52 protein-coding genes and 7 tRNA genes (2 of these 59 cut by a window edge) are annotated in these 56,997 nt (G+C 72.2%); 45 read left to right on the plus strand and 14 right to left on the minus strand.

Annotated features, from left to right (window positions below; all coding sequences use genetic code 11):
* The 6 genes from AB0G32_RS20385 to AB0G32_RS20410 all read left to right on the plus strand — a co-directional run.
* A protein-coding gene (locus AB0G32_RS20385; protein WP_361164751.1) for a MetQ/NlpA family ABC transporter substrate-binding protein crosses the window boundary here: on the plus strand, positions 1-90 show its final stretch. It extends 738 nt beyond the left edge of the window; 90 of the gene's 828 nt are visible here — the last part of the coding sequence; the start codon falls outside the window, past its left edge; it ends in the stop codon at positions 88-90.
* Between the two features lie 150 nt (positions 91-240).
* The gene (locus AB0G32_RS20390; RefSeq protein WP_361164754.1) at positions 241-882 is read left to right on the plus strand and encodes a GNAT family N-acetyltransferase; all 642 of its coding nucleotides are present in this window, start codon (positions 241-243) and stop codon (positions 880-882) included.
* A gap of 86 nt (positions 883-968) precedes the next feature.
* Positions 969-2,192 (plus strand): precorrin-6y C5,15-methyltransferase (decarboxylating) subunit CbiE, encoded by a 1,224-nt coding sequence (gene cbiE, locus AB0G32_RS20395; RefSeq protein WP_361164757.1) that lies wholly within the window; start codon positions 969-971, stop codon positions 2,190-2,192.
* A gap of 345 nt (positions 2,193-2,537) precedes the next feature.
* Positions 2,538-6,350, plus strand: coding sequence for a nicotinate-nucleotide--dimethylbenzimidazole phosphoribosyltransferase (gene cobT / locus AB0G32_RS20400; protein WP_361164760.1), 3,813 nt, complete (start codon positions 2,538-2,540; stop codon positions 6,348-6,350).
* A gap of 193 nt (positions 6,351-6,543) precedes the next feature.
* Positions 6,544-7,776 (plus strand): uroporphyrinogen-III C-methyltransferase, encoded by a 1,233-nt coding sequence (gene cobA / locus AB0G32_RS20405; protein WP_361164763.1) that lies wholly within the window; start codon positions 6,544-6,546, stop codon positions 7,774-7,776.
* A gap of 1 nt (position 7,777) precedes the next feature.
* Positions 7,778-8,590 carry an RNA methyltransferase gene (locus AB0G32_RS20410; protein ID WP_361164766.1) on the plus strand — a complete coding sequence of 271 codons (813 nt, stop codon included), beginning with the start codon at positions 7,778-7,780 and terminating at the stop codon, positions 8,588-8,590.
* Here AB0G32_RS20410 and AB0G32_RS20415 read toward each other — a convergent pair.
* Positions 8,587-10,044: a serine/threonine-protein kinase gene (locus tag AB0G32_RS20415; RefSeq protein WP_361164769.1), complete on the minus strand. Its 1,458-nt coding sequence runs from the start codon at positions 10,042-10,044 to the stop codon at positions 8,587-8,589. The genes AB0G32_RS20410 and AB0G32_RS20415 overlap by 4 nt on opposite strands.
* A 197-nt stretch (positions 10,045-10,241) precedes the next feature.
* On the opposite strand from AB0G32_RS20415, the gene AB0G32_RS20420 reads away from it, so the two are divergent.
* The 4 genes from AB0G32_RS20420 to AB0G32_RS20435 all read left to right on the plus strand — a co-directional run bounded on the left by AB0G32_RS20420 (position 10,242) and on the right by AB0G32_RS20435 (position 12,946).
* Positions 10,242-10,490, plus strand: a complete 249-nt coding sequence (locus AB0G32_RS20420; protein ID WP_361164772.1) for a hypothetical protein — start codon at positions 10,242-10,244, stop codon at positions 10,488-10,490.
* Between the two features lie 237 nt (positions 10,491-10,727).
* A complete protein-coding gene (locus AB0G32_RS20425; protein ID WP_361164775.1) occupies positions 10,728-10,937 on the plus strand; it encodes a hypothetical protein in 210 nt (69 codons plus the stop codon).
* A 583-nt stretch (positions 10,938-11,520) separates the two neighbouring features.
* Entirely contained in the window at positions 11,521-12,558 is a 1,038-nt protein-coding gene (locus AB0G32_RS20430) for a phosphotransferase (protein ID WP_361164777.1), read from the plus strand.
* A 100-nt stretch (positions 12,559-12,658) separates the two neighbouring features.
* The gene (locus AB0G32_RS20435; protein ID WP_361164779.1) at positions 12,659-12,946 is read left to right on the plus strand and encodes a zf-TFIIB domain-containing protein; all 288 of its coding nucleotides are present in this window, start codon (positions 12,659-12,661) and stop codon (positions 12,944-12,946) included.
* Positions 12,947-13,006: 60 nt separating this feature from the next.
* Here AB0G32_RS20435 and AB0G32_RS20440 read toward each other — a convergent pair.
* From AB0G32_RS20440 to AB0G32_RS20460, 5 genes are all read right to left on the minus strand, one after another.
* A tRNA-Val gene (locus tag AB0G32_RS20440) sits at positions 13,007-13,078 on the minus strand.
* Between the two features lie 27 nt (positions 13,079-13,105).
* Positions 13,106-13,177 (minus strand) — tRNA-Val (locus AB0G32_RS20445).
* Positions 13,178-13,202: 25 nt separating this feature from the next.
* Positions 13,203-13,274 (minus strand) — tRNA-Val (locus AB0G32_RS20450).
* Position 13,275: 1 nt separating this feature from the next.
* A tRNA-Cys gene (locus AB0G32_RS20455) sits at positions 13,276-13,349 on the minus strand.
* A 14-nt stretch (positions 13,350-13,363) separates the two neighbouring features.
* Positions 13,364-13,436, minus strand: a tRNA-Gly gene (locus AB0G32_RS20460).
* Between the two features lie 178 nt (positions 13,437-13,614).
* Here AB0G32_RS20460 and AB0G32_RS20465 point away from each other — a divergent pair.
* The 3 genes from AB0G32_RS20465 to AB0G32_RS20475 all read left to right on the plus strand — a co-directional run bounded on the left by AB0G32_RS20465 (position 13,615) and on the right by AB0G32_RS20475 (position 16,420).
* Positions 13,615-14,661, plus strand: a complete 1,047-nt coding sequence (locus AB0G32_RS20465; RefSeq protein ID WP_361164781.1) for a chorismate-binding protein — start codon at positions 13,615-13,617, stop codon at positions 14,659-14,661.
* Positions 14,658-15,479 (plus strand): aminodeoxychorismate lyase, encoded by an 822-nt coding sequence (locus tag AB0G32_RS20470; RefSeq protein WP_361164783.1) that lies wholly within the window; start codon positions 14,658-14,660, stop codon positions 15,477-15,479. The genes AB0G32_RS20465 and AB0G32_RS20470 overlap by 4 nt, the downstream gene beginning before the upstream one ends.
* A 116-nt stretch (positions 15,480-15,595) precedes the next feature.
* On the plus strand, positions 15,596-16,420 hold the full coding sequence (locus AB0G32_RS20475; RefSeq protein ID WP_361164786.1) for a GNAT family N-acetyltransferase: 825 nt from the start codon (positions 15,596-15,598) through the stop codon (positions 16,418-16,420).
* 11 nt (positions 16,421-16,431) lie between these two features.
* Here the strand turns inward: AB0G32_RS20475 and AB0G32_RS20480 are convergent, their stop codons facing one another.
* Positions 16,432-16,959 carry a DsbA family protein gene (locus AB0G32_RS20480; RefSeq protein WP_361164789.1) on the minus strand — a complete coding sequence of 176 codons (528 nt, stop codon included), beginning with the start codon at positions 16,957-16,959 and terminating at the stop codon, positions 16,432-16,434.
* Between the two features lie 234 nt (positions 16,960-17,193).
* Between AB0G32_RS20480 and AB0G32_RS20485 the strand changes: the two genes are divergently transcribed.
* Both AB0G32_RS20485 and AB0G32_RS20490 read left to right on the plus strand, forming a co-directional pair.
* On the plus strand, positions 17,194-17,652 hold the full coding sequence (locus AB0G32_RS20485) for a hypothetical protein (RefSeq protein ID WP_361164792.1): 459 nt from the start codon (positions 17,194-17,196) through the stop codon (positions 17,650-17,652).
* Positions 17,653-17,843: 191 nt separating this feature from the next.
* On the plus strand, positions 17,844-18,011 hold the full coding sequence (locus AB0G32_RS20490) for a hypothetical protein (protein WP_361164795.1): 168 nt from the start codon (positions 17,844-17,846) through the stop codon (positions 18,009-18,011).
* A gap of 65 nt (positions 18,012-18,076) precedes the next feature.
* Here the strand turns inward: AB0G32_RS20490 and AB0G32_RS20495 are convergent, their stop codons facing one another.
* Positions 18,077-18,637, minus strand: coding sequence for a CGNR zinc finger domain-containing protein (locus tag AB0G32_RS20495; protein ID WP_361164798.1), 561 nt, complete (start codon positions 18,635-18,637; stop codon positions 18,077-18,079).
* Positions 18,638-19,139: 502 nt separating this feature from the next.
* On the minus strand, positions 19,140-19,553 hold the full coding sequence (locus tag AB0G32_RS20500; RefSeq protein ID WP_004002642.1) for an SsgA family sporulation/cell division regulator: 414 nt from the start codon (positions 19,551-19,553) through the stop codon (positions 19,140-19,142).
* Positions 19,554-19,744: 191 nt separating this feature from the next.
* Between AB0G32_RS20500 and AB0G32_RS20505 the strand changes: the two genes are divergently transcribed.
* The 9 genes from AB0G32_RS20505 (at position 19,745) to AB0G32_RS20545 (ending at position 27,869) form a co-directional block, all read left to right on the plus strand.
* Positions 19,745-20,197 carry a TIGR02611 family protein gene (locus tag AB0G32_RS20505; protein ID WP_361164801.1) on the plus strand — a complete coding sequence of 151 codons (453 nt, stop codon included), beginning with the start codon at positions 19,745-19,747 and terminating at the stop codon, positions 20,195-20,197.
* A gap of 78 nt (positions 20,198-20,275) precedes the next feature.
* Positions 20,276-20,347 (plus strand) — tRNA-Val (locus AB0G32_RS20510).
* 355 nt (positions 20,348-20,702) lie between these two features.
* Entirely contained in the window at positions 20,703-21,992 is a 1,290-nt protein-coding gene (locus AB0G32_RS20515; RefSeq protein ID WP_361164804.1) for an extracellular solute-binding protein, read from the plus strand.
* 14 nt (positions 21,993-22,006) lie between these two features.
* Positions 22,007-22,963 carry a sugar ABC transporter permease gene (locus AB0G32_RS20520; protein WP_361164807.1) on the plus strand — a complete coding sequence of 319 codons (957 nt, stop codon included), beginning with the start codon at positions 22,007-22,009 and terminating at the stop codon, positions 22,961-22,963.
* Positions 22,960-23,832 carry a carbohydrate ABC transporter permease gene (locus AB0G32_RS20525; RefSeq protein ID WP_361164810.1) on the plus strand — a complete coding sequence of 291 codons (873 nt, stop codon included), beginning with the start codon at positions 22,960-22,962 and terminating at the stop codon, positions 23,830-23,832. The genes AB0G32_RS20520 and AB0G32_RS20525 overlap by 4 nt, the downstream gene beginning before the upstream one ends.
* Before the next feature lie 10 nt (positions 23,833-23,842).
* Complete coding sequence (locus tag AB0G32_RS20530) at positions 23,843-24,436, plus strand: hypothetical protein (protein WP_361164813.1); 594 nt, start codon at positions 23,843-23,845, stop codon at positions 24,434-24,436.
* Between the two features lie 111 nt (positions 24,437-24,547).
* On the plus strand, positions 24,548-27,283 hold the full coding sequence (locus AB0G32_RS20535) for a Tat pathway signal sequence domain protein (RefSeq protein WP_361164816.1): 2,736 nt from the start codon (positions 24,548-24,550) through the stop codon (positions 27,281-27,283).
* A 28-nt stretch (positions 27,284-27,311) separates the two neighbouring features.
* Positions 27,312-27,758 (plus strand): SRPBCC family protein, encoded by a 447-nt coding sequence (locus tag AB0G32_RS20540; RefSeq protein WP_361164819.1) that lies wholly within the window; start codon positions 27,312-27,314, stop codon positions 27,756-27,758.
* A gap of 39 nt (positions 27,759-27,797) precedes the next feature.
* Positions 27,798-27,869: transfer RNA gene (locus AB0G32_RS20545), tRNA-Val, on the plus strand.
* Positions 27,870-27,919: 50 nt separating this feature from the next.
* Here AB0G32_RS20545 and AB0G32_RS20550 read toward each other — a convergent pair.
* Positions 27,920-28,645 (minus strand): exonuclease domain-containing protein, encoded by a 726-nt coding sequence (locus AB0G32_RS20550; RefSeq protein ID WP_361164822.1) that lies wholly within the window; start codon positions 28,643-28,645, stop codon positions 27,920-27,922.
* A 642-nt stretch (positions 28,646-29,287) separates the two neighbouring features.
* On the opposite strand from AB0G32_RS20550, the gene thrS reads away from it, so the two are divergent.
* Both thrS and AB0G32_RS20560 read left to right on the plus strand, forming a co-directional pair.
* Positions 29,288-31,267, plus strand: coding sequence for a threonine--tRNA ligase (thrS, locus tag AB0G32_RS20555; protein ID WP_361164825.1), 1,980 nt, complete (start codon positions 29,288-29,290; stop codon positions 31,265-31,267).
* Between the two features lie 80 nt (positions 31,268-31,347).
* Positions 31,348-31,896, plus strand: coding sequence for an HIT domain-containing protein (locus AB0G32_RS20560; protein ID WP_361164828.1), 549 nt, complete (start codon positions 31,348-31,350; stop codon positions 31,894-31,896).
* A 9-nt stretch (positions 31,897-31,905) separates the two neighbouring features.
* On the opposite strand, the gene AB0G32_RS20565 is transcribed toward AB0G32_RS20560, so the two are convergent.
* On the minus strand, positions 31,906-33,561 hold the full coding sequence (locus AB0G32_RS20565; protein WP_361164831.1) for a hypothetical protein: 1,656 nt from the start codon (positions 33,559-33,561) through the stop codon (positions 31,906-31,908).
* Between the two features lie 186 nt (positions 33,562-33,747).
* Entirely contained in the window at positions 33,748-35,946 is a 2,199-nt protein-coding gene (locus tag AB0G32_RS20570; RefSeq protein WP_361164834.1) for an elongation factor G-like protein EF-G2, read from the minus strand.
* A 206-nt stretch (positions 35,947-36,152) separates the two neighbouring features.
* Here AB0G32_RS20570 and pgsA point away from each other — a divergent pair, with 206 nt between their 5' ends.
* The 15 genes from pgsA to relA all read left to right on the plus strand — a co-directional run bounded on the left by pgsA (position 36,153) and on the right by relA (position 51,436).
* Complete coding sequence (gene pgsA, locus AB0G32_RS20575; protein WP_361164837.1) at positions 36,153-36,881, plus strand: phosphatidylinositol phosphate synthase; 729 nt, start codon at positions 36,153-36,155, stop codon at positions 36,879-36,881.
* Positions 36,878-37,786, plus strand: coding sequence for a phosphatidylinositol mannoside acyltransferase (locus AB0G32_RS20580; protein WP_361164840.1), 909 nt, complete (start codon positions 36,878-36,880; stop codon positions 37,784-37,786). The genes pgsA and AB0G32_RS20580 overlap by 4 nt, the downstream gene beginning before the upstream one ends.
* Positions 37,783-38,946: a glycosyltransferase family 4 protein gene (locus tag AB0G32_RS20585; protein WP_361164843.1), complete on the plus strand. Its 1,164-nt coding sequence runs from the start codon at positions 37,783-37,785 to the stop codon at positions 38,944-38,946. The genes AB0G32_RS20580 and AB0G32_RS20585 overlap by 4 nt, the downstream gene beginning before the upstream one ends.
* A gap of 116 nt (positions 38,947-39,062) precedes the next feature.
* Positions 39,063-39,605 (plus strand): hypothetical protein, encoded by a 543-nt coding sequence (locus AB0G32_RS20590; RefSeq protein WP_361164846.1) that lies wholly within the window; start codon positions 39,063-39,065, stop codon positions 39,603-39,605.
* A 113-nt stretch (positions 39,606-39,718) separates the two neighbouring features.
* On the plus strand, positions 39,719-40,630 hold the full coding sequence (gene pdxS / locus AB0G32_RS20595; RefSeq protein ID WP_361164849.1) for a pyridoxal 5'-phosphate synthase lyase subunit PdxS: 912 nt from the start codon (positions 39,719-39,721) through the stop codon (positions 40,628-40,630).
* Complete coding sequence (gene pdxT / locus AB0G32_RS20600; protein WP_361164852.1) at positions 40,630-41,235, plus strand: pyridoxal 5'-phosphate synthase glutaminase subunit PdxT; 606 nt, start codon at positions 40,630-40,632, stop codon at positions 41,233-41,235. Before pdxS ends, pdxT begins: the two co-directional genes overlap by 1 nt.
* 49 nt (positions 41,236-41,284) lie before the next feature.
* On the plus strand, positions 41,285-42,037 hold the full coding sequence (locus AB0G32_RS20605) for a YebC/PmpR family DNA-binding transcriptional regulator (protein WP_361164855.1): 753 nt from the start codon (positions 41,285-41,287) through the stop codon (positions 42,035-42,037).
* A gap of 106 nt (positions 42,038-42,143) precedes the next feature.
* Positions 42,144-42,692: a crossover junction endodeoxyribonuclease RuvC gene (ruvC, locus tag AB0G32_RS20610; protein WP_361164858.1), complete on the plus strand. Its 549-nt coding sequence runs from the start codon at positions 42,144-42,146 to the stop codon at positions 42,690-42,692.
* Positions 42,689-43,294, plus strand: coding sequence for a Holliday junction branch migration protein RuvA (gene ruvA / locus AB0G32_RS20615; protein ID WP_361164860.1), 606 nt, complete (start codon positions 42,689-42,691; stop codon positions 43,292-43,294). Before ruvC ends, ruvA begins: the two co-directional genes overlap by 4 nt.
* 28 nt (positions 43,295-43,322) lie before the next feature.
* Positions 43,323-44,393, plus strand: coding sequence for a Holliday junction branch migration DNA helicase RuvB (gene ruvB / locus AB0G32_RS20620; protein WP_361164863.1), 1,071 nt, complete (start codon positions 43,323-43,325; stop codon positions 44,391-44,393).
* A 175-nt stretch (positions 44,394-44,568) separates the two neighbouring features.
* Positions 44,569-45,105, plus strand: a complete 537-nt coding sequence (yajC, locus tag AB0G32_RS20625) for a preprotein translocase subunit YajC (RefSeq protein ID WP_361164866.1) — start codon at positions 44,569-44,571, stop codon at positions 45,103-45,105.
* A gap of 129 nt (positions 45,106-45,234) precedes the next feature.
* Complete coding sequence (gene secD, locus AB0G32_RS20630; RefSeq protein WP_361164869.1) at positions 45,235-47,034, plus strand: protein translocase subunit SecD; 1,800 nt, start codon at positions 45,235-45,237, stop codon at positions 47,032-47,034.
* Positions 47,035-47,037: 3 nt separating this feature from the next.
* Positions 47,038-48,168 (plus strand): protein translocase subunit SecF, encoded by a 1,131-nt coding sequence (gene secF, locus AB0G32_RS20635; protein WP_361164872.1) that lies wholly within the window; start codon positions 47,038-47,040, stop codon positions 48,166-48,168.
* Positions 48,165-48,707: an adenine phosphoribosyltransferase gene (locus AB0G32_RS20640; RefSeq protein WP_361164875.1), complete on the plus strand. Its 543-nt coding sequence runs from the start codon at positions 48,165-48,167 to the stop codon at positions 48,705-48,707. Before secF ends, AB0G32_RS20640 begins: the two co-directional genes overlap by 4 nt.
* A 191-nt stretch (positions 48,708-48,898) precedes the next feature.
* On the plus strand, positions 48,899-51,436 hold the full coding sequence (relA, locus tag AB0G32_RS20645) for a GTP pyrophosphokinase (protein ID WP_361164878.1): 2,538 nt from the start codon (positions 48,899-48,901) through the stop codon (positions 51,434-51,436).
* Between the two features lie 102 nt (positions 51,437-51,538).
* On the opposite strand, the gene AB0G32_RS20650 is transcribed toward relA, so the two are convergent.
* Positions 51,539-52,768 (minus strand): DUF349 domain-containing protein, encoded by a 1,230-nt coding sequence (locus AB0G32_RS20650; RefSeq protein ID WP_361164881.1) that lies wholly within the window; start codon positions 52,766-52,768, stop codon positions 51,539-51,541.
* A gap of 135 nt (positions 52,769-52,903) precedes the next feature.
* The gene (locus AB0G32_RS20655) at positions 52,904-53,722 is read right to left on the minus strand and encodes a peptidylprolyl isomerase (RefSeq protein ID WP_361164884.1); all 819 of its coding nucleotides are present in this window, start codon (positions 53,720-53,722) and stop codon (positions 52,904-52,906) included.
* Positions 53,723-53,902: 180 nt separating this feature from the next.
* On the opposite strand from AB0G32_RS20655, the gene AB0G32_RS20660 reads away from it, so the two are divergent.
* The 4 genes from AB0G32_RS20660 to AB0G32_RS20675 form a co-directional block, all read left to right on the plus strand.
* Positions 53,903-54,613 (plus strand): MBL fold metallo-hydrolase, encoded by a 711-nt coding sequence (locus AB0G32_RS20660; RefSeq protein WP_361164887.1) that lies wholly within the window; start codon positions 53,903-53,905, stop codon positions 54,611-54,613.
* Between the two features lie 13 nt (positions 54,614-54,626).
* Complete coding sequence (hisS, locus tag AB0G32_RS20665) at positions 54,627-55,889, plus strand: histidine--tRNA ligase (protein ID WP_361164890.1); 1,263 nt, start codon at positions 54,627-54,629, stop codon at positions 55,887-55,889.
* A 147-nt stretch (positions 55,890-56,036) separates the two neighbouring features.
* On the plus strand, positions 56,037-56,696 hold the full coding sequence (locus AB0G32_RS20670; RefSeq protein ID WP_361164893.1) for a vitamin K epoxide reductase family protein: 660 nt from the start codon (positions 56,037-56,039) through the stop codon (positions 56,694-56,696).
* Between the two features lie 44 nt (positions 56,697-56,740).
* On the plus strand, positions 56,741-56,997 hold the beginning of the coding sequence (locus AB0G32_RS20675) for a replication-associated recombination protein A (protein ID WP_361164896.1). 1,099 nt of this gene lie beyond the right edge of the window; 257 of the gene's 1,356 nt are visible here — the first part of the coding sequence; it begins with the start codon at positions 56,741-56,743; its stop codon lies beyond the right edge, outside the window.

The following is a 56,997-nucleotide window of genomic DNA, read 5'->3' on the forward strand; positions in this document are numbered from 1 at the left end:
GTCAAGAAGCTCGCCAAGCTCCTCACCTCCGACGAGGTCAGGAAGTTCATCGAGGACAACTACTCCGGGTCCGTCATCCCGTCGTTCTGAACCCGTCCTGAACCCGCCCGGGGGCCGGCTCCGGCCCGGAGCCGACCCCGTGGTGCGGTTGCCGGGCCCCATGCTGCATGCTGGGCAGTTCAGTGAGGCCCGAGCGTGAGGCCCGACGGTTTCGACGGTTCGAAGGTTACGGAGCGGCGCATGACGAGCAGCACCTTCCCCAACATCTCCATCAGCACGGAGCGGTTGGTGCTGCGTCCCCTGGACGAGGACGACGTCCCCGCCCTCGCCGCCATGATGAACGACGAGCAGGTCGGCGCCTGGACCGACGTACCGCAGCCCTTCACCGAGGAAGCCGCCCGCACCTGGATCACCGAGGACGCCGCCGCCCGCCGCGCGGCCGGCCGCGGCCTCGACCTCGCCGTCACCGAGTTCCTCACCCAGCGCCTGGTCGGCACCGTCCGGCTGGCCAGCACCAACTGGCACGTGCGCGCCACCGAGCTGTCCTACATCGTCGCCCCCTGGGCGCGCGGCGAGGGCTACGCCTCCGAGGCCGCGCTGGCCACCGCCCAGTGGCTGTTCGGTGACCAGAAGTTCGAACGCATCGAGCTGCGCACCGCCGCCGACAACACCGCCTCCCAGCAGGTCGCCCAGAAGATCGGCTGCATCAGCGAGGGCGTGCTGCGCAACGCCTGCATAGCCCACGTCCGGTCCGAGGACGGCACCTGGACCGACGTGCGCACCGACTTCATCGTGTGGAGCCTGCTGCCCGAGGACATCGAGGGCGCGGCCGAGCACCTCGCCGACACCGGCGGCTTCACCGCCTTCACCGACTGGAGCTGACCCGCTCCGCCGCCGGGTACGCTCACTGCGGCCCCTCGTTGGCCGCATCCCCGACGACCTGCGAAAAACCCTGGAGACTGACGACGATGGCCGACCGCGTCACGGTGATCGGCTGGGACGGCTCGCCGCTGACCGCCGCGGCCCGCTCCGCGCTCGGCGCCGCCACCCTGGTGGCCGGTGCCGGACACCATCTGGCGCTGCCCGAAGTACCCCCCGCCGCCGAGCGCGTCCGCCTCGGCAGCGTCGCCCTCGCCGCCCGCCGCATCGCCGCCCACCGCGGCACCGCGGTCGTGCTCGCCGACGGCGACCCGGGCTTCTTCGGCGTCGTACGCACCCTGCGCGACCCCGAGTTCGGCCTGGAGGTCGAGGTGGTCCCCGCGGTCTCCGCCGTCGCCGCCGCCTTCGCCCGGGCCGGGATGCCCTGGGACGACGCCCAGGTGGTCGTCGCCCACCCGCGCACCCTGCGCCGCGCGGTGAACGTCTGCCGGGCCCACACCAAGGTCGCCGTCCTGACCTCGCCGGGCGCCGGTCCCGCCGAACTCGGCCTGCTCCTGGAGGGCGTGCACCGCACCTTCGTCATCTGCGAGGAACTCGGCACCACCCGGGAACGGGTCACCGTCGTCACCTCCGACAAGGCCGCCGACCACACCTGGCGGGACCCCAACCTCGTCATCGTCGCCGGCGGTTCGGTCGCCGCCGCGGCGGACGGCGCGGGCTGGATCGCCGGCCGCGACCCGGCCACCGGACCGCGCGGCTGGGCGCTGCCCGCCGAGGCGTACGGCGGCGGACTCGGCGAGGGCGAGACCGACCTGCTCCGGGCCGCCCAGCTGGCCCGGCTCGGCCCCCGGACCGGCGACCTGGTGTGGGACATCGGCTGCGGCGGCGGCGCCTTCGCCACCGACGCGGCCCGCGGCGGCGCCGCCGTCATCGCCGTCGACCGGGACCCGGCCGCCTGCGCCCGCACCGACGCCACCGCCCGCCGCTTCGGCGTCCAGCTCCAGATCCTGCACGGCACCGCCCCGCACGTCCTGGAGGACCTGCCGGAACCGGACGTCGTCCGGGTCGGCGGCGGGGGAGCGGCCGTGGTCTCCGCGGTCGCCGACCGCCGCCCGCAGCGCGTCGTCGCCCACGCCGCCACCCGCGACGAGGCCGAACTCGTCGGCCGGCAGCTCACCGAGCACGGCTTCCGCGTCGAGTGCGCCCTGCTCCAGTCCGTCGGACTGGACACCCGCGCCTGGACGGAGACCGAGCGGAGCGTCGCGTTCCTGCTCAGCGGCGTGCTGCCGGAGCGGGAGGACCGCGCCCCGTGATCCGGTTGTCGTACCGCGCGCGGTAGGCTGGCCGATCGTTGTACCGCTCTCGGGCATCCGGCACTTCGTCGGTCAATGTCCGGAAAACCCGACCGTTTTGGGCGGGGTGTGGTACGGCGAAACCTGAGGGCGCGCAACGTGGCGCAGTCCACAGCGGCCCGTCGTGAATCAAGCTGTCGTGACGGGCGAACGGCCGCGAGAATGCCACTCAATGGCTTTGTCGCCTTTTCCGGCGGGTCGTTCGTGCCGCTGGGCACGCACGCTCGTTCTTCACTGGGGAGCGGTCGGTGCGCCGTTCCGGGTGAGCTGGTCGTAGGAGCACTAACCGATGGGCGAGGGGTACGCATGACCGACACCGGCCAGATCCCGGGCGAGGGGCTGCCGGAGAACGCAGGCATGGTGGAGCAGCCGGGCGTTGCCGCGCCGGGTGCGTACACCTACCTCTCCGAGACCACCGCCGAGGACGAGGACCTGTTGCTGCTGCCCGGCGCCCAGAGCGCCTGGGGCAACGAGGTCGCGCCGCCCGCTCCGGAGCCCGTCGTCGAGGCCGTCCACGAGCCGGAGGCGCACGAGACGTCCGGCCGGGACAGCGGTTCGTTCGACCTCGGCGCGGTCCGTACGCCGGGCCCGGCCCCGGTCGCCCCGCGCCGCCCCCTGCACCTCGGCCCGCCGATCCCCGACGCCTCGGCGAGCCCGGTCCGCACCCTCGCCGACCGCGGCCCGGCCGCCACGCCGAACAGACCCGCCGGCCCGCCGGCCACCGGCCCCGAGCACCTCGACCCCCCGCAGCCGGCGACCCCCTGGGGCCCGGCGGCCACGCCCGAGCCGCAGGCGGACTCCGGGGCGGGGACCGCGGAAACGGTTGTCCCGGCGGCGGGCGTGGCCCAGGCGGTCGTGGAGCGGGTGGCGGGCGTCGACCAGGAGCCGGTGGAGCCCGCGCCACTCGTGGAGCCCATGGAGCCCATGGAGCCCATGGAGCCCGTGGCGCCCATGGAGCCCGTGGTGTCGGAGGCGGCCGGTGCGGCGCCGGAGCAGGTGACTGAGGTACCCGGTCCCGTGGCGGATCAGGTGTCCGCCGACGTGCCCGGTTCGGTGGCGGGCGAGGACCCCGTCGTCTCTGCTTCGGCGGCGGGCGAGGGGCTCGACGTGTCCGGTCCCGTGGCGGATCAGGTGTCCGCCGAGGTGCCCGGTCCCGTGGCGGGCGAGGGCCTCGGCATGCCCGGTCCCGTTGGCGGCCAGGGCTTCGACGCGCCCGGTCCCGCTGAGGCGTGGGCACCGGAGATCGCCGAGGCGCCGGTGGCCGAGGAGGCCCGGACGCCGGACGCGCCCGAGGCGATCGGCCCCCAGGACAACGAGCCTTCCGGCGCGGCCCCCGAGCCCGAGGTGGTACCCGTCCCGGAGCCCGGCCCCGAGACACCCCCCGCCCCCGTCGCCGTAGCTGCCCCGGAACCCGCAACTGCCCCGGAACCCGCAGCCGCCCCCGAGCCCGTAACTCCCCCCGAGCCGGCAGCGGTTTCCGCCCCCGAGCCGGACGCCGAGGCGCCCCACACCGCTGGAGCCGTCCCCGCACCCGAGCCCGAAGCGGTACCCGCCGCCGAAGCGGTGCCCGCCCCCGTTCCCACCCCCACCGCGCTGCCGGACCCCGCCGCTCCCCAGGCCCCGGCCCAGGTCGGGCCGGCTCCCGGGAACGACGTACCCGCACCGAGCCCCGAAGCGCCGCTCGCCGCCGCCCCCGGCACCCCGGAGGCGACCGGAGAACCCGGCGACCCCGCACCGGAGCAGCCGGCCCCCGCCGCCCCCCTCCCCCCGGACGCGCCGGTCGAAGCCGCTCAGCAGGAACCCGTACAGCCGCCGCGGCCCTCCCCGGAGCAGCCGCCGGTGGACGCGGCCACCCCGCCGCCCGCCGCCCCCGACGAGACCGCGCCGGTCTCGGCCGGGCCCGAGGAATCCGCCTCGGCCGTCCCGGCGGAACCGGAGGAACCAGCCCCGGCCGCCCCGGAGGGGTTCGCCGCCCCGGAGCAGCCCGTCCCCGACGGCGCCCCGCCGCACCCGGAGACCACCCCGGACCCGCAGCACCCGCACGCCGCTCAGCCGGCCCCCGTCGCAGAACCCGTACCGTCCGCACCGCCCGTACCACCCGCCCAGGCTCCGCAGCCCCCGGCTCCGGTCCCGGGCCCCCAGTTCGTCCAGGAGCAGCACACAGTGGAGGGCGCCCCGCAGTCCGCCCCGGAGCAGGAACCGGCGGCCCCGGCCCCGGGGCCCGCCCAGGGACCCCAGTCGGCCGTACTCGCACCCGAGGCCGGCACCGAAACGGCGCCGGCGCCGGTCGGCCCCGCCCCCCGCGAGGGCGACGTCCAGCACGCGGACGACCTGGACACCCGGGCCGCCGAGCAGGAGGACCAGGAAGCCGCGAGCAGGTCCACCGGCCCGGCCGCCCCCGGCTACGACGACGCGGAGCGCGCGGCCGTACTGAAGGTCATGCGCGAACGCCGGGACATCCGCAACGGCTTCCGCGGCGACCCCATCCCGCACGAGGTGCTGCTCCGCGTCCTGGAGGCGGCCCACACCGCCCCGTCCGTCGGCCACTCGCAGCCCTGGGACTTCGTCGTCATCCGCTCCGCCGAGACCCGGCGCGCGATGCACGAACTGGCGATGCGGCAGCGCGAGGCGTACGCCAAGTCGCTGCCCAAGGGCCGGGCGAAGCAGTTCAAGGAACTGAAGATCGAGGCCATCCTCGACACCCCGGTCAACATCGTCGTCACCGCCGACTCCACGCGCGGCGGCCGGCACACCCTCGGCCGGCACACCCAGCCGCAGATGGCGCCGTACTCCTCCGCGCTCGCGGTGGAGAACTTCTGGCTCGCCGCCCGCGCCGAGGGCCTCGGCGTCGGCTGGGTCAGCTTCTTCGACGAGCGCGAGATGGTCCGCGCCCTCGGCCTGCCCGAGCACCTCGACGTCGTCGCCTACCTGTGCGTCGGCTACGTCGACGAGTTCCCGGACGAGCCCGAGCTGATGCAGGCCGGCTGGTCCAAGCGCCGCCCGCTGTCCTGGGTGGTGCACGAGGAGACGTACGGCCGCCGGGCCCTGCCCGGCGAGGAGCCGCACGACCTGCTCGCCGAGACCGTCGCGCAGATCCGCCCACTGGACGCCAAGGCGCTCGGCGAGGCGTGGGAGCGGCAGAAGCGGATGACCAAGCCGGCCGGCGCGCTCGGCATGCTGGAGATCATCTCGGCCCAGCTGTCCGGCCTGTCCCGGCAGTGCCCGCCGCCGATCCCCGAGCCCGCCGCCGTCGCCGTCTTCGCCGGCGACCACGGGGTGCACGCCCAGGGCGTCACCCACTGGCCGCAGGAGGTCACCGCCCAGATGGTGGCCAACTTCCTGGGCGGCGGAGCGGTCTGCAACGCCTTCGCCACCCAGGTCGGCGCCGAGGTGTGCGTGGTGGACGTCGGGGTCGCCGCCGACCTGCCCGCCACCCCCGGCCTGCTGCCCCGCAAGGTCCGCGCGGGCACCTCGGACATGACGGCCGGGCCCGCGATGACCCGCGAGGAGGCCAAGCAGGCCATCGAGGTCGGCATCGAGACCGCCCGCGACCTGGTGGCGGCGGGCAACAAGGCGCTGCTCACCGGCGAGATGGGCATCGCCAACACCACCGCGTCCGCCGCGCTGATCTCCGTCTTCACCGGCGCCGACCCGGCCGAGGTCACCGGCCGCGGCACCGGCATCAACGACGAGACCCTCGCCCGCAAGACCGAGGTGGTGCGCCGCGCCATCGAGGTGCACCAGCCCGACCCGGCCGACCCGATCGGCGTGCTCGCCGCGGTCGGCGGCCTGGAGCACGCCGCCATGGTCGGCCTGCTGCTCGGCGGCGCCTCACTGCGTACGCCGGTCATCCTGGACGGCGTCAGCGCCGGCGCCGCGGCCCTGGTCGCCCGCGCCATCGCGCCCGAGGTGCTGGCCGCCTGCATCGCCGGTCACCGCAGCGCCGAGCCCGGCCATGTCGCCGCCCTCAACAAGCTGGGCCTGCGTCCGCTGGTCGACCTCGACCTGCGGCTCGGCGAGGGCACCGGCGCGCTGCTCGCCCTGCCGATGGTGCAGAGCACCGCCCGGGCGATGCACGAGGTGGCCACCTTCGACTCGGCGGGCGTCACCGAGAAGTAGCCCCGCATCCGGCCGGGGTGGCGGCGATCACTCGCCGCCGCCCGGGCCGACTGCGTAAAATCCGCACGTATCCCGTGTGTCCTTGTACGCACGTATCCCGTGTGTCTTCGTACGCACGTACCCGCATGTCAGGGCAGCTCCAGAGCCGCAGCGCGCCCCACCGCACCCCGCCAGCACGAGGAGCCGCACCCTCATGGCCGAACACCCCGCCTACCCCGTAGGCCTCCGACTGACCGGCCGCCGCGTGGTCGTCCTCGGCGGCGGTCAGGTCGCCCAGCGCCGCCTGCCGGCCCTCGTCGCGGCGGGCGCGGACGTCCTCCTGGTCTCCCCGGAGGCCACCCCCTCGGTCGAGGCGATGGCGGACACCGGCGAGATCAGCTGGACCCGGCGCCTGTACGCCGACGGCGACCTCGCCGACGCCTGGTACGCCCTGATCGCCACCAGCGACCCGGCCGCCAACGCCGCCGCCTCCGCCGAGGCCGACCGGCACCGCGTGTGGTGCGTGCGCTCCGACGACGCCGACCAGGCCACCGCCTGGACCCCGGCCACCGGAACCAGCGAGGGAGTGACGGTGGCCGTGCTCACCACCGACGCCCGGGGCCGCGACCCCCGCCGCACCGCCGCGATCCGCGACGCGGTGGTCGAGGGCCTGCGCGACGGCACCCTGGTCGCCCCGCACCACCGCGCCCGCACCCCGGGCGTCGCCCTGGTCGGCGGCGGCCCCGGCGACCCCGACCTGATCACCGTGCGCGGCCGCCGGCTGCTCGCCGAGGCCGATGTCGTCATCGCCGACCGCCTCGGCCCCCGCGACCTGCTCGCCGAACTGCCGCCGCACGTCGAGGTGATCGACGCGGCGAAGATCCCGTACGGCCGGTTCATGGCCCAGGAGGCCATCAACAACGCGCTGATCGAGCACGCCAAGCAGGGCAAGGCCGTGGTCCGGCTCAAGGGCGGCGACCCGTTCGTCTTCGGGCGGGGCATGGAGGAGGCCCAGGCCCTGGCCGAGGCGGGCATCAGCTGCACGGTCGTGCCCGGCATCTCCAGCTCCATCTCGGTGCCGGGCGCGGCGGGCATCCCGGTCACCCACCGCGGCGTCGCCCACGAGTTCACGGTGGTCAGCGGGCACGTCGCCCCCGACGACGAGCGCTCGCTGGTCGACTGGCCGTCCCTGGCCAAGCTCACCGGCACCCTCGTCGTCCTGATGGGCGTCGACAAGATCGGGAAGATCGCCGAGACCCTCGTCGCGCACGGCAAGTCCCCCGACACCCCCCTCGCCCTGGTCCAGGAGGGCACCACCGCCGCGCAGCGCCGCGTCGACGCCACCCTGGCCACCGTGGCTGAGACGGTCGTCGCCCGCGAGGTCCGGCCGCCCGCGGTCATCGTCATCGGCCCGGTCGTCGGCGTCGGCCCGCACGAGAGGGCGTGACGTGGCCGAAGCCGTTCCTGTCACCGACCCCGACGACCCCCGCCTGCACGACTACACCGACCTGACCGACGTCGCCCTGCGCCGCCGCCGCGAACCCGCCGAGGGCCTGTTCATCGCCGAGGGCGAGAAGGTCATCCGGCGGGCCGGGGAGGCGGGCTACGCGATGCGCTCCATGCTGCTGTCACAGAAGTGGGCCGACGTCATGCGCGACGTCATCGAGGCTGCCACCGCCCCGGTCTACGTGGTCTCCCCGGCCGTCGCCGAGCAGGTCACCGGCTACCACGTGCACCGCGGCGCCCTCGCCTCGATGCACCGCAGGCCCATGCCGCCGCCGGCCGACCTGCTGGCCGGCGCCCGCCGGGTCGCCGTCTTCGAGGACATCGTCGACCACGCCAACGTCGGGGCCGCCTTCCGCAACGCCGCGGCCCTCGGCGTCGACGCGGTCCTGCTCACCCCGCGCTGCGCCGACCCGCTCTACCGCAGGTCCGTCAAGGTCTCGATGGGCAACGTCTTCCAGGTCCCGTGGACCCGGCTGGAATCCTGGCCGCACGACCTCGGCACCCTGCGCTCGGCGGGCTTCACGGTCGCCGCGCTCTGCCTGAGCGAGCGCGCCATCACCCTGGACGAACTCGCCGCCAAGGACCACGACCGGCTCGCCCTGCTCTTCGGCACCGAGGGCGACGGCCTCACCCCCGGCGCGCTGGCCGCCGCCGACGAACACGTCCGCATCCCGATGGACGCCGGCGTCGACTCCCTCAACGTGGCGGCCGCCTCGGCAGTGGCCTTCTACGCCACCAGACCGCGCCCGGCCTAGTCTGCTACGTCCGTCTGCGTCTGCGTCTGCGTCTGGGGCTGCGTCTGCGCCTGCTGCGCCCGTACGGCCCCGCTGTCGTCGCCGCCGAGCCCGCGCGACGGCCCCTGGCAGCCCTGCGCCGCGGCGATGCCCAGCGCCACCAGCAGCGTCACGACGACGAACACGAACAGCCGCTGGCGCAGCAGCCGGGGATTGGCGGGCCGCCGTCCGGTTCCCGTGGTGCGCGGTCCGGGCCGGCCGGCCCCGCTGCGCGGCCCGGGACGGCTCCCGTTGCCCTGGCCGTTGCCGGACCGGGTGTTGCGGGAGGCGGGCGTGGGCCGCGCACCCGGCCGCGACCCGGTGCCCCCGGGCCGCGGAACGGGCGTACCGCCCCGTACGGGAGAGCCCCCACGGGACGGGCCGCCGTCCCGGGGACCGCCGCCGCGCGACGGCGTCGCACCGCGCCCCGCTGCGGCGCCCCGGGCACCTCCCGTGCCCCGGGAACCGCCGGTGCCCCGGGGAGCCGACGCGGAACCCGGCCCCGGCGGACGCCGCCGCTCCCGCTCCGGATAGGTGTCGGCGAGCTGCCCCGTCGGCCGGTCCGCCTCCGCCGCACGGGGCGCGGGCGGCCGTACGTCGGCCAGGCCCTGGGCCTCGCGGGCGGCGATCTCCTTGAGTCGCAGCGACAGTTGCAGGGTGCTGGGCCGTTCCTCGGGGTCCTTCGCCAGGCAGGCCCGCACCAGCGGCGCCAGCGCGTCCGGCACCCCGTGCAGCTGCGCCTCCTCGTGGACGACCCGGTACAGCATCACCTCGGAACTGCCGTGTCCGAAGGGCGAGTCGCCCATCGAGGCGTAGGCGAGGGTGGCGCCGAGCGAGAAGACGTCCGTGGCCGGGGTGACCGCCGCGCCGCGCACCTGCTCGGGCGCGAGGAAACCGGGGGAGCCGACCGCCGTGCCGACATGCGTGAGCGTGGAGGCGCCGGTCGCCCAGGCGATGCCGAAGTCGATGATCCGCGGCCCCTTGGGGGACAGCAGGATGTTGGAGGGCTTCAGATCCCGGTGCACGACCCCCGCCTCGTGCACGGCGACCAGCCCTTCGGAGAGCGCGGCCCCCACCGCGGCGACGTCGGCCGCGCCGAGCGGCCCCTCGTCGGCCACCTTGTCGTGCAGCGACGGGCCGGGCACGTACTGCGTGGCGAACCACGGCCGGTCCGCGTCCAGGTCGGCGGCGACCAGCCGCGCGGTGCACCCGCCCCGGATCCGCCGGGCCGCCGAGACCTCACGCGCGAACCGGGAGCGGAACTCCTGATCCTCCGCCAGGTCCGGCCGGATGACCTTCAGCGCGACCCGCTGCCCCTTCTTGTCGGAGCCCAGGTAGACCACGCCCATCCCACCCGCGCCGAGCCGCCTGTGCAGCCTGAACGAGCCGACAACGCGCGGGTCCTCGCGCCTCAGGCGCATCATCGCCATGTTCATCCCCGCTGCCCGGTCTCTATGACGAGCCACAGCTTACGTTTCCACGGCCGCCCGCGCGCAGAGGCCGCGCCCTCTCGAGGCGATCGATTGTCAGTGCCTGGTGGGAGAATTGAAGGGTGGTCAGGAAAGGGGCGAACCGGCCGCATTCGGTGTCGGCCGGGGTCTCAACGGACCGCAGGGGAAGGGGGATTGGCGCCGTGAAAGGTGATCGTGTGGAGATAGTCGTGGACGCGGGCGACACGACACGGACGTACGAGGTGGTGGCGAGCCGGGCGGGTCGCCGGGTGGAGACGGCGGTGCGCCGAGGGGTGGTGGAGGTGAGCGAAGTCACGCGCAACGGGTCGGTGGTGCGCACGGCCCGGTTCATGGCCACCCGCGTACTGGCCCTGGTCGAGCAGCCGGTGCCCCGGGAGGACAGCTCGGAGAAAGCGGGGCAGACCGGGTGACCGGCGGGGTGCCCCCTCGGGGATGACCCCGAGACCCCGGCCGGCTTCTCCACCCACGGGAGTACGGCCCAGGTCACGGCTCATCCTCCGGGAGGCCCGGCAATCGGTACGAGGGCATGACGTCCGCCGGGGGCCGGACGCCTAGATTTGAGGTCAAGCGGCGGGTGCAGCACTCGTCCCCCGAGGTCAGACGCCCGCCGCTGCCAGGCAACAACGGAACAGGTCAGGAGAGGGACCATGGCCCAGACGGCACCGCGGACGCTGGTCCGCACGCTGGAGCGCGGGGCGTACACCGCCCCGTTCCGCGCCCGCCGCACGGGCCGTTGCCATCCACTGGTGGCGACGCTCATGGCCCTTCCCCTGGCGGCCCTGCTCCTGCTCGTCTTCGACGGGTGGGAGACGGTGGCCACACAGGCGTCGTCCGTGGGTGTGATGCTGGGGCGCTGAGCGGCGACCCCAGGCCCGGAAGAGCGGTCCGGGCGGGGACATCCATCCATGAAACCCCGTGGGGACGGGGGTGCGGCGGACGGCACAGATGCCGGCGCAGCTGGGGAGCTGCGCCGGCATTGCCCTGCCCGAAACCGACCCCAGCACGCCCGCCGCCCCAACCTCAGCCCGCCCGAACCTTCGGACATCTGGACTTCCGGGCTTCCCGGGCTTTCGGGACTCCCGGGTTCCCGGGCCTGCGGCCTTCCGGGCTCGTGGGCTTTCGGGCTTCCGGCCCTCCGGCCCTCCGGCCCTCCGGGCTTCTGGGCTTCTGGCTTCCGGGATCTCCGGGCTCTCCGTGCGCTCGGGCCTGCGGCCCTCCGGGCTTCGGGGCTTTCGGGCTTCCGGCCCTCCGGGCTTCTGGGGCTCCCGGTCTTCCGAACCTCCTGACCCCCGGGCTTCCGGGCTCCCGGGCTTCCGGGCTCCCGGGCCTCCGACCCCCGGGGCTGCCGCGCCCCGGGGGCTCCCCCCGGGCTCCCGCCCCGCATCCCCCGCCCCCATCCCGACCCCACCCCGCCGGCACACCACCCCGTACGCTCACCCCGTGACGACGGCCGCCCCCCTTCTCCCCGCCCTGGCCGCCCGCGTCAGGGCGGCTGCCCACTCCGGTACCCGGCTGTGCCGCTCCTGCAATGCCGATGCCAGCGTCGATGCCAGTGCCAGTGCCAGTGCCAGTGCCAGTGCCGCTGCCAATGCCACCGCCAATGCCGGTGCCGGTGCCGCAGATACCGACGCCGCCACCCTCGCCGACCGCCCGGACGGGACCGTCGTCCGGCACGGTGACGTCGTCGCCAAGGCGCACGCCCCCGGCACCGATCAGGGCGCCCTCGCCCACCGCCTCGCCCTCGCCGCCCGCCTCCCCGGCGTCCTCCTGCCCCCGCTCGCCCCGGCGGCCCCCGCCGACCTGCACGGACGGCTCGTGACCTGCTGGCCGTACGGCACCCCCGTGGACCCCGACGACCCGGCCGCCGCTCCCTGGGAAGCGGCCGGCGCCCTCCTCGCCCGCCTGCACCGCACTCCCGCCCCCGCCGCCCTGCCCTTGATGCGCGGCCCGGCGAAGGCCGCCGCCGCTCTCGCCCGCCTCCGGGAAACCGCCCCCCGCCACCCCGGCACCGCCCCCGTCCTCGGCGCCTGGGCCGCGCTGCCCGCCTGGGCGCGCGGTGAGGCGGACATGCCGGACACCGCTACGCCCTGCCACGGCGACTTCCACCTCGGTCAGCTCGTCCGCCACCCGGCGCCCGCCGGCCCGTGGCTGCTGATAGACGTGGACGACCTCGGCCGGGGCGTACCGGCGTGGGACCTGGCCCGCCCGGCCGCCTGGTACGCGTGCGGACTGCTGACGTCCGACGAGTGGACCCGTTTCCTGACCGCCTACCGCGCCGCCGGCGGCCCGGCGGTCCCGCCGGACGGCGACCCCTGGCCGGCCCTGGACGTCCCGGCCCGCGCCCTCACCGCCCAGACCGCCGCCCGCGCCCTGACGAAGGCTGCCGCGGCGGACCGGTCACTGGACGACGTGGAACGGGCCCTGGTCGACGCCTGCGCGCGCATGGCCGCCGTCCCCGCCCGGACACCGGGGAGTTGAGGGAAAGCCACGCCAAGTAGGGTGCAACCGAGCGCAGCCGGACAGAGTCTGTCCTGGCGAAACACGAAGCAGGACCTACCGGCGAGGAGTTGAGCCGACCATGCAGTGTCCGAAGTGCCACGCACCGATGCACACGTACAACCGCAACGGCGTCCAGATCGAGCAGTGCAGTGGCTGCCGCGGGATATTTCTCGACTACGGCGAGCTGGAGTCGCTGACCCGCCTGGAGTCCCAGTGGTCCCAGCCGGCCCCGCCGCCCCCGGCCGCCCCGCAGTCCTACCCCGCCGCCCCGGCCCCCGCCTGGGGCGCCCCGCACGGCGGTCACGGACAGCAGCACTACGGCCACCACCGTCACAAGAGCTTCGGCCACATGCTGTTCTCCAGCTGAACCGGCCGGCGACCGACGACGAAGCCCCCGGCCGCAGAGACGGCCGGGGGCTTCGGACGGTGGACGATACTGGGATTGAACCAGTGACCTCTTCCGTGTCAGGGAAGCGCTCTCCCGCTGAGCTAATCGTCCTGGGAGGTGCGGTGCTGTGATGCTGCGTGCGCGATACTGGGATTGAACCAGTGACCTCTTCCGTGTCAGGGAAGCGCTCTCCCGCTGAGCTAATCGCGCGGGTACGGATCTTCGTGAGATCCAGTGGACGATACTGGGATTGAACCAGTGACCTCTTCCGTGTCAGGGAAGCGCTCTCCCGCTGAGCTAATCGTCCTTGGAGGTGGAGACGGGATTTGAACCCGTGTAGACGGCTTTGCAGGCCGTTGCCTCGCCTCTCGGCCACTCCACCAGGAGTTTCCTGCGAGCGGACGACGAGGTTCGAACTCGCGACCTCAACCTTGGCAAGGTTGCGCTCTACCAACTGAGCTACGTCCGCCTGTCGGTTCGGTCCGCTTGCGCGTCCCGGCGACGTCATGAACTCTAGCGGATTCCGGGGCCAGCACAAAAACGCGTTTGCGCAGCGTGCTGCGGTGCGCTCGCTCGCGTGCCTGGTCAGGGCGGACGGAAGGACACGTTCGGGTCACCTGACGGTCACCCCGCCTAGACTCGGCCAGGTGTCCGATCTCCCGCCCCTGGCCCGGTTCGGCGACCGGATCGCCACCGGTCTCCTCGACGTCACGACCGATCCGGCCGCCCTCGACTCCCGAGGGTTCTGGGCCGTCAACGCGGACTTCGAGGGCCGGCTGACCTGCGCCCGGTTCGCGGACGTCCGCCGCGCGCCGGTGCCCGCGCCCCGGCCGGGCGGGTGGCACGGACCGGCCGCCGGCGACTGGACGTCCTCGCTCGGTCACGCGGCGTACGCGAGCGCCGTACGCCGCGTCCGCGCGCACATCGCGGCCGGCGAGGTCTATCAGGCCAACCTCTGCCGGGTCCTGTCCGCGCCCGTCGCGCCCGACGCCGACGTGGACGCCCTCACCGCGCTGCTCGCACGCGGCAACCCGGCGCCGTACGCGGGCACACTGCGGCTGCCCCGGCACGGCGTGGAAATCTCCACCGCCTCGCCCGAACTGTTCCTGCGCCGCGCGGGACGCGAGGTGGTCTCGGGGCCGATCAAGGGCACCGGCCGCACCGAGGCGGACCTGCTGGAGAAGGACCACGCCGAGAACGTGATGATCGTGGACCTGGTCCGCAACGACCTCGGGCGCGTCTGCGCGACCGGCAGCGTGACCGTGCCCGACCTGTGCGCGGTGGAGAAGCACCCGGGCCTGGTGCACCTCGTCTCGACCGTACGGGGCGAGCTGCGGGCCGGTGCCGGCTGGCCGGAACTGTTCGCCGCGGCCTTCCCGCCCGGCTCGGTCACCGGCGCGCCCAAGGCGAGCGCCCTGCGGATCATCGAGGCGCTGGAGACCGCGCCCCGCGGGCCGTACTGCGGGGGCGTCGGCTGGGTGGACGCCGACCGGGGCACCGGCGAGCTGGCCGTAGGCATCCGCACCTTCTGGATCGACCGGGCCGAGGGCGCGCTGAAGTTCGGCACCGGCGCCGGGATCACCTGGGGTTCGGACCCGGAACGGGAGTGGCGGGAGACCGAACTGAAGGCGTCCCGGCTGCTCGCGGTAGCGTCGGGGACGTACGACGCGATCGGGGAGGGACCGGGAACGTGAGGATCTGGCTGGACGGCGGGCTGCGGGCGGCGGAGTCCGCGCGGGTCTCCGCCTTCGACCACGGACTGATCGTGGGCGACGGCGTCTTCGAGACGGTGAAGGCGGTGGACGGCCGCCCCTTCGCCCTGACCCGGCACCTGGACCGGCTGGCCCGCTCCGCGCGCGGCCTCGGCCTGCCGGAGCCCGACCTGGACGAGGTGCGCCACGCCTGCGCGGCCGTACTGGAGGCCAATCCGATGCCGCTGGGCCGGCTGCGGATCACCTGCACCGGAGGGCCGGGCCCGCTCGGCTCCGACCGCGGCGACCACGGACCCACCCTGCTGGTCGCCCTCGGCGCCACCGCCCGCCGCCCCGACACCACGGCCGTGATCACCGTCCCCTGGACCCGCAACGAGCGCGGCGCGCTCACCGGCCTGAAGACCACCTCGTACGCGGAGAACGTCGTCGCCCTCGCCCGGGCCCGGGAACGGGGCGCCTCCGAGGCGCTGTTCGGCAACACGGTGGGGCGGCTGTGCGAGGGCACCGGGTCGAACGTCTTCGTCGTCCTCGACGGCGAGATCCACACCCCGCCGGTCGCCGCCGGCTGCCTCGCGGGCATCACCCGGGCCCTGACCGCGGAGTGGACCGGCGCCGTGGAGACGGATCTGCCGCTGGACGTCCTGGAGCGGGCCGACGAGATCTTCCTGACCTCCACCCTGCGCGACGTCCAGGCCGTGCACCGGGTCGACGACAGAGAACTGCCGGGCGCCCCGGGCCCGGTCACGGCCAAGGCGATGCGGATCTTCGCGGAACGGGCCGGGGACGACCTGGACCCCTGACCGGTGGCCTACCGGTACCCCGGTACGCGCCACGGGCCTTGTGCCGGTTGCCCGGGACGCGCCACGGGCCTTGTGCCGGCTGCTCCCGGACCACCGCGCGGGGTAGAACAGCTCTGATGACCACCACCCTGCGGCCGACCGAGCCGCTTCAGCGCGCCGCCGACGGGACGCGTTCACGCCGTTACCAGGTGTGCGTGAACAGCCGTCCCGTCGGCGTGATCCACCTCGGCACCTCCGCCGTCTTCGGCGACTCGGTCGCCGTCATCCACGACCTGCGTATCGATGAGGCCGACCGCCGGCGCGGCCGGGCCACGGTGGCCGCGCTCGCCGCGGAGGAGGTGGTGCGCGGCTGGGGCTGCGGGCAGCTCACGGTCACCGTCCCCGCACCCGCCGAGGCGGCCCTGCGGCTCTTCGGGGCGCTCGGCTACATACCCCGCAACCGCGGCATGGAGAAGCGGCTCGGCGACACCCCGCCGGCCCTGCCCGCGGGCAGCCGGCCGCGGCCCATGAGCCGGGCGGAGTACGACACCTGGCGGGCCCGGGGGGACGAGCAGTACGCGCGGACGTGGATCGAGCGGGGCATGCCCGAGGAGGCGGCGCGCGCCAAGGCCCGGCAGGACCACGAGACGCTGCTGCCGGCCGGGCCCGACACCGAGGACATGCTGTTCAGCGTGTTGGAGCACGAGGGCGAGCGGGTCGGCACGCTGTGGCTGGCGCTGCGCCCGGAGTCGGCGTACGTCTTCGATGTCGAGGCCGACGCAGCGCACCGCGGCCAGGGACACGGCCGGACGCTGATGCTCCTCGCCGAGACCCGGACGATCACCGCCGGACGCCGTCTCCTCGGCCTCAACGTGTTCGCGGACAACACTCCGGCCGAACGGCTGTACGAGTCGCTCGGTTACGAGACGACGCGGTACTCCTTCTACAAGCCGCTGCTGTAGCGACGACCGGGTCAGTCGGCGTGGGTCCCGGCGAGCAGCCGGTCCGCGATCTCCTCGACGCGCTCGCGCAGCCCCTCCTGGCTCTTGCCGCCGTCGAGCCGCTCGCCGTCGATGACGTACGTCGGGGTCCCGGTCACGCCGATCGCCTTGCCCTCGGCCTGATCGGCGTCGACGATCAGGATGTGCCGGCCGTCGATCAGGGCGGTGTCGAACTCCTCGGCGTCCAGACCGAGTTCCCGGGCCACGTCGATCAGCAGTTCCTCGCCCCGGCGGTCCAGCTCACCGAGCCGGCCGAGCACCGCCTCGACGTACGCCCAGCCCTGCCCCTGCACGGCGGCCTCCTCGGCGGCCTGCGCGGCGGCGAAGGCGTGCTTGTGCTTCTCCAGCGGGAAGTGCCGCAGCCGCAGCTCCAGACGGTCGCCGTAGCGGGCGCGCAGGGCGCGGAGATCGTCCAGGGCGGTCCGGCAGTCCGGGCACTGGAGCTCGCACCAGACGTCGAGGACGGGCACGGCGGGGCTGACGGGGGAGGAGTCGCTCATGGGACCAGTGTCCCAGCCCCGCTTCCCGGGGCCCAATCGCGCCCGCGGCCGCACCGGGCCCCGGCGGCCGGGGATCGGTCAGGAACCGGGCCCTGAGGAGGAGACCACCCCGAGGTGACCCGGAGATGTCCCTGATGTCGGGCCGGAGCATGGCCTCGCCGGGCGGGGACGGTGCAGGATGGAAGGGACGAAAGTGCCTGCTGCCCGACCGTGCCCACGCCCCTGGAGGACCGGATGATTGCCGAGACCGTCTGTTCCGCCGTGTCCGCGGCCGGCCTGGGCATCGCGGCGGTCACCGCGTACCGCAGGCGCTTCATGACCGCGGTCCGTATCGCCGCCTACTCGCTGATCCCGGTCGGCCTGGTGATGACCGGTGTCGTCGAGTGGATCGCCGACACCGCCTTCAGCCCGATGGCCTGGGCGGGCTTCGCGGTGCTGGGCGTGGCCTGGCTGCTGTTCCTGCTCACCCGCGCCGTGGAGCGCCGCCGCGGTGGCACCCGGGCCACCCGCAAGGAGCGCAAGGAGGCCGCCCGTGCGGCAGCGGGGCAGGACGCCGTGGCCCCGGCCGCCTCGGCACCCTCGCTGGGCACCGGTTCCGCCCCGCGTCCGGCGGCGGCCCGACCGGCGGGCAAGCCCCGCTCGGAGGACGACTTCAGCGACATCGAGGCCATCCTGAAGAAGCACGGCATATGACACCGCCCGGGCCGGCCCGCCGGCGCCCGGCCCGGTTCATCGCCCGCTCCATTGAAACGACACAGTGAGCTGGCGAAACGTCCGGAAACGATCACAACCCGACCCGAAGATCATGGATTCCGGCGAACACACGTACCTCGCGGGCGTGTTGATCGCGCCGGGGCCTGAACTGCGCCATCATCACCCGCGAGATGCTGGACACGACACAGCTGGACACCACAGAGAGCGATGCCGCTTCCCGGCCGCAAGAGCCACGCGGATGCCTCTTCGCCCTTTCCCAGCCACCGCTGATGATCTTCCTTGCGGTGATCGGACTCCTGCTGCTCATGGCTTCGCTGCACGACCTGCTGTTGCTGTGAGCCGTACCCGCGTTCCCCGGCGCCACCCGCCGGGGACGCGTCGGGGCCGTGTCCCTCGGGCCGCCTCAGCCCGCAGCTTCCTTGCGGCGCGCCCGATAGGCCGCCACATGCAGCCGGTTTCCGCAGGTCCGGCTGTCGCAGTAGCGCCGTGAACGGTTGCGCGAAAGGTCGACGAAGGCGCGCCGGCAGTCGGGCGCCTCGCAGCGCCGCAGCCGCTCCCGTTCCCCGGCGACCACGAAGAAGGCCAGCGCCATCCCGCAGTCGGCCGCCAGGTGGTCGGCGACAGAGGCGCCGGGGGCGAAGTAGTGGACGTGCCAGTCGTAGCCGTCGTGGTCGGTGAGCCGGGGGGTGGTGCCCGCGGCGGCGACCAGCTCGTTGATCAGGCTGGCGGTGGCTCGGGCGTCGGAGGCCGCGAAGGCGGAGGCGAACCGGCCGCGCACCCTGCGGACCGCCGAGAGATCGAAATCGGAGAGCACGCCGACGTCGCTGATCTCGTGGTTCTGCACGAAGTCCTTGAGGGCGGCGACGTCCGGCAGCCCGTCCGGCGAGGACTCGTCCTCCGGTGCGGTGTTCACCAGATCCACCACGGTGTCGAGCGCACACCGGGTGTCGTGGGTGATCAGCACGTTTCGCTCCCTGGCCTGAGGACGGGCGGACGCCCGCCGATTGCTGGCCGATGGTAGTGGCATCCGCGCCCGGCGTCCGCCGCCGATGCGTCCGTCGCCCGTCCGTACGACGGGCACCCCCGCTCCCTGCGAGCCCGCCCCTGGTTCCGGTCCCAGGCCCCTATGACGGTCACACTCCGTAACCGCCAGGACGGCTATCGCCCGTACCCGTGCACAGGACGACCATCTCCCGTACCGGTACAACGGCCGCGCCCCGGCCGTGGTTCCCCGGGGGGCGCACGACTGTGCCCGGCCGCGGTCTCCCGAGGCGCACGCCGTGCCCGGCCGTGGCCGGCCACATGGCCCCTGGGGGCGCGAAATGGCCCCCGGACGCGCGAACGCACACCGGCGCCGCCCCGCGGTGGTCCGCGGCGGCGACGCCGATGGGTGTGCCCTATGCGGTTGTCCTGGCCCGGTCCGTCACCCCGAGTCGACGGCGCCGGGCGGTTCGTGGGGCCTCGCGCTAGCTTTCCGCCAGGATGTGCGAGAGCTCCTGATCGAGGTCGAAGTGCCGGTGTTCCGTGCCAGGGGGCACGGCGGCGTCTGTGCGCTTCAGGAAGGACTCCAGAGCCCGCGCCGGGGCCTCGAGCAGTGCCTCGCCCTCCGGAGAGCTCAGGGCGATGCACACGACGCCCTGGCCGTGGCTGCGCGACGGCCAGACGCGGACGTCGCCGGTGCCCGTGGGGCGGTGCAGCCCTTCGGCGAGGAGGTCGCGGGCGAACACCCACTCGACGGTCTCCTCGGCTCCGGTGTGGAAGGTGGCGTGCACGGCGTAGGGGTCGGCCGTGTCGTACCGCAGGCCTGCGGGGACAGGCAGGGAGGACTCGCTCGACACAACGAGGCGCAGGTGCAGCTCGCAGCTGACCGTGGTGTTCATAAGCGCCAGGGCCTTTCGCTCAGTGTGCGCTCGGGGATTCGCACGTCGGCGAAATCGACATGCCACCTACGGTGCCGTTGTAAACCCCTCTGAGTGTTTTGCGTGGCTTTCGGTACCCCGTCCGGCCGAGGAATCGCGGGCCCGGTGCGTCCATTCCGGTGACCGGATTCGCTCCGGTAGGGTTTGGCCGTATGAACACGGGGAGTAGCGAGCCGGTCGAGGTGACCTTGGTGGCGAACGGGACGAAGGCGGACGGGGCGGAGAGCGAGCGGGGCCTCGGGTCGCGGGCGCCCGAATTCGTCAAGGCGCGCCGCGCGCTGCACCTGAGCTGGCAGGTCGGGGTCTTCGTCGTCGGCCTCGCGGTCGTGGTGGCAGGCATCATCATGCTGCCGCTGCCCGGACCCGGCTGGGTGGTGATCTTCGGCGGCATGGCGATCTGGGCCACCGAGTTCGTCTGGGCCCAGCTGGTGCTGCGCTGGACCAAGCGGAAGGTGACCGAGGCGGCCCAGCGGGCACTCGACCCCAAGGTGCGGCGGCGCAACATCACTCTGACGGTGATCGGCCTGGTGGTCATCGCGGCGATCGGCGGCTTCTACCTGTGGAAGTTCGGCCTCGTGATGCCGTGGAAGATCGAGGACCAGTGATGGACCGATGACCGCCCAGGTGGCCGGGCCGCTGGTCACGGGCACCCCCTGACATGCGGTAATGTTCTTCCCGCACCCGGGCGATTAGCTCAGTGGGAGAGCGCTTCGTTCACACCGAAGAGGTCACTGGTTCGAACCCAGTATCGCCCACCGGGAATCCAGGACGGCCCGGCTCACGATCGTGAGCCGGGCCGTCCTGTCGTTGTGCAAGCCATGCAACGGCTCTGGCCGGGCTTCACCCAACCGTGACCTTCCGGCGTGGGCGGCCGAACCGCCCCGGCGCTGTTCGGCCCCTCGGCCGCACGGCGCGGACCTGGCATTTCTCGCCACCCGTGGGGCACCGGGCGGCAAACAGGTGACGGGCGGTCGCGCCGGTGGCCGCTCCGCCCGCATATGAATTCCTGTCCGAATCATTGACGCGCCTCCGGGCCCTCCGTACCTTGTGCCAGCAAGCGCTTACTTGAAACGATTCATGGGGCGATCGCAACGTCGCGGGGAGGCTCTTATGCAGCAGGACAGAAACGTGGAGAGGCGGACCGTCCTCAAGGTGGCGGGGGCCTCGCTCGCCGTCGCGGGGCTGGGTGCGACGGCCACCGCGTGCGGTGGTGACAGCGGCTCGTCGGACGGTACGGTGACGATCCGTTACGCCTGGTGGGGTGGCGAGCCACGGGCCATCGCCATCAAGAAGACGATCGCCCTCTTCGAGAAGAAGTACCCGAAGATCAAGGTCAAGCCGGAATTCACGGACTACGAGGCGTTCTGGGAGAAGTTCCAGACGCAGGCCTCCGGTGGAAATCCGCCGGACGTTTTCCAGAATTCGGTCACCTTCCTGCGCAAGTACGACAAGCGCGGTGTCCTGATGGACCTCAAGACGCAGGCGGACGCCGGAAATCTCAGCCTGGAGAACTTCCGCAACAATGTCCTGACGGTCGGCCAGGTCGACGAGAAGCAGGTCGGCATACCGGTCGGCGCCAACACCATGGCGCTCGTCATCGACCTCAAGGCGTTCAAGAAGGCCGGTCTGGAGCCGAAGCTGGGCTGGACCTGGGACGAGTACTTCGACGCGCTCCAGACCATCCAGGACAAGCTGAAGATCGCCGGTGACACCGGCTACTTCAGCATCATGTACCTGTACGACCTGTACCTGCGGCAGAACGGCAAGGCCTTCTACACCGACACCGACCTCGGCTTCACCGAGGACGATCTGACCCAGTGGTGGGAGGACGGCTACAAGCGGGTCCGGTCCGGGCTGGTCGCCGACCCGAAGAAGATCGAGCAGGTCAAGCCGAAGTCGGGGCTGTCGGCGGGGCTCGCCGCGGGCGAGTTCACCTGGGACAACTTCTCCATCCGCTACGAGGGCGAGGGCGAGTCGGACTACGGGCTCGCGCCGATCCCGACCACGGACGGCAAGGACACCGGCCAGTACCTCGGTTCGCTGATGCTCAGCGCCTTCACCGGCACCGAGCACCCCAAGGAAGCCGCCCAGTTCATCGACTTCATGGTGCACGACCCCGAGGTCGGCAAGATCATGGGCTACGACCGCGGCATCCTCGCCACCAGCGAGCAGTACGAGGCGTTCACCCCCACCGACGACAACAACAAGGGTGTCAAGGCGTACGAGGAGGAGGTCGCCGGCGCCGGGCTGCTGGGGAAGATCACCCCGCACCCGTCCGGCTCCGACGTCATCGAGGCGGCCTTCCTGCGCATCGGCGGCGAGGTGGCCCAGGGCAAGACCAAGCCGGCCGACGCGGCCAAGGCGCTGTTCAGCGAGGCCAAGGCCGCGTTCGCGGGCTGAGGGGACGTACCACCATGACGCTCGTCAAGGAAGCGCCCGCGCGCCCGGCCGGGAAGCGGTCCGCCGCGCCCGCCGCCGGGCGGCGCGGGCGGCGCCGGGAGAACCTCGCCGGCTACCTCTTCATGTCGCCGTGGATCGCCGGATTCGTGCTGCTCACGGCCGGACCGATGATCGCGTCGCTCTATTACGCGTTCACCAGCTACAACCTGTTCACGCCGCCGCAGTGGGTGGGCCTGGACAACTTCACGACCATGTTCCAGGACCCGCGCTGGCAGAAGGCGGTCGAGGTCACCCTGAAGTACGTGGTCGTGGCCACCCCGCTGAAACTGCTGCTGGCCCTCGGCGTCGCCATGCTGCTGGCGCAGCAGCGGCGCGGCCAGGGGCTGTACCGGGCCGCGTTCTACATGCCCTCGCTGATCGGGGCCAGCGTCTCCGTCGGCTTCGTGTGGCGGGCGCTGTTCTCCGACGACGCGATCGTGGACCGCGGCCAGAAGATCTTCGGCCTCGACGTGGGCGGCTGGATCGGCAATCCGGACTACGTCATCTACGCCCTGGTGGCGCTGAGCATCTGGCAGTTCGGCGCGCCGATGGTCATCTTCCTGGCCGGCCTCAAGCAGGTCCCCCGGGAGCTGTACGAGGCGGCCGAGGTGGACGGGGCCGGCCCCTTCCGCCGGTTCTGGAACATCACGCTGCCGATGATCTCCCCGGTGCTGTTCTTCAACGTGCTGCTGGAGTCCATCCACGCGTTCCAGGTGTTCGGCTCCGCCTATGTCGTCTCCGACACCCGGTGCGGACCGGCCGACGCCACCCTCGTCTACACCTGCTACCTCTACCAGAAGGGCTTCAAGGAGGCGCAGATGGGCTTCGCCTCCGCGATGGCCTGGACGCTGGTGGTCGCGGTGGCGCTGGTGACGGCGGTGCTGTTCTGGTCGCAGAAGAAGTGGGTGCACTACGAGGAGGCCGCCAAGTGACCACCGCCACCAGCCCCGCAGTGCGCACCGCGAGTGAGCGGCGGCGCACCGGATCGATCGCCTGGCACGTGGGCGCGCTCCTCGTCCTGGCGGTCGTCCTCTACCCCGTGATCTGGGTGGTCGGCGCCTCGTTCAAGCCGAGCAAGGACATCATCGCCAGCCTGGACCTGCTGCCCACCAAGCCCGTCTGGGCCAACTTCTCGGGCCTCGCCGACGGCATCTCCGGCATCTCCATCAGCAGCTTCTTCGTGAACTCGCTGATGTACGCGGTGCTCGCCGTGGCCGGTGTGGTGCTGTCCGCCTCGCTGACCGCGTACGCCTTCGCCAAGATCCGGTTCGCCGGGCGGAACCTGCTGTTCACCCTGATGATCGGCACGCTGCTGCTGCCGTACCACGTGCTGCTCATCCCGCAGTACGTGATGTTCCGCAAACTGGAACTCGTCGACACCCTGGTGCCACTGGTGGCCGGCAAGTTCCTGGCCACGGAGGCGTTCTTCGTCTTCCTGATGGTGCAGTTCATGCGCGGACTGCCGCGCGAGCTGGACGAGGCCGCCAAGCTGGACGGCTGCGGACACCTGCGGACCTACTGGTCCATCGTGCTGCCGCTGTGCCGTCCGGCCCTCATCACCAGCGCCATCTTCACCTTCATCAACGCCTGGAACGACTTCATGGGTCCGTTGATCTACCTCAACACGCCCTCCAAGTACACCGTCTCGCTCGGCCTGATGATGTTCCGCGACCAGGAGGGCATCTCCAACTACGGCAGCATGATCGCGATGTCGCTGGTGGCGCTGGTCCCGGTGGTCGCCTTCTTCATGGCCTTCCAGCGCTATCTCATCGACGGCATGGCGACGTCCGGACTGAAGTGAGGCGGTCAGCATGGCTGAGGCACGTGTGAAGGCGCGCAAGGAGCCCGTGTTCGGCGGCGAACGCTTCGCCGTGTTCGCCGAGTCCATGCTCACCGGCGTGTGGATCGCCGTGGCCTGTCTCGGCGTCGTCACCTGGCCGGCCGCCTTCGCGGCCGGCGCCCGGCACCTGCGCCGCCGGACCGGTCACCAGGGCGGCGGCGCACGGGAGTTCACCGCCGACTTCCGGGCCGCCGTGCGCCGCGGCTGGGCCGTCGGGCTCGGCTGGTGGGCGGCGGCGGGCGCGGTGTGGGTGGACGTCCAGGCCGCGCGGGCCGGGCTGCCCGGCGGACCGCTGGCCGGGGCGGTCGGCCTGTTCGCGCTGCTCGTCCTCACGGTGGCCGGGCTGCGCGCGGCCGCGGTGTGGGCGCCCGGCGCGGCCTGGCGCGCGCTGCTCGCCGCGGCCGGCCGCCGGACCCTGCGCGACCCCGCCGGCTCCCTGCTGCTCGTCTGCGGACTGGCGGTCGTGGCCGGCTCCGCGCTGTTCGTCGCGCCGCTGGCGGTCCCGGTGCTCGGGGCCGTCGCGGCGGCGGCCGTCGCCGCGGAGCGGCGGTACGGCCGCTCCTGAACCGTCCCCAGGGAGCGGCGCCCCGCGCGCCGCGCCTTCCTCTGTCATGCCCTTGACACTCCGCAGGGCACCCCCCTCGCATCCCCTCGCACCCGCAAGGAAGGAAAGGTCATGTCCTCCATCCCCCGCAGATCCCTCCTCAAGGCCGCCGCCGTGGCCGGCGCCGCCGCCCAGTTCAGCTGGGCCCTGGGCGCCAGGAACGCGCAGGCCGCGCCGGCCGCCGACACCGCCGCCGACGCCCCCGTCACCCTGGACTGGCTGGAGGACGGCGGCCTCGGCGCCGCCCCCGGCGCGACCGTCGGCGTCCCCTGGCCCAAGGGCACCCACCAGCCGGACCAGACCTTCGCCGTCACCGACGCCGACGGCAAGGCCGTACCCGCCCAGTCCTGGCCGCTCGCGTACTGGCCGGACGGCTCCCTGAAGTGGACCGCGCACGCCGTCGGCACGGGCTCCGGCAAGCTCACCCTGACCACCGGCACCCCGGCCGCCCCCGAGCAGAAGGTCACCGTCACCAAGCGCGGCGGCACCATCGACATATCGACCGACGTCATCACCGCCCGGCTCGGCACCGACGGCGCCACCCTCGTCAAGTCGGTCACCCGGGACGGCACCGAGATCGCCAAGAACGGCCGCCTCGTCCTGCTGCGCCAGCCCGAGATCGAGGACGGCGACCAGGGCACCGTCAAGTACGAGCGGTTCGACGGCGCGATCTCGGCGGTGGAGGTCGAACAGGACGGCCCGGTCCGCGCCGTCGTCCGCATCGACGGCAAGCACCGCAAGGGCGGCCGCAGCTGGCTGCCGTTCTCCATCCGCCTGTACTTCTACGCGGGCGCCGACTCCTTCCGCATGGTGCACACCATCACCTTCGACGGCACCCAGGAGCCGGGGAAGGCGTCCGGCGACTTCATCCGCGGCCTCGGCGTCCGCTTCACCGTGCCGATGCGCGACGCGTCCTACGACCGCCACATCCGGATCGGCGGCGAGGGCACCGGCCTGCTCCGCGAGGCCGTCAAGGGCATCACCGGACTGCGCCGCGACCCGGGAGCGGCCGTCCAGGCGGCGCAGTACGCGGGGGAGAAGCTGCCCGACCCGGCCACCTGGGACCAGCGGGTCACCACCCGCCTCCAGTACATCCCCGAGTGGGGCGACTACACCCTCTCCCAGCTCTCCGCCGACGGCTTCACCCTGCGCAAGCGGACCAAGCAGGGCCACGGCTGGATCGGCGCCGGCGGCGGACGGCGGGCCTCCGGATTCGGCTACGTCGGCGGGGTGAGCGGCGGTCTCTCCTTCGGCCTGCGCGACTTCTGGGAGAAGTACCCCGCCCAGCTCGACATCCGCGACGCCCAGACCGACGAGGCCGAGGTCACCCTCTGGCTCTGGTCCCCCGAGGCCCAGCCGATGGACCTGCGCTTCTACCACGACGGCATGGACCAGGACACCTACGCCGAACAGCTGGAGGGCCTCAACATCACCTACGAGGACTACGAGCCCGGGTTCGGCACCCCCTACGGCATCGCCCGCACCTCCGAGCTGCTGTTCTGGGCCAACGCCGCCACCCCCGCCCCCGAGACCCTCGCCCAGCAGGTCGAGGCGGTCCGTGTGCTGCCGCAGCTCGCCGCGCCGCCCGCGCAGCTCATCAAGGCCGGCGTCTTCGGCAAGGGCCTGTACGCCGAGCCGGACCGCTCCACCCCGGCCAAGGCGAAGATCGAGGACCACCTCGACTTCCTCTTCACCTACTACAAGGACCAGGTCGAGCAACGCCGCTGGTACGGCTTCTGGGACTACGGCGACATCATGCACACCTACGACACGGTGCGGCACCAGTGGCGCTACGACGTCGGCGGCTACGCCTGGGACAACTCCGAACTCTCGCCCGACCTGTGGCTCTGGTACGCCTACCTGCGCTCCGGCCGCGCCGACATCTTCCGCTTCGCCGAGGCGATGACCCGGCACACCGGCGAGGTCGACGTCTACCACCTGGGCCAATGGGCCGGCCTCGGCACCCGGCACGGCGTCCAGCACTACGCCGACAGCGCCAAGCAGCAGCGCATCGCCAACACCACGTACCGCCGCTTCTACTACTTCCTCACCGCCGACGAACGCGTCGGCGACCTCATGCACGCCAACGTCGACTCCGACGAGACGTTCCTCGTCCTCGACCCCAACCGCAAGGTCCGCACCGACCCCTACACCCCCGACCGGCACGCCCTGTCGATCGGCTTCGGCACCGACTGGAGCGGCCTGGTGTCGGCCTGGCTCACCGAGTGGGAACGCAAGGGCCCCAAGTGGGAGAAGGCCAAGGCCCGGGTGCTGTCCACCATGAAGGGCATCGCCGCCCAGCCCAACGGCTTCGTCCAGGGCAGCGGCCTGTACGACCTGGACACCGGCGAGTTCGCCGTCGCCGCGACGCCCGTGGTCGGCGTCTCGCACCTGTCCGCCGTCTTCGGCCTGGGCGAACTGTGCGCCGAACTGATCGACCTGGTCGACATCCCCGCCTTCAACGAGGCGTACTACGACTACTGCCGCTACTTCAACGCCTCCAAGACCGAACAGGCCGCCCGCTACGGCAGCAACTTCGGCACCCTCCTCCTCTTCCAGGGCCACTCCCGCCTCGACGCCTACGCCGCCGTACAGACCGGCGACGACAAGCTCGCCGCGCGCGCGTGGCAGAAGTTCTACGCCTCCGACGGCTACACGGAGTCCGCGCCCTGGACCACGGAGAAGATCAGCGGACCGACGGCGCTGGTGGCGGGCAGCGAGGCCACCTGGATCGCCACCAACGACACCGCCCTGTACGGCCTGGCCGCCATCGAGAACCTGGCCCTGCTCGGCGACCGGATGCCGTAACCGGCGCCCGCGTGGGCAGGCTGCGGACGTGGACTGGAACCATTACCGCTTCCGCAGCCGGTGGGCGCTGCCCGCGCCCGTCGCCGACGTGTACCGGGCCCTGGAACGGATCGAGGACTACCCCCGCTGGTGGCCGCAGGTCCGCGAGGTCACCCGCCTCGACGACACGAGCGGCACCATCCGGATCCGCTCGCTCCTCCCGTACGACCTGACCCAGGTCATGCGGGAGGGGCGGCGCGACCCGGAAGCCGGGGTACTGGAGGTGCGGCTGTCCGGCGACATCGAGGGCTGGGCGCGCTGGACGGTCACCCCGGCCGGCCCCGGCACCCTCGCCCGCTACGACCAGGAGGTCGACGTCCGCAAGCCGCTGCTGCGCCGGCTCGCGGTGCCCGGGCGGGCCCTCTTCCGTGCCAACCACACGCTGATGATGCGGGCCGGGCGGCGCGGACTGGCCGGCCACCTGGCAGCGGTTTGAAGGAAGCGTGCCGGGACCTGTATTGTTCAGTGCGTTCCCGGGCGATTAGCTCAGTGGGAGAGCGCTTCGTTCACACCGAAGAGGTCACTGGTTCGAACCCAGTATCGCCCACCCGGAAAGAAGCCGGTCCGTCATCCGACGGGCCGGTTTTCCGTTGTCGGCTACGCCGCCGCCGGCATGTCCGGCCGCAGCGGCCAGGCCGGGTCCACCGGCTCCTCCGTACCGCTGAGCGCGAACCACGCCTGCAGGCCCCGGGCCTGCGCCGCGTGCCACACCGCCTGGAGCGGGTGCAGCTCGGCGGGGGACAGCCGCTCCAGCCGGGCCGCGTACCGCCGCCCCACCGCCCGCGCCACCTCCAGCGCCGCCAGCGCGTCGGCCGCCGGGTCGTGCGCCCCCTCCAGTGGCACGTCGTAGTGCGCGCACAGGTCGGTGAGGGTGCGGCGGCCCTTGCGGTAGCGGTCCAGGTGCTTGTCGAGCACCCGCGGATCGAGGATGTGCAGCGGCGTCCGCTCCAGCCAGCGGCCCAGCGACGAGGCGCGATGCCGCCGCAACTCCCGGTCCAGCAGCGTCAGATCGAACGGCGCGTTCATCACCACCAGCGGACGTCCCGCCCGCGCCTGCTCCACCAGCGTCTCCGCCATCTCGTACATCACCGGCGCCGGCCAGCGGCCGTTGAGCCGCAGATGCTCCTCCGTCAGCCCGTGCACCGCGGTCGCCGCCCCGGGCACCGGCACGCCCGGGTGCACCAGCCAGCGGCTGACCCGCGGCCGGATGCCCGGAGCGTCCTGGACGACGACGGCGGCCGACACGATCCGGTCGGTCTCGACGTCGACACCCGTGGACTCCGTGTCGAACGCGGCCAGGGGCCCTTCGTACCAGCACGCCATGTCACCACAACCCCTCGATCACCCAGGGCAGTTGACATCCCGTCCGCTGCCCGCTCCGGTGATACCCGGGCTGTTCGCGCCGTACGCCGGAAGGGCCCGACAGGAGTACGGGTCCGCGCAGTTCAGCGTCCCGCGGCGGGCAGGGCGGCCCCGGTCGCCCCCTCGCCGTCCGCCTGCGTCGGGCCTGGTGCGCGGCCCGCGGACCTGTCGACCGGCAGCGGACCACCGGCGGCGCGGACGCCTTCGACACCGCCGCCGTGGCCGGCTTCGGCCACGAGCCGGCCGAGGCGCCCGTCGCCCTCGGCACCCTCGCGCGGGGCACCGAAGCACCCGGACCGCGCCGTCGACCGGGCCCCGCGGCCCCACGGCGGGCCCGAGGGGCTGCGCGGCGCCCGCCGAGCCGGTCGGGCTCCCGCCGGGCGACCCGCCCGTCCTGCGCCGAGGCCCCGCAGGTCCGCGCCGCCCCCGACGCGGACGCGTGGCGCGGCGCCGGGTGGTCAGTGCCCTCCAGGAGACCTCCGCCTCCTCCCGGAAGCCCGTGCCGGGTATCTGTTTCGCCTGCGGAGGGGCCGGGTCGGTACGATCGCCCTCATGCGTGCGCTCCGGTATGGCGCCGCGACCCACTTCAGTCAGGAGAGACCGGTGTCAGACGTCCGTGTGATCATCCAACGCGATTCCGAGCGGGAAGAACGCGTGGTGACGACGGGCACCACGGCCGCCGAGCTCTTCCCCGGCGAGCGCTCGATCGTCGCCGCCCGCGTCGGCGGCGAACTGAAGGACCTCGCGTACGTGGTCCAGGACGGCGAGACCGTCGAGGGCGTCGAGATCACCTCCGAGGACGGCCTGAACATCCTGCGGCACTCCACCGCGCACGTCATGGCGCAGGCCGTGCAGGAACTGTTCCCCGACGCCAAGCTGGGCATCGGCCCGCCGATCCGGGACGGCTTCTACTACGACTTCGACGTCAAGGAGCCCTTCACCCCCGACGACCTCAAGCGTGTCGAGAAGAAGATGCAGGAGATCCAGAAGCGCGGCCAGCGCTTCGCCCGCCGGGTCACCACCGACGACGCCGCCCGCGAGGAGCTGGCCGACGAGCCGTACAAGCTGGAGCTGATCGGCCTCAAGGGCAACGCCGCGCAGGCCGCCGACGGCGCCGACGCCGAGGTCGGCGGCGGTGAGCTGACCATCTACGACAACCTCGACGCCAAGACCGGCGAGCTGTGCTGGAAGGACCTCTGCCGCGGCCCGCACCTGCCGACCACCCGGAACATCCCGGCGTTCAAGCTGATGCGCTCGGCCGCCGCCTACTGGCGCGGCAGCGAGAAGAACCCCCAGCTCCAGCGGATCTACGGCACCGCCTGGCCGTCCAAGGACGAGCTCAAGGCGCACCTGGACTTCCTCGCCGAGGCCGAGAAGCGCGACCACCGCAAGCTCGGCGCCGAGCTGGACCTGTTCTCCTTCCCCGACGAGCTGGGCCCCGGCCTCGCGGTCTTCCACCCCAAGGGCGGCGTGGTCCGCAAGGTCATGGAGGACTACTCGCGCCGCCGGCACGAGGTCTCCGGGTACGAGTTCGTGAACACCCCGCACATCTCGAAGGAGCACCTCTTCGAGACCTCCGGGCACCTGCCGCACTACGCGGAGGGCATGTTCCCGCCCATCCAGTTCGACGAGCAGAACTACCGCCTCAAGGCGATGAACTGCCCGATGCACAACCTGATCTTCAAGTCCCGGGGCCGCTCCTACCGCGAGCTGCCGCTGCGCCTGTTCGAGTTCGGGACCGTGTACCGGTACGAGAAGTCGGGCGTCGTGCACGGCCTGACCCGCTCGCGCGGCTTCACCCAGGACGACTCGCACATCTACTGCACCAAGGAGCAGATGCCCGAGGAGCTGGACACCCTCCTCACCTTCGTCCTGGACCTGCTGCGCGACTACGGCCTGACCGAGTTCGAGCTGGAGCTGTCCACCCGCGACGACTCCGACAAGTTCATCGGCACCGACGAGGACTGGGAGGAGGCCACCGAGGCGCTCCGCCAGGCCGCCGAGAAGCAGGACCTGCCGCTGGTCCCCGACCCGGGCGGCGCCGCCTACTACGGGCCGAAGATCTCCGTGCAGGCCAAGGACGCGATCGGCCGGTCCTGGCAGATGTCGACCCTCCAGGTGGACTTCAACCAGCCCAAGCGGTTCGGCCTGGAGTACACCGCCGCCGACGGCTCGCGCCAGCAGCCGGTCATGCTGCACCGCGCGCTGTTCGGCTCCATCGAGCGGTTCTTCGGCGTGCTGCTCGAGCACTACGCGGGCGCCTTCCCGGCCTGGCTGGCGCCCGTCCAGGCGCTCGGCATCCCGATCGGCGACGCGCACGTGCCCTACCTCCAGGAGTTCGCGGAGCAGGCCCGTGCGGCCGGACTGCGGGTCGAGGTGGACGCCTCCTCGGACCGGATGCAGAAGAAGATCAGGAACGCCCAGAAGCAGAAGGTGCCCTTCATGGTGATCGCCGGTGACGAGGACATGGCGGCCGGTGCCGTCTCGTTCCGTTACCGCGACGGTTCCCAGGAGAACGGCATCCCGGTCGGGGATGCCATCGCGAAGATCGCGAAGGTCGTCGAGGACCGGGCCCAGGTCTGACCGGACCGCACCGACGGCGAGGCCCCCGGGAGACCGGGGGCCTTTCCCGTTCCCTCAGGCGGACGCCATATGCTGCACGCATGACGAGTGAGCCGGAGCAGCAGTGGGGAGTGGGGACGCAGGACGCGTTCCAGCGCCTGTGGACGCCCCACCGGATGGCGTACATCCAGGGTGAGAACAAGCCGAGCGGCCCGGGCGCCGACGACGGCTGTCCCTTCTGCTCGATCCCGGCCAAATCGGACGAGGACGGCTTGATCGTCCGGCGCGGTGAGCTGGTCTACGCGGTCCTCAACCTGTACCCGTACACCGGCGGCCACCTGATGGCCGTGCCCTACCGGCACATCGCCGACTACACCGAGCTGACCGCCCCGGAGACCGCCGAGCTGGCCGAGCTGACCAAGCAGGCGATGACGGCCCTGCGCACCGCGTCCGGCGCGCACGGCTTCAACATCGGCATGAACCAGGGCTCGGTGGCGGGCGCGGGCATCGCCGCCCACCTGCACCAGCACGTCGTGCCCCGCTGGGGCGGCGACACCAACTTCATGCCGGTGGTCGGCCACACCAAGGTGCTGCCGCAGCTGCTGGGCGACACCCGCAAGATGCTGGCGGAGGCGTGGCCGACGCCCTGACGGCCACGGCTACGCGTTGTACGTGTCGGCCTTCCCCGGCGTCGGGTCCTGCACCGCCCCGCTGAGGAACGCCGACCGGGCGCCGAACTTCTCGGTGTTCACGCCGTTCTCCTCCAGCACCTTGATCGCCGCCCGGTGCACCGTGCGCAGCACGGGCGTCGCCGCCCGCAGCGCGTCGTCGGCCATGAAGCGGTGCCGCCAGGGCTGGTCGGCCCAGGCGTGCCGCAGGCCGAACGGCTCGGGCAGCGAGATCGTGCCGCCCAGCCAGTTCAGCGCCGGCGTGTACCAGGTGAGCGGGGCGCGCACGGCGAGCCGGACCACTTCCTGGGTGTTGACCAGCGGGAGCATCACCTTGCGGGTCTCCCACGGCTTGAACGACTTGGTGACCGTCTTGGACGGCGCCGAGGGCCCGCCCATGAACAGGCCGTTCACCGGGCCCAGCGCGTGGCCGGTGACCTCGATGCGCAGCGTCGAGTGCAGCACCGTCACCGTGATCAGCATGGTGATGACCAGCTGCCCGTCCCACAGCACCCACTGCACACCCAGGTAGTGCCGGTCGCCGGCGCCGAACTGCTGGTTGTTGCAGATCTCCTGGATGGCGTGCGGCTTGACCTGGTACGCCTCGACGTCGGTGCCCTCCGGCCGGGAGACCGCGCCGGCGCCCTCCGCGATCGGCGTGACGATCCAGTGCCGTATCGACGGCTTGGTGAAGCCGTTGGTGTTCAGCGGGCCGCGCTCCAGCAGGCTGAGCTGGTCGTGGATGGACCGTATGACGTCCCAGCTGCGGAACGGGTGGATCTCCCGGGCGGGGTCGGCCGGGAGCAGCTCCTCGGCCAGCTGCCAGCTGCCCCAGCGGGTGCCCATGCCGAGTATGCCCTTGGGGCCGGCGTAGAAGACCGAGTTGGACTGCTGCTCGGCGCCCAGCTTGGCCAGGTTCTGGCGGAGCTGCTCGGCGGCGGTCTCGTTGGGGTTGCTGGGCACCGCCTCGGGGACCTTGGCGCCGACGCTGGCGCCCTTCAGGAGGCTGCTCCAGCGCTCCCTGAGGTCCTTCGCGGTGCTCTCGCAGATCCGCTTGGCCCAGAACCAGCCGACGACCGGCATCACGGCCGCCAGCCGCCCGTACCAGCCCCAGAAACCGCCGAACGGCATCTTGAGCACGAAGAGCACCGCCAGCGCGCCCACCGCGACCAGCACCGCCGTGCCGAGGGCGCCGGCCTGCTTGTTCTCCGACTTGCTGACCGTGCCGCGGATCAGGAAGCCGAGCAGCCAGACCAGCAGGCCGGGCAGGAACAGCAGCCCGCACACCGCCATCACGACGGTCAGTTTCCGGTCCCGCTCCTTGCGGATGCGGTTGGCCGCCAGGCAGTGCTCGACCACGACCTGCGGCTCGGTGCCGAAGGACTGGATCAGCGGCTTGCGGCCACCGCCCAGCATGCGGCCCACCACGGCCTGGGCGAACGCCTCACCGAGGTTGGGCCGGAAGACCCGGCCCCAGCGGCCCGGGCTGACGGTCGTCTGGTGCCAGTCGTTGTCGGCCTTCTTGATCTCCTCCACCGGGTTGTCCCGGTAGGCCGCGGACGCCAGCGCGAAGGTGGCCGTCTGGCTCGCGTCTCCCGCCCGGGGCACCTGAGGCCCGAAGAAGTCCGCGTACCCGCCGTCAGCCATTCCCGCCCCCAGATCGAAACCGCTCTCGCTCAAGCGGCTTTCCCGACTTCCGTGCTCCGCACACCTGTTGATCAGGTCGTCAGCGTAACTCCAGGTTCGAGTGGCTGTCGGCGGACGGTACGAGCCGTCCGCCGACCTGGAGCGGAACGTGGGGCGCGCGGGCCGCCGGCGTGCGCCCGGCGCCGGTCACGCGTCGCCGCGCGCCTCCTCGCGGACCCGTTCGGCGACCTGCGGCGGCATCGGTTCGTGCCGTGCGTAGCGGCGGCCGAACCGGGCCGTGCCGTGCGACAGGGAGCGCAGGTCCACCGCGTACCGGCCGATCTCGATCTCCGGCACCTCGGCCCGTACCAGGGTGCGCCCGCCCGCCGTCTGCTCGGTGCCGAGCACCCGGCCGCGCCGCCCGGACAGGTCGCTCATCACCGCGCCCACGTAGTCGTCGCCGACCAGCACGCTGACCTCGGCCACCGGTTCCAGCAGATGGATCCTCGCGTCGGCGGCGGCCTCCCGCAGCGCCAGCGCGCCGGCCGTCTGGAAGGCGGCGTCGGAGGAGTCCACCGAGTGCGCCTTGCCGTCCAGCAGCGTGATCCGCACGTCGATCAGCGGATGTCCGGCCGCGACGCCCTTGGCGGCCTGCGCCCGTACGCCCTTCTCGACCGACGGGATGAACTGCCGGGGCACCGCGCCGCCGACCACCTTGTCGACGAACTCGATGCCGGTGCCGCCCGGCAGCGGCTCCACCTCGATCTCGCAGACGGCGTACTGCCCGTGCCCGCCGGACTGCTTGACGTGCCGCCCGCGCCCGGCCGCCTTCGCGCCGAACGTCTCCCGCAGCGGCACCCGGTGCGGTACGACGTCGACCTGGACGCCGTAGCGGCTGCGCAGCCGTTCCAGGGCGACGGCGGCGTGCGCCTCGCCCAGGCACCACAGGACCACCTGGTGGGTGTCCTGGTTCTGCTCCAGGCGCATCGTCGGGTCCTCGGCGACCAGCCGGGAAAGGCCCTGGGAGAGCTTGTCCTCGTCGGGTTTGCTGTGCGCCTGGATCGCGAGCGGCAGCAGCGGGTCGGGCATCTCCCACGGCTCCATCAGCAGCGGGTCGTCCTTGGCCGACAGGGTGTCGCCGGTCTCCGCGCGGGCCAGTTTCGCCACGCAGGCCAGATCGCCCGCGATGACATGGCTGACCGGGCGCTGCTGCTTGCCGAAGGGGGTCGACAGGGCGCCGACGCGCTCGTCGACGTCGTGATCCTCGTGGCCCCGGTCGGCCAGCCCGTGCCCGGAGACGTGCACGGTCTGGTCGGCGTACAGCGTGCCGGAGAACACCCGCACCAGGGAGATCCGGCCGACGTACGGGTCGGAGGAGGTCTTGACGACCTCCGCGGCCAGTGACTCGCCGGGGTCGCACGGCTTCAGCGTCCGGGTGCGGCCCTCGGGTGTGGTCACCCGGGGCGCCGCGCGCTCCAGCGGCGTCGGGAAACCGCGGACGACCAGCTCCAGGAGTTCGACGGTGCCCAGTCCCTGCCGGGCGCCCTCGGCGGCGGGGGCGGCGGCGAGCACCGGGAAGAAGGCGCCGCGCGCCACGGCCCGTTCCAGGTCCTGGACCAGGGTCTTGACATCGACCGGTTCGCCGCCCAGATAGCGGTCCATGAGGGTCTCGTCCTCGCTCTCCGCGATGATCCCCTCGATCAGCCGGTCGCGGGCCCGCTCGATCAGCGGCAGCTGGTCCGCGCCCGGCTCGGACTCCTTGCGCTCACCGGTCGAGTAGTCGAACAGCGTCTGCGTCAGCAGTCCGATCAGACCCGTCACGGGCGCGTGGCCGTCCGGGTGCCGCGGGCCGTGCAGCGGCAGATAGAGCGGCAGCACGGCATCGGGGTCGTCGGCGCCGAACGCCTCGGCGCAGATCCGGGTCATCTCCTCGAAGTCGGCCCGGGCGGCCTCCAGGTGCGTGATCACGATGGCGCGCGGCATGCCGACGGCCGCGCACTCCTCCCACACCATGCGGGTCGAGCCGTCCACCCCGTCCGCGGCCGAGACGACGAAGAGGGCCGCGTCCGCCGCCCGCAGACCGGCCCTCAGCTCCCCGACGAAGTCGGCGTACCCGGGGGTGTCGAGGACATTGATCTTGACACCGTCCCATTCCACCGGCACCAGCGAGAGCTGTACGGAACGTTGCTGCCGGTGCTCGATGTCGTCGTAGTCGGAGACGCAGCCGCCGTCCTCGACGCGGCCCGCCCGGTTCAGCGCCCCCGCGGTCAGCGCGAGGGCCTCCACCAGCGTGGTCTTGCCCGCTCCGGAGTGGCCGACCAGCACCACATTCCGTACGGACGCGGGTTGGTCGGCCGCCTGTGCCCTGCCGGCGGCTCCGGGGTGTGTGTGCGCCTTGTCGCCCATAACCTTGCCTCCCGTGCACGGTGAGGTCACTGTGGGCGCGGACCCGCGTCGGCCGATGTGCGAGCGGCTCCGGCGACGCCCGCGGTGCTTCGAGCTTTCCACTCCCGTCACGCCGCGTCCATACGAAGGACCCGAACCCGGGGCGCGCCGGTCACCGGGGGACGGTCCGGGTGCCCGTCCCTCGGCCACGCGCGCGCGTGACTACGATGGGCCAGCCGACGGCCAGCAGGGGCCGCGCGGCGCCACCGACCGTCGGGAAGGCCATGCTGAACAAGTACGCGCGTGCATTCTTCACGCGTGTCCTCACACCGTTCGCCGCGTTTCTCATCCGCCGGGGGGTCAGCCCGGACACGGTCACGCTCATCGGGACCGCGGGTGTGGTCGCGGGGGCGCTGGTCTTCTACCCCATGGGGGAGTTCTTCTGGGGCACGGTGGTGATCACACTGTTCGTGTTCTCCGACCTGGTCGACGGGAACATGGCCCGCCAGCTCGGCCGCTCCAGCCGCTGGGGCGCCTTCCTGGACTCGACCCTGGACCGGGTCGCGGACGGCGCGATCTTCGGCGGTTTCGCCCTCTGGTACGCGGGCGCCGGCGACGACAACGTGCTCTGCGCCGTCTCGATCTTCTGCCTGGCCAGCGGCCAGGTGGTGTCGTACACCAAGGCGCGCGGCGAGTCGATCGGCCTGCCGGTCGCCGTCAACGGGCTGGTCGAGCGGGCCGAGCGGCTGGTCATCTCGCTGGTCGCGGCCGGTTTCGCGGGGCTGCACAAGTTCGGCGTGCCCGGCATCCAGTACCTGCTGCCGGTCGCGCTGTGGATCGTCGCCGTCGGCAGCCTGGTCACGCTGGTCCAGCGGGTCGTCACGGTCCGCCGGGAGTCCGCCGAGGCGGAGGCCGCGGCCGAGCGGGAGGCCCGGGGGAGCGAGGCGGCCAAGTGAGCGCCCAGGAGCGGCTGACCGACGCCCTGTACGGCGCCGGCTGGAGCACCGTCAAGAAGCTCCCGGAGCCGGTCGCGGTGCGACTCGGCCGGGGTGTGGCGGACCTCGCCTGGAAGCGGCGCGGCAAGGGCGTGCTGCGGCTGGAGAGCAACTACGCGCGCGTACTGCCCGACGCGAGCCCCGCGCGGCTCGCGGCGCTCTCCCGCGCGGGCATGCGTTCCTACCTGCGCTACTGGATGGAGTCCTTCCGGCTGCCCGCCTGGAGCCGGGCGCGGATCGCGGCGTCCCTCGACGTCAAGGACCTCCACCACCTCACCGACGCCATGGCCGCCGGCCAGGGCGCGATCCTCGCCCTGCCGCACCTGGCCAACTGGGACCTGGCCGGCGCCTGGGTCACCACCCACCTCGGCATCCCCTTCACCACGGTCGCCGAGCGCCTCAAGCCGGAGACCCTGTACGACCGCTTCGTCGCCTACCGCGAGGGCCTGGGCATGGAGGTCCTGCCGCACAGCGGCGGCACCGCGTTCGGCGCGCTGGCCCGGCGGCTGCGGGCCGGCGGACTGGTCTGCCTGGTCGCCGACCGGGACCTGTCCGCCTCCGGCGTGGAGGTCGGCTTCTTCGGCGAGCCGGCCCGGATGCCGGCCGGACCCGCGCTGCTCGCCCAGCAGACCGGGGCGGCACTGCTGCCGGTCACCCTCTGGTACGACGACTCGCCGGTCATGCGGGGCCGGGTCCATCCGCCGGTCGAGGTGCCCGAGTCAGGTGACCGGCGCGCGAAGACGTCCGTCATGACACAGGCGCTGGCCGACGCCTTCGCCACCGGAATCGCCGAGCACCCGCAGGACTGGCACATGCTCCAGCGCCTGTGGCTCGCCGACCTCGACCCCACGAAGGGGCCCGCATGAGAATCGGCATCGTCTGCCCGTACTCCTGGGACGTGCCGGGCGGCGTCCAGTTCCACATCCGGGACCTCGCCGAGTACTTCATCCGCCTCGGCCACGAGGTGTCCGTCCTGGCCCCGGCCGACGACGACACCCCGCTGCCGCCGTACGTCGTCTCGGCCGGACGCGCGGTGCCGGTGCCGTACAACGGCTCGGTGGCCCGGCTGAACTTCGGCTTCCTGAGCGCCGCGCGGGTACGGCGCTGGCTGCACGACGGCGCGTTCGACGTCATCCACATCCACGAGCCGACCTCGCCGTCGCTGGGCCTGCTGGCCTGCTGGGCGGCGCAGGGCCCGATCGTCGCCACCTTCCACACGTCCAACCCGCGCTCCCGCGCGATGATCGCCGCCTACTCCATCCTCCAGGCGGCCCTGGAGAAGATCAGCGCCCGGATCGCGGTGAGCGAGTACGCCCGCCGCACCCTGGTCGAGCACCTCGGCGGCGACGCGGTCGTCATCCCCAACGGCGTCGACGTCGACTTCTTCGCCAAGGCCGTGCCCAACCCCGAGTGGCAGGGCGACACCATCGGCTTCATAGGGCGCATCGACGAGCCCCGCAAGGGCCTGCCGGTGCTGATGAAGGCCCTGCCGAAGATCCTCGCCGCCCGCCCGGGGTCCCGGCTGCTGGTCGCCGGGCGCGGGGACGAGGAGGAGGCGGTCGAGTCGCTGCCGAAGGAGCTGCGCTCCCGGGTGGAGTTCCTCGGCATGGTCAGCGACGCGGACAAGGCCCGCTTCCTGCGCAGCGTCGACCTGTACGTGGCGCCCAACACCGGCGGCGAGAGCTTCGGGATCATCCTGGTCGAGGCCATGTCGGCGGGCGCCCCCGTGCTCGCCTCCGACCTGGACGCCTTCGCCCAGGTGCTGGACCGGGGCGCGGCCGGCGAACTGTTCCCCAACGAGGACGCCGACGCGCTGGCCACGGCCGCGGTACGGCTCCTGGAGGACCCGGCCCGGCGGACCGAACTGCGCGAGCGGGGCAGCGCGCACGTGCGGCGGTTCGACTGGTCGACGGTCGGCGCGGACATCCTGTCGGTCTACGAGACGGTGACGGCGGGCGCGGCGGCGGTGGCCACGGACGAGCGGGCGACGGGGCTGCGGGCCCGGTTCGGGCTGGCCCGGGACTGAACCGGCGGCACTTCGCGGCCGGCCGGCCCGCGAACCGGGGCCGGTCGGCCGGCCCGTCCGGCGTCTGACGACGAGGCCGTCCGGGCCGGACCAGGGGCACGGTAAGTTGGCGCAGCGTGACCGCAACCCTGATCTGGATCGCCGTAGCCCTCGTAGCGATCGGCCTCTACCTGAGCTGGACGGCGGGCCGCCTGGACCGCCTGCACGCCCGGATCGACGCCGCCCGCGCCGCGCTGGACGCCCAGTTGCTGCGCCGCGCCTCCGTCGCCCAGGAACTGGCCACCGCCGGCGTCCTGGACCCGGCCGCCTCGATCGTCCTGTACGAGGCCGCGCACGCCGCCCGGCAGAGCGACGAGGAGCAGCGGGAGGTCGCCGAGAGCGAGCTGAGCCAGGCGCTGCGGGCGGTGTTCGGCGACCGGCCCCAGGTGCAGGCTCTCAAGGAGGCCCCCGGCGGCGAGGCGGCGGCCGGTGAGCTGACCGAGGCGGTACGCCGGGTGCCGATGGCCCGCCGCTTCCACAACGACACCGTGGGCGCCGCGCGCCGGCTGCGCGAGCACCGCAAGGTCCGCTGGTTCCGGCTGGCCGGCCACGCCCCGTTCCCGCTGGCCTTCGAGATGGACGACGAGCCGCCGGCCGCCCTGGTCGACCGGGCCGCCTGAGCCTCCCGCGCGAAAACGATCCACCGCCTTCCCATTGGCCCTTGCTGTGGCCTGCTCCGTTCACGTTTCCTCAGTGCTGCCGAAACCTTCTCCTTTCTTCAGCGAGGTCCTCCGTGTCCAGCACCCACTCCGAGAACCAGGCTTCCGAGACCGGCACCGCCCGCGTGAAGCGCGGCATGGCCGAGCAGCTCAAGGGCGGCGTCATCATGGACGTCGTCACCCCGGAGCAGGCGAAGATCGCCGAGGACGCGGGTGCCGTCGCGGTGATGGCCCTGGAGCGGGTCCCGGCCGACATCCGCAAGGACGGCGGCGTGGCCCGGATGTCCGACCCGGACATGATCGAGGGCATCATCGGCGCGGTCTCCATCCCGGTGATGGCCAAGTCCCGCATCGGCCACTTCGTCGAGGCCCAGGTGCTCCAGTCGCTCGGCGTCGACTACATCGACGAGTCCGAGGTACTGACCCCGGCCGACGAGGTCAACCACTCCGACAAGTGGTCCTTCACCACCCCGTTCGTGTGCGGCGCCACCAACCTGGGCGAGGCCCTGCGCCGCATCGCCGAGGGCGCCGCGATGATCCGCTCCAAGGGCGAGGCCGGCACCGGCAACGTGGTCGAGGCGGTGCGCCACCTGCGCCAGATCAAGAACGAGATCGCCCGGCTGCGCGGCTACGACCACCACGAGCTGTTCGCCGCCGCCAAGGAGCTGCGGGCCCCCTACGAGCTGGTCAAGGAGGTGGCCGAACTGGGCAAGCTCCCGGTCGTCCTGTTCTCCGCCGGCGGGGTCGCCACCCCGGCCGACGCCGCCCTGATGCGCCAGCTCGGCGCCGAGGGCGTCTTCGTCGGCTCCGGCATCTTCAAGTCCGGCGACCCGGCCAAGCGCGCCGCCGCCATCGTCAAGGCGACCACCTTCTACGACGACCCGAAGGTCATCGCGGACGCCTCCCGCGACCTCGGCGAGGCCATGGTCGGCATCAACGTCGACGTGCTGCCCGAGACCGAGCGCTACGCGAACCGGGGCTGGTGATGACCGCACCCGTGGTGGGGGTGCTCGCCCTCCAGGGCGACGTCCGCGAGCACCTCACCGCGCTGACCGCGGCCGGCGCCGTGGCCCGGCCGGTGCGGCGCCCCGGTGAACTCGCCGCGGTCGACGGCCTGGTCCTGCCCGGCGGCGAGTCCACCACCATCTCCAAGCTGGCCGTCCTCTTCGGGGTGCTGGAGCCCCTTCGCGCGCGCGTGCGGGACGGACTGCCCGTCTACGGCACCTGCGCGGGCATGATCCTGCTCGCCGACAAGATCCTCGACCCGCGCTCCGGCCAGGAGACCATCGGCGGCATCGACATGATCGTGCGCCGCAACGCCTTCGGCCGGCAGAACGAGTCCTTCGAAGCGGCGGTCGACGTCGAGGGTGTCGACGGCGATCCTGTGGAGGGCGTCTTCATCCGTGCCCCCTGGGTGGAATCCGTCGGCGCGGCGGCCGAGGTGCTGGCCGAGCACGACGGCCACATCGTCGCGGTCCGCCAGGGCAACGCGCTCGCCACGTCGTTCCACCCGGAACTGACCGGCGACCACCGCGTGCACCGCCTGTTCACCGACCTGGTGCGAGCCCGGGGCGCGGTGGATGCCTTGTAGGATCTCTGGGGTTCGTTCAGTAGATGGGTTACGCGAAGGAGACAGGCAGATGTCCGGCCACTCTAAATGGGCTACGACGAAGCACAAGAAGGCCGTGATCGATGCCAAGCGCGGCAAGCTCTTCGCGAAGCTGATCAAGAACATCGAGGTCGCGGCCCGGATGGGCGGCGTCGACATCGAGGGCAACCCGACGCTGTACGACGCCATCCAGAAGGCCAAGAAGCAGTCGGTGCCGAACAAGAACATCGACTCCGCGGTCAAGCGCGGCGGCGGCCTGGAGGCCGGCGGCGCCGACTACGAGACGATCATGTACGAGGGTTACGGGCCGAACGGCGTCGCGGTGCTCATCGAGTGCCTCACCGACAACCGCAACCGCGCCGCCTCCGACGTGCGCGTCGCCATGACCCGCAACGGCGGCTCCATGGCCGACCCCGGCTCGGTGTCGTACCTGTTCAACCGCAAGGGCGTCGTCATCGTCCCCAAGGGCGAGCTGGGCGAGGACGACGTCCTGGCCGCCGTCCTGGACGCGGGCGCCGAGGAGGTCAACGACCTCGGCGAGACCTACGAGGTGCTCAGCGAGGCCACCGACCTGGTCGCGGTCCGCACCGCCCTCCAGGACGCCGGCATCGACTACGAGTCGGCGGACGCCAACTTCGTCCCCACCATGCAGATCGAGCTGGACGAGGACGGCGCGCGCAAGATCTTCCGGCTGATCGACGCCCTCGAGGACAGCGACGACGTGCAGAACGTCTTCGCCAACTTCGACGTCAGCGACGAGGTCATGGAGAAGGTCGACGCGTAACGCGCGCCGGCTCCGCGGGCCGACGGGACACGCCCCGTCGGCCCGCCGCTTTGTCAGTGGCACCCGATAGCCTGCACAAACAGGTGATCGATGGGAGGGGCGTCACGTGCGCGTACTGGGGGTCGACCCGGGCCTGACCCGCTGCGGAGTCGGCGTCGTCGAAGGCGTCGCCGGCCGCCCGCTGACCATGATCGGCGTCGGTGTCGTGCGCACCCCGGCCGACGCGGACCTCGGCCACCGGCTGGTCGCCGTGGAACAGGGCATCGAGCAGTGGCTCGACGAGCACCGCCCGGAGTACGTCGCGGTGGAGCGCGTCTTCAGCCAGCACAACGTACGCACGGTGATGGGCACCGCCCAGGCCAGCGCGGTCGCCATCCTGTGCGCCTCCCGGCGCGGCATCCCGGTCGCCCTGCACACCCCCAGCGAGGTCAAGGCCGCCGTCACCGGCTCCGGACGCGCCGACAAGGCGCAGGTCGGCGCCATGGTCACCCGGCTGCTGCGGCTCGCCGCCCCGCCGAAGCCCGCCGACGCCGCCGATGCCCTCGCCCTCGCCATCTGCCACATCTGGCGCGCCCCCGCGCAGCACCGGCTCCAGCAGGCCGTGGCCCAGCACGCCCGCGCGGCCCGCCCCGTACCGAAAGGCCACCCCGCATGATCGCCTTCGTCAGCGGCACGGTCGCCGCTCTCGCCCCCGACGCCGCGGTGGTCGAGGTGGGCGGCGTCGGCATGGCCGTCCAGTGCACGCCGAACACGCTGGCCACGCTCCGCCTCGGCAAGCCCGCCAGGCTCGCCACCTCCCTGGTGGTCCGCGAGGACTCGCTCACCCTGTACGGCTTCGCCGACGACGACGAGCGGCAGGTGTTCCAACTGCTCCAGACCGCCAGCGGTGTCGGCCCCCGCCTGGCCCAGGCCATGCTGGCCGTGCACCGCCCGGACGCCCTGCGCCAAGCGGTCTCCACCGGCGACGAGAAGGCGCTGACCGCCGTCCCCGGCATCGGCAAGAAGGGCGCCCAGAAGCTGCTGCTGGAACTGAAGGACCGGCTCGGCGAGCCGATCGGCGCCCCCGCCGTCGGCGCCCCGGTCTCCACCGGCTGGCGCGACCAGCTGCACGCCGCCCTGATCGGCCTCGGCTACGCCACCCGCGAGGCCGACGAGGCGGTGACCGCCGTCGCCCCGCAGGCGGCGGCCGCGGGCGGCACCCCCCAGGTCGGACAGCTCCTCAAGGCGGCCCTCCAGACCCTGAACCGCGCCCGCTGAAACCCCACCGAACCCCGAGGCACACCACATGAACTGGGACGAGACGACCGACGACCCCGCCGCCGAGCGGCTCGTCGCCGCGTCCGCCGACGGCGAGGACCAGGCCGTCGAAGCCGCCCTGCGCCCCAAGGACCTGGACGAGTTCATCGGCCAGGAGAAGGTCCGCGAGCAGCTCGACCTCGTGCTGCGGGCCGCCCGCGCCCGCGGCGCCACCGCCGACCACGTGCTGCTCTCCGGCGCCCCCGGCCTCGGCAAGACCACCCTGTCGATGATCATCGCGGCCGAGATGGAGGCCCCGATCCGGATCACCTCGGGCCCCGCCATCCAGCACGCCGGCGACCTCGCCGCGATCCTCTCGTCCCTCCAGGAGGGCGAGGTGCTCTTCCTCGACGAGATCCACCGCATGTCCCGGCCCGCCGAGGAGATGCTGTACATGGCGATGGAGGACTTCCGCGTCGACGTCATCGTCGGCAAGGGCCCCGGCGCCACCGCCATCCCCCTGGAGCTGCCCCCGTTCACCCTGGTCGGCGCCACCACCCGGGCCGGCCTGCTGCCGCCCCCGCTGCGCGACCGCTTCGGCTTCACCGCGCACATGGAGTTCTACGAGCCGGCCGAGCTGCGGCGCGTGATCCACCGCTCGGCCGGCCTGCTCGACGTCGAGATCGACCCCGACGGCGCCGCCGAGATCGCCGGCCGCTCCCGCGGCACCCCCCGCATCGCCAACCGCCTGCTGCGCCGGGTCCGCGACTACGCCCAGGTCAAGGCCGACGGCGTGATCACCCGCGACATCGCCGCGGCGGCGCTGGCCGTCTACGAGGTCGACGCCCGCGGCCTGGACCGCCTCGACCGGGCCGTCCTGCAGGCCCTGCTGAAGCTGTTCGGCGGCGGTCCGGTCGGGCTGTCGACGCTGGCCGTCGCGGTGGGGGAGGAGCGGGAGACGGTGGAGGAGGTCGCCGAGCCGTTCCTGGTCCGCGAGGGCCTGCTGGCCCGCACCCCGCGCGGCCGGATCGGCACCCCCGCCGCCTGGGCGCACCTCGGCCTCACCCCGCCCACCCGGGCCGCTTCGGGAAACGGACAAGGCGACTTGTTCGGGGCGTGACCCATCCGTGACGGCCAGGGCATTGGCCCGACAGGGAACCCCGGTGCCATCCTGTGCGTTGTTCCCTGCGCGCGGACTCGCTTAGACTCCGCCGATGCCGCCCTTGTCGGCGGCGTGTCACACCCCCAACCATCAGGCCGCTCACAGCGCGGTCGTGTGAAGGAAGTACCGACCCGTGAGTCTCGTGACCCTCCTCCCGTTCATCGTGCTCATCGGGGCCATGTTCCTGATGACCCGGTCGGCGAAGAAGAAGCAGCAGCAGGCCGCCAACATGCGGAACGAGATGCAGCCCGGCTCCGGTGTCCGCACCATCGGGGGCATGTACGGCACGGTCAAGGAGGTCACCGACGACACGGTCCTCATCGACGCCGGTCCGGGCGTCGAGCTGCTCTTCGCCAAGAACTCGATCGGCGCCGTGCTGACCGACGACGAGTACAACCGCATCGTCCACGGCATCGAGCACGACCTGAAGTCCGACGAGGACCTCGTCCCGGACGACGCCTCCTCCCTCACGGAGTCCGACGACTCCGACGCGGCCGTCGCCCCCGACGCCTCCGGCGGCAAGATCGAGCTCGGCAAGAAGGACGCGGCCGACGAGCCCGCCCAGGACGCCGCGCCCGCCGAGAACGCCGCGCCCGCCGAGGCGAAGCCGGCCGAGACGAAGCCGGCCGAGCAGCCGAAGAAGTCCGAGGACGACTCCGAGGCGAAGTAACCGTGCCCCGGGGCGCGTGGGCCGGGCCCGCGCGCCCTCGGACATGCGCGGTTCCCACGGGATCCCGACACCATGTCATGGCCGTCGGCGCACCGGTGCGCGAGGCGGCCCGAGAGGGAGTACGAGAAGGTGGCAGCACCTAAAAAGGGCCGGAACGCGAGCGCCCAGAGCAAGCCGGGGCGCTCGCTGGCCCTGATCCTGATCGCCATCGTGGCGCTCACCGGAGGGATGTTCGCCTCCGGGCACACCACTCCGCGTCTCGGTATCGACCTGGCCGGCGGCACGAGCATCACGCTCCGGGCCGAATCGGAGCCCGGCCAGGAATCCGCGATCAACAAGACCAACATGGACACCGCGGTCGAGATCATGGAACGCCGTGTCAATGGTCTGGGTGTCTCCGAGGCCGAGGTACAGACCCAGGGCGACCGGAACATCATCGTCAACATCCCCAAGGGGACGAACTCGGAGGAAGCCCGGGAGCAGGTCGGCACCACCGCCAAGCTCTACTTCCGTCCGGTGCTCGCCACCGAGGTCTCCGGCGCCGCCGCCACGGCCAGCCCCTCGGCGAGCGCCTCCGACAGCGCCTCCGCGTCGGCGAGCCCCTCCGACAGCGCCTCCGAGAAGGCCACCGACGGGGACGAGAGCGCGTCGCCCTCCGACAGCGCGTCGGCGTCCGCCACCTCGCAGGGCCGCGCGGTCACCGAGGCCCTGAAGGCCGACGACAGCCCCTCGGCGACCGCCTCCGACTCCGCGTCCCCGAGCGCCAGTGCCAGTGCCAGCGCCTCCGCCGAGGACACCGCCTCCGCCGAGGACACCGCCCTCCAGGCCGCGTACACCGCGCTGGACTGCACCGACGCGGCGCAGCGCGCCAAGGCCGGTGACGGCGCCAAGGACGACGAGTCCATGGTCGCCTGCGGCCAGAACTCGCAGGGCCAGTGGCAGAAGTACGTGCTCGGCCCCGCCGAGGTCGACGGCACCGACGTCGACGACGCCTCCGCGGTCTTCAACACCCAGACCGCCGCCGGCTGGACCGTCACGATGGACTTCACCAAGGCCGGCACCAAGAAGTTCGCGGACATCACCGGCACGCTGGCGCAGAACCAGTCCCCGCAGAACCAGTTCGCGATCGTCCTGGACAACGAGGTCGTCTCCGACCCGTACGTCAGCCAGGCGCTGACCGGCGGCAGCGCGGAGATCTCCGGCAGCTTCACGCAGGAGGAGGCCCAGAGCCTCGCCAACATGCTGTCCTACGGCGCCCTCCCGTTGAGCTTCAAGGAGGACAGCGTCACCACCGTCACCGCCGCGCTCGGCGGTGACCAGCTGCAGGCCGGACTGATCGCCGGCGGCATCGGACTCCTGCTGGTCGTGCTCTACCTGCTGTTCTACTACCGGGGCCTGTCGTTCATCGCCCTCGCCTCGCTGCTGATCTCCGGCATCCTGACCTACGTGATCATGGCGCTGCTCGGCCCGACCATCGGCTTCGCGCTGAACCTGCCGGCCGTCTGCGGGGCCATCGTCGCCATCGGCATCACGGCGGACTCGTTCATCGTCTACTTCGAACGGGTCCGGGACGAGATCCGCGAGGGCCGCTCGCTGCGCCCGGCCGTCGAGCGGGGCTGGCCGCGCGCCCGGCGCACCATCCTGGTCTCCGACTTCGTGTCGTTCCTGGCCGCCGCGGTGCTCTTCATCGTCTCCGTCGGCAAGGTCCAGGGCTTCGCGTTCACGCTCGGTCTGACCACCCTGCTCGACGTGGTGGTCGTGTTCCTCTTCACCAAGCCGCTGCTGACGCTGATGGCCCGCCGCAAGTTCTTCGCGAGCGGCCACAAGTGGTCCGGGCTCGACCCGAAGAGCCTCGGGGCCAAGCCGCCGCTGCGCAGCACGCGCCGCCCCGCCCGTCCCGCCGGCCCTGTCGACCCGAAGGAGGCGTGAGAGATGTCGAAACTCGGCGAGCTCGGCGCCCGACTGCACCACGGCGAGGTCGGCTACGACTTCGTCAAGAACCGCAAGATCTGGTACGGCATCTCGATCCTGATCACCATCACGGCCATCGTCGGCCTGTCGGTGCGCGGCCTGCACATGGGCATCGAGTTCCAGGGCGGTGCCGTCTTCACCACCCCGAAGAACATCAGCGCCTCGGTCTCGCAGGCCGAGGAGCAGGCGGAGGCGGCCTCCGGCCACGACGCGATCGTGCAGCAGCTCGGCGACGGCAGCATGCGCATCCAGATCGCCGGCATCGACACCGACAAGTCGGACCAGATCAAGAAAGAGCTGTCCAAGGACCTGAAGGTCGACGCCGAGCAGATCAACGCCGAGCTGGTCGGCCCCAGCTGGGGTGACCAGATCGCCAACAAGGCGTGGCAGGGCCTGGGCATCTTCCTGGTCCTGGTGGTGATCTACCTGGCGATCGCCTTCGAGTGGCGGATGGCACTGGCCGCCTTCGTCGCGCTGATCCACGACATCACCATCACGGTCGGCATCTACGCCCTGGTCGGCTTCGAGGTCACCCCGGGCACGGTGATCGGTCTGCTGACCATCCTCGGCTACTCGCTGTACGACACGGTGGTCGTCTTCGACAGCCTCAAGGAACAGTCGCGAGGCGTCACCAAGCAGACCCGCTGGACCTACGCCGAGATCGCCAACCGGTCGATCAACAGCACCCTGGTCCGCTCCATCAACACCACCGTGGTCGCGCTGCTGCCGGTGGCCGGCCTGCTCTTCATCGGTGGCGGCGTGCTCGGCGCCGGCATGCTCAACGACATCTCGCTGTCGCTGTTCGTCGGCCTCGCGGCCGGCGCGTACTCGTCGATCTTCATCGCCACGCCGCTCGTCGCCGACCTCAAGGAGCGCGAGCCGCAGATGAAGGCGCTCAAGAAGCGTGTCCTGGCCAAGCGCGCCCAGGCCGCCGCCAAGGGCGAGCCGCCGGAGAACGCGGTCGTTGACGAGCGGTACGCCGACGAGGACGGCGACGAGCCCGAGGACGCCGCCCCCGCGGTCGTCGGGCCCCGCAACCAGCCCGCGTCCCGGGGCCGGGGCCGCGGCCGACCCTCGGGGAAGCGCCGATGACCGCCCTGACCGAGCTGCTGCTCAGCCGCATCCGGGACGTGGCGGACTACCCGGAGCCGGGCGTGATGTTCAAGGACATCACCCCGCTGCTGGCCGACCCGGAGGCGTTCGGCGCCCTCACCGACGCCCTCGCGGGCATCGCCAAGGACACCGGCGCCACCAAGGTGGTCGGCCTGGAGGCCCGGGGCTTCATCCTGGGCGCCCCGGTCGCCGTCCGGGCCGGCCTCGGCTTCATCCCCGTACGCAAGGCGGGCAAGCTCCCCGGAGCCACCCTCGCCCAGACGTACGACCTGGAGTACGGCTCGGCCGAGATCGAGATCCACGCCGAGGACCTCGACGCCGACGACCGGGTCCTGGTCGTCGACGACGTGCTGGCCACCGGCGGCACGGCTGAGGCGTCGCTCCAGCTGATCCGCCGGGCCGGGGCACGCACCGCGGGCGTCGCGGTCCTGATGGAGCTGGCCTTCCTGAACGGACGCGCCCGCCTGGCACCGGCCCTGGACGGCGCCCCGCTGCACGCGCTGCTCACCGTCGGATAACCGCGGCGCGGCCGGCCGGACACCGGCACGACACGGAAGGGGCGGGCCCGGCGGAATCCGGCGTCCGCCCCAGGCGTTTCTCCGGTAGACGGGTCTCACAACGGCCTGAAGGCGATCCTGCGACCCAGGATGGCTACCATGGGGTTTCCGGAGCCTGACCGGGGGACCCGGATCGCGCACGAGGAGTCCTCTTGCCAGACGAGGCCCAGCCACTGACCGCCGCCAAGCCCGAGTCCGCCTCGGCGCCCGCGGCCAAGCCCGCGCCCACCGCGCCGCACGCGACCAACGACACCCGCGGGACGCTCCAGCACACCCAGTCCGCGCCCGTCGACAAGCCGGCCGAGCAGCAGGGACACCCCAAGCCCGCACCCCCGGAGCACACCCGGAACGCGCCGGTGGTCCGCCCGCCCGCCGGCCAGAGCGCCCGCACCGGCTCCTCGAACCGGGTCCGGGCCCGGCTGGCCCGTCTCGGCGTGCAGCGCGCCAACCCCTACAACCCGGTCCTCGAGCCGCTGCTGCGCATAGTCCGCGGCAACGACCCCAAGATCGAAACGGCGACTTTGCGCCAGATCGAGCGCGCCTACCAGGTCGCCGAGCGCTGGCACCGCGGCCAGAAGCGCAAGAGCGGCGACCCGTACATCACCCACCCGCTCGCCGTCACCACCATCCTCGCCGAGCTGGGCATGGACCCGGCCACCCTGATGGCCGGGCTGCTGCACGACACGGTCGAGGACACCGAGTACGGCCTGGACGACCTGCGCCGCGACTTCGGCGACGTCGTCGCCCTCCTGGTGGACGGCGTCACCAAGCTGGACAAGGTCAAGTTCGGCGAGGCGGCGCAGGCCGAGACGGTGCGCAAGATGGTCGTCGCGATGGCCAAGGACCCCCGCGTCCTGGTCATCAAGCTCGCCGACCGGCTGCACAACATGCGCACCATGCGCTACCTCAAGCGCGAGAAGCAGGAGAAGAAGGCGCGCGAGACCCTGGAGATCTACGCGCCGCTCGCCCACCGGCTGGGCATGAACACCATCAAGTGGGAGCTGGAGGACCTCGCCTTCGCGATCCTCTACCCCAAGATGTACGACGAGATCGTCCGGCTGGTCGCCGAGCGCGCCCCCAAGCGCGACGAGTACCTGGCGGTCGTCACCGACGAGGTCCAGCAGGACCTGCGCGCCGCCCGCATCAAGGCGACCGTCACCGGCCGCCCCAAGCACTACTACAGCGTCTACCAGAAGATGATCGTCCGCGGCCGGGACTTCGCGGAGATCTACGACCTGGTGGGCATCCGCGTCCTGGTGGACACCGTCCGCGACTGCTACGCGGCGCTCGGCACGGTGCACGCCCGCTGGAACCCGGTTCCGGGGCGGTTCAAGGACTACATCGCGATGCCCAAGTTCAACATGTACCAGTCGCTGCACACGACGGTCATCGGGCCCAGCGGCAAGCCGGTCGAGCTCCAGATCCGCACCTTCGACATGCACCGCCGCGCCGAGTACGGCATCGCCGCGCACTGGAAGTACAAGCAGGAGGCCGTGGCCGGCGCCTCCAAGGTGCGCTCGGACCAGCCGAGGACCACCGGCAAGGACGACCACCTCAACGACATGGCGTGGCTGCGCCAGCTGCTGGACTGGCAGAAGGAGACCGAGGACCCCGGCGAGTTCCTGGAGTCGCTGCGCTTCGACCTGTCCCGCAACGAGGTCTTCGTCTTCACCCCCAAGGGCGACGTCATAGCGCTCCCGGCGGGCGCCACCCCCGTCGACTTCTCCTACGCCGTCCACACCGAGGTCGGCCACCGCACCATAGGAGCCCGGGTCAACGGCCGCCTGGTGCCGCTGGAATCCACTCTGGACAACGGCGACCTGGTCGAGGTCTTCACCTCCAAGGCCCCCGGCGCCGGCCCCTCCCGCGACTGGCTCGGCTTCGTCAAGTCACCGCGCGCCCGCAACAAGATCCGCGCCTGGTTCTCCAAGGAGCGCCGCGACGAGGCCATCGAGCAGGGCAAGGACGCCATCGTCCGCGCCATGCGCAAGCAGAACCTCCCCATCCAGCGCATCCTGACCGGCGACTCCCTGGTCACCCTCGCGCACGAGATGCGCTACTCCGACATCTCCGCGCTGTACGCGGCGATCGGCGAGGGCCATGTCTCCGCGCAGAACATCGTGCAGAAACTGGTCCAGGCGCTCGGCGGCGAGGAGGCGGCCACCGAGGAGATCGACGAGGCGGTACCGCCGTCCCGGGGCCGCGGCCGCAAGCGGCGCAGCAACGCCGATCCGGGCGTGGTGGTCAAGGGCGTCGACGACGTCTGGGTCAAGCTCGCCCGATGTTGCACGCCTGTCCCCGGCGATCCGATCATCGGCTTCGTCACCCGGGGCAGCGGCGTCTCCGTGCACCGCAGCGACTGCGTCAACGTGGACTCGCTCTCCCGCGAGCCCGAGCGCATCCTGGAGGTCGAGTGGGCGCCCACCCAGTCCTCGGTCTTCCTGGTCGCCATCCAGGTCGAGGCCCTGGACCGGTCCCGCCTCCTGTCGGACGTCACCCGGGTCCTGTCCGACCAGCACGTCAACATCCTCTCCGCGGCCGTCCAGACCTCCCGCGACCGGGTCGCCACCTCCCGCTTCACCTTCGAGATGGGCGACCCGAAGCACCTCGGACACGTCCTGAAGGCCGTACGCGGCGTGGAGGGCGTCTACGACGTGTACCGGGTGACGTCGGCGCGCAGGCCGTCGTAGGCCGCCCGGACGTACCACGGACAGACCACGGACAGACCACGGACATACCCGAAAGGGGCTCCCGTACGGTGCGTACGGGAGCCCCTTTCGTGGCGTTCCGGGTCAGCCGCCGAACTCCTGGAGCCCCTTCAGGGCCTGGTCGAGGAGGGCCTGGCGGCCGTCGAGCTCGCGCTGGAGCTTGTCGGCGCGGGCGTTGTTGCCCTGCGCGCGGGCCGTCTCGATCTGGCCGCGCAGCTTGTCCACGGCGGCCTGGAGCTGACCGGTCAGACCCTCGGCACGCGCGCGTGCCTCCGGGTTGGTCCGGCGCCACTCGGTCTCCTCGGCGTCCTGGAGCGCCCGCTCGACCGCGTGCATCCGGCCCTCGACCTTCGGCCGGGCGTCCCGCGGCACGTGCCCGATGGCCTCCCAGCGCTCGTTGACCGCACGGAACGCGGCGCGGGCCGCCTTCAGATCCGTGATCGGCAGGAGCTTCTCGGCCTCCTCGGCCAGCTCCTCCTTGAGCTTGAGGTTCTCGGTCTGCTCGGCGTCCCGCTCGGCGAAGACTGAGCTGCGCGCGGCGAAGAAGACGTCCTGGGCGCCGCGGAAGCGGTTCCACAGATCGTCCTCGTGCTCGCGCTGGGCGCGGCCCGCCGCCTTCCACTCGGCCATCAGCTCGCGGTACCGCGCGGCCGTCGGACCCCAGTCCGTCGAACCGGACAGCGCCTCGGCCTCGCCGACCAGCCGCTCCTTGGTGCGGCGGGCCTCCTCGCGCTGCGCGTCCAGCTGCGCGAAGTGCTGCTTGCGCCGCTTGGAGAACGCCGACCGCGCGTGCGAGAAGCGGTGCCACAGCTCGTCGTCGGACTTGCGGTCAAGACGCGGCAGCCCCTTCCAGGTGTCCACCAGCGCCCGCAGCCGTTCGCCGGCCGCCCGCCACTGGTCGGACACGGCCAGTTCCTCGGCCTCGGTGACCAGGGCCTCCTTGGCGTGGCGGGCCTCGTCGGACTGCTTGGCCCGCTGCGCCTTGCGCTCCTCGCGGCGGGTCTCCACCAGCTCCACGAGCTTGTCCAGCCGCTCCCGGAGCGCGTTCAGGTCGCCGACCGCGTGGTGCGCGTCGACCTGCTCGCGCAGATGCCCGATCGCGGCCTGGGCGTCCTTCGCCGACAGGTCGGTGGTCCGCACCCGCTTCTCGAGGAGGCCGATCTCGACCACCAGGCCCTCGTACTTGCGCTCGAAGTAGGCCAGCGCCTCCTCGGGGGAGCCGGCCTGCCAGGAACCGACGACCTGCTCGCCGTCGGCCGTACGCACGTACACGGTCCCCGTCTCGTCGACGCGGCCCCACGGGTCGCTGCTCACAGCGCCTCCTCCACATGATGCCTGCGGAGGGCTTTCCCACCCCCGGGCATCGTCCACAGTTTCGTCACCGCCAACATAGGCGAACGGCAGGTGACCTGTCCGCATCCCGCACGACCGAAATTCGGCGGCCGACGGTCAGGATTTCGCGACGGTGGCCTTGTCGATCACGACCGTCGCGTTCGGCGCCCCGTCCCCGGCTCCGGTGCTCTCACCTGCGGCGGCGATCTTCTTGAGCACCTTCATGCCGGCGTCCGAGATGGTCCCGAACGGTGTGTAGCTGGGCGGCAGCTCACTGTCCTGGTACACCAGGAAGAACTGGCTGCCGCCGGTGTCCGCGGTGCCGGTGTTGGCCATCGCGACCGTGCCCGCCGGGTAGATGTTGTCCTTCAGGCTTTTGTCCTTCAGGTTCTCGTCCGGGATCGTGTAACCGGGACCGCCGGTGCCCTGCCCGGTCGGGTCGCCGCACTGGAGCACGTAGATGCCGCTGGTGGTGAGCCGGTGGCACTTGGAGTGGTCGAAGAAGCCCTTGGCCGCCAGGAAGTTGAACGAGTTCACCGTGTGCGGCGCCGCCGCCGTCTTCAGGGCGATGTCTATCGCGCCGCACGTCGTGTCCAGCGTCATGGTGTAGTCCGCCGACTTGTCGATGGACATCGCCGGCTCCTTCTTCCACGTCTTGGTCGCGACCTTGCCCGCCGCGGCCTTGTCGCACGGATCGGCGGCCTTGGACGCCGACGCGGTGGGCGACGCCTCCGCGCTCGCGGTCTCCTTGTCGTCGTCGCCCTTGAGCGTGCCGGTCGTGTACAGCGCGAGGCTGCCCACCAGCACCACTCCGAGCACCGACGCGATCACCGAGTTCCGCACCCGCGCCTTGCGTCGCGCGGTCGTACGCCGCTGCTGCTGCCGCAAGAACTTCTCCCGGGCGAGCTGACGCCGCCGCTGTTCCTGGCTGACCACCGGGTTGTCTCCTATGCGTCTTCGTGTGCCGACCGGTACGCGTGCGTGCTCGTGGGCCGACCGCCTGCGTTAGCCCCGTACCGTATATGGGTTCGCTGAGGAATCGGCACCGCCGGTAGGCTCTGACCACGGGCGCAGCGCGCTCACAAGCCACCCGAATCGACACAACGAAGGACGATCGTGCTCATTGCCGGGTTCCCCGCCGGAGCCTGGGGGACGAACTGCTACCTCGTCGCCCCGGCCGCCGGGGAGGAGTGCGTGATCATCGACCCCGGCCACCAGGCCGCTCAGGGCGTCGAGGAAGCGCTGAAGAAGCACCGGCTCAAGCCGGTCGCCGTCGTCCTCACCCACGGCCACATCGACCACGTGGCCTCGGTCGTCCCGGTGTGCGGCGCGAGCGGCGTGCCCGCCTGGATCCACCCGGCCGACCGCTACATGATGAGCGACCCCGAGAAGGGGCTCGGCCGGTCCATCGGGATGCCGCTGATGGGCGAGCTGAGCGTGGGGGAGCCGGACGACGTCCGGGAGCTGGCCGACGGCGCGAAGCTGGAGCTGGCCGGCCTGGAGCTGACCGTCGCGCACGCGCCGGGCCATACCAAGGGGTCGGTGACCTTCGGCCTGCCCGAGGCGGCGGACATCCCGCCCGTGCTGTTCTCGGGCGACCTGCTGTTCGCCGGCTCCATCGGACGCACCGACCTGCCCGGTGGCTCCATGACCGATCTGCTCGAGTCCCTGGCCCGCGTGGTCCTGCCGCTCGACGACACGACCGTGGTGCTGTCCGGACACGGCCCCCAGACGACCATCGGCCAGGAGCGCGCCGCCAACCCGTATCTGCGGCAGGCGGCTCCCGGCCAGGGAGCGCGGCAGCCGGCTCCCCGACGAGGAATGTGACGAGAGACCTCCCGTGAGCACCTTCAAGGCCCCCAAGGGCACCTACGACCTGACCCCGCCGGACTCCGCCAAGTACCTGGCGGTCCGCGAGGCGATCGCGGCCCCGCTGCGCGACTCCGGCTACGGCTACATCGAGACCCCCGGCTTCGAGAACGTCGAGCTGTTCGCCCGCGGGGTCGGCGAGTCCACCGACATCGTCACCAAGGAGATGTACGCCTTCGAGACCAAGGGCGGCGACAGGCTCGCCCTGCGCCCCGAGGGCACCGCCTCCGTACTGCGCGCCGCCCTGGAGGCCAACCTGCACAAGGCGGGCAACCTCCCGGTCAAACTCTGGTACTCGGGCTCCTACTACCGCTACGAGCGCCCGCAGAAGGGCCGTTACCGCCACTTCTCGCAGGTCGGCGCCGAGGCGATCGGCGCGGAGGACCCGGCCCTGGACGCCGAGCTGATCATCCTGGCCGACCAGGCGTACCGCTCGCTGGGCCTGCGGGACTTCCGTATCCTGCTCAACTCCCTGGGCGACAAGGAGTGCCGCCCCGTCTACCGGGCCGCCCTCCAGGAGTTCCTGCGCGGCCTGGACCTCGACGAGGACACCCTGCGCCGGGCCGACATCAACCCGCTGCGGGTCCTGGACGACAAGCGCCCCGAGGTGCAGAAGCAGCTCACCGACGCCCCCCTGCTGCGCGACTACCTGTGCGACGCCTGCAAGGCGTACCACGAGGAGGTCCGCGAACTGGTCACCGCGGCGGGCGTCGTCTTCGAGGACGACCCGAAGCTGGTGCGCGGCCTGGACTACTACACGCGCACCACCTTCGAGTTCGTGCACGACGGGCTGGGTTCCCAGTCCGCGGTGGGCGGCGGCGGCCGCTACGACGGCCTCTCCGAGATGATCGGCGGCCCGGCGCTGCCGTCCGTCGGCTGGGCCCTCGGCGTCGACCGCACGGTCCTCGCCCTGGAGGCGGAGGGCGTCGAACTCGACCTCCCGGCCGCCACCTCCGTCTTCGCCGTACCGCTCGGCGAGGAGGCCCGCCGGGTCCTGTTCGCCAAGGTCACCGAATTGCGCAAGAACGGCGTCGCCGCCGACTTCGCCTACGGCGGCAAGGGACTCAAGGGCGCCATGAAGAACGCCAACCGCAGCGGCGCCCGCTACACCATCGTGGCCGGCGAACGCGACCTCGCCGAGGGTGTCGTCCAGCTCAAGGACATGGAGTCCGGCGAGCAGAGCGCGATCGGCGTCAACGAGATCGTGGCCGAGCTGGAGTCCCGGCTCGGCTGACCGCCCGGGAGGGCCCCGCGTGCGGGGCCCTCTCCGATCACCTGTGCTGTGGCTTCCTTATGCGTACCGAACGGTGCCGGACCCGGCGGGTGCGGCACAATGGCCGTGCCCGAAGCAAGCCCGTGTCTCTAGTGACGGAATCGGCGGATGAGCAAGACGACAGTCAAGGACGTCTCCACGGAGCCCGAACCCTCGGCGGAACCCGTCGGTTCTCCGCACCGCGAAGGCGGCAGCCGCGCCTTCGCCGTGCTGCTGGTGATCACCGGCGCGGCCGGACTGCTCGCCGCGTGGGTCATCACGATCGACAAGTTCAAGCTGCTCGAGGCCAAGGTCGCCGGCACCACCTTCACGCCCGGGTGCAGCCTGAACCCGGTGGTCTCCTGCGGCAGCGTCATGGAGAGCGACCAGGCGGCCGCCTTCGGCTTCCCCAACCCGATGCTCGGCCTGGCCGCCTACGCCATCGTGATCTGCGTCGGCATGAGCCTGCTGGCGCGGGCCCGCTTCCCGCGCTGGTACTGGCTCACCTTCAACGCGGGCACCCTGTTCGGCGTGGGCTTCTGCACCTGGCTGCAGTTCCAGTCCCTGTACCGGATCGGCGCGCTGTGCCTGTGGTGCTCGCTGGCCTGGGTCGCCACGATCGTCATGTTCTGGTATGTGACCAGCTTCAACGTGCGCAAGGGCTTCCTGCCCGGGCCGGGCTGGCTGCGCGGCTTCTTCGGCGAGTTCACCTGGGTGCTGCCGGTGCTGCACATCGGCATCATCGGCATGCTGATCCTGACCCGCTGGTGGGACTTCTGGACCAGCTGACGGCGCCCGCCGCGTTGTCAGTGCCGTGATTTAGGGTTCGGAGTGTGGAGCCCGATCTGTTCACCGCCGCCGCCGAAGAGCGCCAGGAGAAGGACCCCGCCGGCAGCCCCCTGGCCGTCCGGATGCGCCCGCGCGTCCTCGACGAGGTGGTGGGCCAGCAGCACCTGCTGAAGCCGGGCTCCCCGCTGCGCCGCCTGGTCGGCGAGGGCGCGTCCGGCCCGGCCGGCCCCTCCTCGGTGATCCTCTGGGGCCCGCCCGGCACCGGGAAGACCACCCTGGCGTACGTCGTCTCCAAGGCCAC

Origin of the sequence: Streptomyces sp. NPDC023723 (assembly GCF_040639815.1) — a bacterium.
Classification (GTDB): domain Bacteria; phylum Actinomycetota; class Actinomycetes; order Streptomycetales; family Streptomycetaceae; genus Streptomyces.

Coding starts and splice junctions, on each gene's coding strand:
- AB0G32_RS20390 (WP_361164754.1), top strand. CDS start 241: ATGACGAGCAGCACCTTCCCCAACATCTCCATCAGCACGGAGCGGTTG.
- cbiE (WP_361164757.1), top strand. CDS start 969: ATGGCCGACCGCGTCACGGTGATCGGCTGGGACGGCTCGCCGCTGACC.
- cobT (WP_361164760.1), top strand. CDS start 2,538: ATGACCGACACCGGCCAGATCCCGGGCGAGGGGCTGCCGGAGAACGCA.
- cobA (WP_361164763.1), top strand. CDS start 6,544: ATGGCCGAACACCCCGCCTACCCCGTAGGCCTCCGACTGACCGGCCGC.
- AB0G32_RS20415 (WP_361164769.1), bottom strand. CDS start 10,044: ATGAACATGGCGATGATGCGCCTGAGGCGCGAGGACCCGCGCGTTGTC.
- AB0G32_RS20425 (WP_361164775.1), top strand. CDS start 10,728: ATGGCCCAGACGGCACCGCGGACGCTGGTCCGCACGCTGGAGCGCGGG.
- AB0G32_RS20435 (WP_361164779.1), top strand. CDS start 12,659: ATGCAGTGTCCGAAGTGCCACGCACCGATGCACACGTACAACCGCAAC.
- AB0G32_RS20475 (WP_361164786.1), top strand. CDS start 15,596: ATGACCACCACCCTGCGGCCGACCGAGCCGCTTCAGCGCGCCGCCGAC.
- AB0G32_RS20480 (WP_361164789.1), bottom strand. CDS start 16,959: ATGAGCGACTCCTCCCCCGTCAGCCCCGCCGTGCCCGTCCTCGACGTC.
- AB0G32_RS20485 (WP_361164792.1), top strand. CDS start 17,194: ATGATTGCCGAGACCGTCTGTTCCGCCGTGTCCGCGGCCGGCCTGGGC.
- AB0G32_RS20490 (WP_361164795.1), top strand. CDS start 17,844: ATGCTGGACACGACACAGCTGGACACCACAGAGAGCGATGCCGCTTCC.
- AB0G32_RS20500 (WP_004002642.1), bottom strand. CDS start 19,553: ATGAACACCACGGTCAGCTGCGAGCTGCACCTGCGCCTCGTTGTGTCG.
- AB0G32_RS20505 (WP_361164801.1), top strand. CDS start 19,745: ATGAACACGGGGAGTAGCGAGCCGGTCGAGGTGACCTTGGTGGCGAAC.
- AB0G32_RS20515 (WP_361164804.1), top strand. CDS start 20,703: ATGCAGCAGGACAGAAACGTGGAGAGGCGGACCGTCCTCAAGGTGGCG.
- AB0G32_RS20520 (WP_361164807.1), top strand. CDS start 22,007: ATGACGCTCGTCAAGGAAGCGCCCGCGCGCCCGGCCGGGAAGCGGTCC.
- AB0G32_RS20530 (WP_361164813.1), top strand. CDS start 23,843: ATGGCTGAGGCACGTGTGAAGGCGCGCAAGGAGCCCGTGTTCGGCGGC.
- AB0G32_RS20535 (WP_361164816.1), top strand. CDS start 24,548: ATGTCCTCCATCCCCCGCAGATCCCTCCTCAAGGCCGCCGCCGTGGCC.
- AB0G32_RS20550 (WP_361164822.1), bottom strand. CDS start 28,645: ATGGCGTGCTGGTACGAAGGGCCCCTGGCCGCGTTCGACACGGAGTCC.
- AB0G32_RS20560 (WP_361164828.1), top strand. CDS start 31,348: ATGACGAGTGAGCCGGAGCAGCAGTGGGGAGTGGGGACGCAGGACGCG.
- AB0G32_RS20565 (WP_361164831.1), bottom strand. CDS start 33,561: ATGGCTGACGGCGGGTACGCGGACTTCTTCGGGCCTCAGGTGCCCCGG.
- AB0G32_RS20570 (WP_361164834.1), bottom strand. CDS start 35,946: ATGGGCGACAAGGCGCACACACACCCCGGAGCCGCCGGCAGGGCACAG.
- pgsA (WP_361164837.1), top strand. CDS start 36,153: ATGGGCCAGCCGACGGCCAGCAGGGGCCGCGCGGCGCCACCGACCGTC.
- AB0G32_RS20585 (WP_361164843.1), top strand. CDS start 37,783: ATGAGAATCGGCATCGTCTGCCCGTACTCCTGGGACGTGCCGGGCGGC.
- pdxT (WP_361164852.1), top strand. CDS start 40,630: ATGACCGCACCCGTGGTGGGGGTGCTCGCCCTCCAGGGCGACGTCCGC.
- AB0G32_RS20605 (WP_361164855.1), top strand. CDS start 41,285: ATGTCCGGCCACTCTAAATGGGCTACGACGAAGCACAAGAAGGCCGTG.
- ruvA (WP_361164860.1), top strand. CDS start 42,689: ATGATCGCCTTCGTCAGCGGCACGGTCGCCGCTCTCGCCCCCGACGCC.
- ruvB (WP_361164863.1), top strand. CDS start 43,323: ATGAACTGGGACGAGACGACCGACGACCCCGCCGCCGAGCGGCTCGTC.
- secF (WP_361164872.1), top strand. CDS start 47,038: ATGTCGAAACTCGGCGAGCTCGGCGCCCGACTGCACCACGGCGAGGTC.
- AB0G32_RS20640 (WP_361164875.1), top strand. CDS start 48,165: ATGACCGCCCTGACCGAGCTGCTGCTCAGCCGCATCCGGGACGTGGCG.
- AB0G32_RS20670 (WP_361164893.1), top strand. CDS start 56,037: ATGAGCAAGACGACAGTCAAGGACGTCTCCACGGAGCCCGAACCCTCG.